We start from the raw sequence: 47,718 nt of genomic DNA on the forward strand, positions 1-47,718 counted from the left end.
GGCACGCCGGCGGTGTGGACGCTGACGCAGTTCGCGGCCCGCGAGCGCTACCGCACGCTGATCGGCTTCAAACGCTGCCACCCCGCCGGCTGACTGAACTCGCCGACCCACCGCTGCCCGGCTCCGGGAGCCCCTCGATGCGCGGACCCTCGCCGGGGTAGCGGTTGGGCGTTTCGCCTCGTCCGCCATCCCTCCAGCGCAACGGGGGTCGCCGACCGCGGACTACACCGACCGGTGGAACGTGAACGGCCACTGCGCCACCGGCCGCGCCACCAGTTCCGCCGGCGGCTCCGGCAGCCGCGCCTTGCCACGCGCGATCACCACCACCCGGTCCTGCCCGCCGAGGTAGACGTCGGCGGGCCCGGGCACGTTCTCGACGACCCAGCGCGCCAGCGCGTCTCGCCCACCGGGCACCGCGCGCACCTCCCACATCAGCGTGTCCGCCATCAGCGCACCCGCAGCGGCGGCACGGCGGGCACCTCGGGCGCGTTGTCGATGTCCGCCTGGGTCATCCGGAACTCCTCCGGGTAGTGCTCCCGGCTCGTGCGCCGCGGCGGCTCCGTCGTCCGCCACGTGTAGAGGCACCGCCGGCACTGCAGCACCTCCCACACCCCGGCGACCGGCGAGTCCGCCAGCTTATCCACGACCTCGAACTCACAACGTGGGCACATCGGATTCTCCTTACCGCGCCAGCATTCCCTGCAACTTGGTCAGCCAGGCGGCGGCCTCGGGCAGGTCGCGCACCGGCTGGCTGTAGTGACCGCGGTCGTCGGGCGCCACCGGGGTGGTCGCGTCGATGATCATCTTGTTCGTGATGCCGGCGGGCTGCGAACCGGGGTCCAGCTCCAGCACCGGCAGGTTCGGGATGTTCACCAGGTCGCCCGCCGGGTTGACCTTCGTGGACAGCGCCCACATCACCTGCGGCAGGTTGAACGGGTCGACGTCCTCGTCGACCATGATCACCGTCTTGACGTACCCGAGCCCGTGCGGCGTGGTCATCGCCCGCATCCCGACGGCCTTCGCGAACCCGCCGTAGCGCTTCTTCGTCGAGATGATCGCCAGCAGCCCGTGCGTGTACATGGCGTTGACCGCCTGCACCTCCGGGAAGGCCTCCTTGAGCTGCTGGTAGATCGGCACGCAGGTGTTCGCCGCCATCAGGAAGTCGATCTCGGTCCACGGCATGCCGAGGTACAGCGACTCGAACACCGGGTTCGTCCGGTGGTGGATGCGGTCGATTCGCACCACCGTCATGTTCCGGCCGCCCGAGTAGTGGCCGGTGAACTCGCCGAACGGCCCCTCGATCTCGCGCTTGCGGCCCTCGATGACGCCTTCCAGGACCACCTCCGAGCCCCACGGCACGTCGAGCCCGGTCAGCGGCGCGGTCGCGATCGGGGCAGGCGCGCCGCGCAGGGCGCCGGCCATCTCGTACTCGCTCTGGTCGTAGGCCATCGGGGTGGCCGCGACGATCGAGATCACCGGCTCGTTGCCCAGCGCGATCGCGACCGGCAGGTCCTCGCCGTTCTCCTCGGCCTTGGCCAGGTGCAGCGCGATGTCGTGCATCGGCACCGGCTGGAGTCCCAGCTTGGCGCGGCCCTTGACCTGCATCCGGTACACCCCGACGTTCTGCTTGCCGAAGTGGTCCGGATCGGCCGGATCGCGGGACACGACCGCGGCCTTGTCCAGGTAGAACCCGCCGTCGCCGTCGTTGAGCCGGAACAGCGGCAGCACCCGGAACAGGTCGACGTCGTCACCTTCCAGCACGTTCTCCGCCCACGGCGGGTTCGCGCGCCGCTCCGGCGGCACCGGGAAGTCCTCCCAGCGCCGGATGAACTCGGCGACCTGGTCCTTGATCCCGGTCTGCGGCGGCAGTCCCATCGCGAGCGCGTGGTTGGCCCAGGAGCCGTGCACGTTGAGCGCGATCCGGGCGTCGGTGAAGCCGGTGACGTTGTCGAAGTACAGCGCGGGCGCCTTGTCGCCCAGGCGCGGGGCGGCGTTGGCGGCGGCGCCGAGGTCGGGTTCGGGCGCGACCTCCTCGGCGATCCGCAGCAGCTGCCCGTGTTCGTCCAAAGTGTCCAGGAACGAGCGGAAGTCGTCGTAGGGCACGGGTTTCCTCCTATCGGTGCAGGCCGGACCAGCGGCGGGCGCGGGGCGCGGGCTGGTCGAACTGGTCCAGCACGCGGGCGACGACGTGGTCGACGATGTCGTCCACGGAGTCCGGGTGGTTGTAGAAGGCGGGCATCGGCGGCACGACGCGCACGCCCATCCGCGCCAGCGCGAGCAGGTTCTCCAGGTGGATCTCGCTCAGCGGCGTCTCGCGCGGCACCAGGACGAGCCGGCGGCGTTCCTTGAGCACGACGTCGGCCGCGCGGCCGACCAGCCCGTCGGCGTACCCGGCTCGGATCCCGGCGACGGTCTTCATGCTGCACGGGACGACGACCATGCCGTCGGTGCGGAACGAGCCGGACGAGATCGGCGCGGCCTGGTCCCCCGCGCCGTGCACGACGTCGGCGAGCTTGCCGACTTCCCGTGCGCTGTAAGGGGTTTCCAGCTCGATGGTGGTGCGCGCCCAGCGGGAGAGCACCAGGTGCGTCTCGACATCGGGCAGGTCGCGGAGCGCTTCGAGCAGGCGGACGCCGAAGGGTGCGCCCGTCGCCCCGGTCATGCCGACGATCAGCCGCATCGCACCCTCCCTATTAGTTCGTATACGAACCTTTCGTACGCACACTAACATGCGCTCATGACAGCTGTCGACGAAGCCGTGTTCCACGTCATGCGCCGTGCTCTGCAGGAACACGGCGCGCGCTGGCAGGCGGAGCTGCCCGCGCTGACGAAGCCGCAGTACGCGGTCCTGAAGGCGATCGCCGAGGGCGACGACGTGGACCAGGCGAGCGCGGGCCAGCAGGCGGCGATCGACAAGGCGACACTGGCGAACCTGATGCTGCGACTGGAACAGCGCGGCCTGATCACGCGCACGATCGGCACCGATCGGCGCCGCCGCATCCTGCGACTGACCAGCGCGGGCGAAGCCGCCCTGCGCGAGGCCGACCCGGTCGCGCGCGAGGTGGACGAGTCGATGCTGAGCCGGCTGAGCGCCGCGGAGCGCGCCGAACTGCACCGGCTCCTGCTGAAGCTCAGCCCGCCGCCGGCGTGACCGTCGCCCGCCTCGTCGTCAGCGCGCCGCTGCCCCGTCCGACGCCGGCGAGGCCACCGCCGAAGCACCCGCCACGAGGAGGACCACTCCGCACACCGCACCGGCCAGCGACACGGCGGCGAACAGCGCGCTCACGGCACCGTTGTTGCTCAGCGCGATGTGCGTCGGCCCGGAGGTGACCGCCACCCCGGTGCCTGCCCAGGCCACCGCGACCCGCGGCAGCACGCGGCCCGAACCCCGGCGCCGCACCAGGCTCAGCACCGCGACGGCACCCCCGGCGACCAGCAGGCCTTGCGCGAGCAGGAAGGACTGCTGCCCGGCGGTGTCGAACCCGGCCGGCCCGCCCCAGCGCGCCCCGGACACCGACCACGCGAGGAGCATCGCGGCGTAACCGAGAACGACCACCGCGGCCGGTGTCACGAGCGGGCCGGGCCGCCGCGGGGCCAGCTCCGGCACCCGGATCCGGAACACCACCGGCCACCGGTCCCGCGCGTAGCCGACGAACGCGGCCAGCAACCCGACGGCCTGCGCCACGAACCCGCCGTACACCACGGCGTAGACCCAGCCCTGCAGCCCGTTGTCCGCGGGCGCCGGGGAACCACCCAGCACCACCTGCGCGACCAGCCCCACCGGCAGGCCGAGCGCGATCGGCGCGAGCAGTCCCGTCGCCGCCCAGACCGGCCCCAGCGCCAGCACCCGCGGCAGCCGCCTGCCCCACGGGAAGGTCAGCGCGAGCACGAGCGCGATGGCCGCCAGCTCCATCAGCCCGGTGATCACATCCCCCACCAGGTGCCGCGCGTCCAGCAGTTCCGCGGCTCCGGCGGCGGTGGCGGCACCGGCGCTGCTCCCGGACAGCCACATCACCTTCAGCGCGAGGTACGGCACGCAGGCCGCGATCGTCGCGCAACAGATCCCCAGCCGGACCGGCCCCGGCCCGCTCCGCCGCACGTCGACGGCCCCCATCGTCACCATGACCGGGAACGTATCGGCGCGGAACTGAGATCGCGCTGAGGCCGCTCAGGGGCACTCCTCCTCCGCGTCGTTCTGCCACAGCATCGCCGCGTGCAGGGCCGCGATCAGCCGTTCGTCGTCGGCCACGCTCGGCTCGCTGCCCAGCGGGATCCAGCGCTGGCACACCTCGCGGCCGTCCTCGTACCCGGTCAGCAGCATCCCCGGGTACGACAACGTCACCGGCTCGCCGTCCGGCCCGTCCACGTCGACCCGCCGGAGGTGCATCGCCACCCGCACCTGCCGCTTCCCGCCCATCCGCACCTGCCCACCTCGACCCCGGTATCCCGAGGTCGCGGCCGGGCCCGCGTTGGTTACCGCGCCGATCCTCCCGATTCGGCAACGGCGGGCACCCCTTCCGTGCCGCGCCCGGTCGGCGCAGGCAGAATTGGCCCCCGCAACCGCGAGCAGGGAGTGATCAGCATCGTGACAGTGGCCGTGCAGTCGATCGAGCAGAAGATCGCCGAGGAGCTCGGCGTCCGCGAAGGGCAGGTCAAGGCCGCCGTGGACCTGCTCGACGGCGGGGCGACCGTGCCGTTCATCGCGCGGTACCGCAAGGAGGTGACCGGCGCGCTGGACGACGCCCAGCTGCGCACGCTGGAGGACCGGCTGCGTTACCTGCGGGAGCTCGACGAGCGCCGGGCCGCGATCCTCGAATCGATCGACAGCCAGGGCAAGCTCACCGAGGAGCTGGCCGAGGCGATCCGCGCCGCGGACACCAAGGCCCGGCTGGAGGACATCTACCTGCCCTACAAGCCGAAGCGGCGCACGAAGGCGCAGATCGCCCGCGAGGCAGGCCTGGAGCCGCTGGCCGACGGCCTGTTGAACGACCCGAACACCGACCCGCAGGCCGCCGCGGCCGTGTTCGTCGACCCCGAGAAGGGCGTCGCGGACGCGCAGGCCGCGCTGGACGGGGCTCGCGCGATCCTGGTCGAGCGCTTCGGCGAGGACGCCGACCTGATCGGCGAGCTGCGCGAGAAGATGTGGTCGGAGGGCTACTTCTCGTCGAAGGTCCGCCAGGGCAAGGAGACCGAGGGCGCGAAGTTCGCCGACTACTTCGACTTCGCCGAGCCGTTCACGAAGATGCCCTCGCACCGGGTGCTGGCGATGCTGCGCGGCGAGAAGGAGGAGGTCCTCGACCTCACCGTCGAGCCGGAAGAACCCAGCGACGAGCCGAAGGTGGGCCCCTCGGACTACGAGCGCCGCATCGCGCAGCGCTTCGGCATCACCAACGAAGGCCGTCCGGCCGACAAGTGGCTGCAGGACACCGTGCGGTGGGCCTGGCGCACCAAGATCCTCCTGCACCTCGGCATCGACCTGCGGATGCGGCTGCGCCAGAAGGCCGAGGAGGACGCGGTGAACGTGTTCGCCGCGAACCTGCGCGACCTGCTGCTGGCCGCGCCCGCAGGCACCCGCGCCACGATGGGCCTCGACCCGGGTTTCCGCACCGGCGTGAAGGTCGCCGTCGTGGACGCGACCGGCAAGGTCGTCAACACCCACACGATCTACCCGCACCAGCCGCAGAACCGCTGGGACCAGTCGATCGACGAGCTGGCCAAGCTCTGCGCCGCCCACTCGGTGGACCTGATCGCGATCGGCAACGGCACCGCGTCCCGGGAGACCGACAAGCTCGCCATCGAGCTGATCAAGCGGCACCCCGAGCTGAAGCTGACCAAGGCCGTCGTCTCGGAGGCGGGCGCGTCGGTCTACTCGGCGTCCGCGTTCGCCTCGCAGGAGCTGCCCGAGCTGGACGTCTCGCTGCGCGGCGCGGTGTCGATCGCGCGGCGCCTGCAGGACCCGCTGGCCGAGCTGGTGAAAATCGACCCCAAGTCGATCGGCGTCGGGCAGTACCAGCACGACGTGTCCGAGGTGGCGCTCTCCCGCTCCCTGGACGCGGTGGTCGAGGACTGCGTGAACGCGGTCGGCGTGGACGTCAACACCGCGTCGACTCCGCTGCTGACCAGGGTCTCCGGCATCACCGCCGGCCTGGCCGAGAACATCGTCAACCACCGCGACACGCACGGCCCGTTCCGGTCGCGCTCGGCGCTGAAGGACGTCGCGCGGCTGGGCCCGAAGGCGTTCGAGCAGTGCGCCGGCTTCCTGCGGATCCGCGGCGGCGACGACCCGCTGGACTCCTCCAGCGTGCACCCCGAGGCCTACCCGGTCGTGCGGCGGATCCTGTCGAAGACCGGCATCGAGCTGCGGGAGCTGATCGGCAACGAGCGGGTGCTGCGCAAGCTGCGCCCGGAGGACTTCGTCGACGAGACCTTCGGCCTGCCGACCGTCACCGACATCCTCGCCGAGCTGGAGAAACCCGGCCGCGACCCACGCCCGGCGTTCAAGACCGCGACGTTCGCCGAGGGTGTGGAGAAGATCGGCGACCTCAAGCCGGGCATGCGGCTGGAGGGCGTGGTGACGAACGTGGCCGCGTTCGGGGCGTTCGTCGACATCGGGGTGCACCAGGACGGCCTGGTGCACGTGTCGGCGATGTCGAAGAACTTCGTCAAGGACCCGCGTGAGGTAGTCAAGCCGGGTGACATCGTCAAGGTGAAGGTGCTCGAGGTGGACATCCCGCGCAAGCGGATCTCGCTGACCCTGCGCCTGGACGACGAGGTCGGCGGCGGCCGCGCCAAACCCGCTGGTGGCGGCGGCGGTGAGCGCCGTGGCGGGCAGCCGCGCAAGGGCGGTCAGCCGAAGCGGCGCGAGCCCGCCGGCGGCGGCGGTGCGCTGGCCGACGCACTCCGGAAGGCCGGCTACGGTCGCTAAAACGCCGTTCAGGGTTCATCATCGAGGGGTGCAGTGGGCCGACTCCCTGGCAGATCGATCCGCGCGGCGTTGGCTGCGCGGGATCGCCGGGCGGCTCGACTCCGGCTGGCAGGCGCTGGCCGGAGACCCCTCGGTGTGGCGGGCGTTCGGCAGGCACCTGGCCGCTGTCGACGACGCGGTGCGGTGCGAGCAGGACATGGTCCCGCGCCAGGAGCCGGTGAGCAGGCTCGTCCTGCTGGCCGGTCACGCGCACGACGTGTGGACCGAGGCGGCGGAGGTGGACTGGCAACCGCCCGCGGATCCCGGCGACTGGACCGACCGGGAGTGGACGGGGCTGCGCCTGCTCGCCTGCCTCCGCCTCGCGGCCGACGAGCCGCGTGGCCCGAAGCTGCCCGCGGCCGCGGAATTCGCCCGGAGCCGTCCTGCCGGAACCGGTGAACAAGTGAACAATCGGCGCGAATACTTCCGCTGAAATTAGGGAAAAAGCCGCCGAACGGCACTGGTGAATCGTTGACGGGCTTGCCTAGTATCGGATTTCCTTTTTTCCGGTCGGGGGCGATGCCGTTGGTGTTCTTCCGCATCCTGGGACCGCTCGAAGCGGAGGCCGGGGGCCGTCGCGTGCCGCTCGGCGGGCCGAAACCGCGCCTGCTGCTGGCCGCCCTGCTGCTCCAGCCCGGCGTCGTGGTGTCCGCCGACGCGCTGACGGACGTGCTGTGGCCGGGGCGCGCGCCGCGGTCCGCCGCCGCGAACCTGCGCACCTATGTGCACGGCCTGCGCCGCGTGCTCGGGGACCGCATCGAAAGCGGCCCGGGCGGATATCAGCTCCACGCCGGGCCGGACGAGCTGGACGCGACGCTCGCCGAGCGGCTCGTGGCGCGGGCACGTGTCGAAGAGGCGCCCGCGCTGCTCGACCAGGCCGCCGCGCTGTGGCGCGGCGAGGTGCTGGAAGACCTGCCGCACCACCACACCTGGTCGTCCGCCGTCGCGCGGCTGAGCGAGCTGCGGTTGTCGGTGCAGGAGGAACGGTTGCGGTTCCACGTGTCGGCCGGGCGGCACGCCGAGGCGATCGTGGAACTGCGTGGCCTGCTGGCCGAACAGCCGTTGCGGGAGGAGCTGTGGCGGCTGCTCGTCGTCGCGCTGGGCGCGAGCGGGCGACAGGGTGAGGCGCTGGCCGCGTACGCCGAAGCCGAGCGCGTGCTGCGCGCGGAGCTGGATGCCGAGCCGGGCGTGCGGCTGCGGCAGGCGGCGGCCGAACTGGACGCGCCGGCGCCGGTGTGCCAGCTGCCGCTGGACCTGCCCGACTTCACCGGCCGCGAGACGGGGCTCGCGGAGCTGACCGGCTTGCTGGACGGCGAGCACCCCGCCGTCGTGGTGTTGTCCGGGCCGCCGGGCGCGGGGAAGTCGGCGCTGGCCGTGCACGCCGCCCACGCCGTGCGCGACCGCTACCCCGACGGCCAGCTGTACGTGGACCTGCGTGGCACGTCGGACTCGCCGCGGCGGGCGCTGGACGTGCTGGCCGAACTGCTGCACGCGCTCGGCGTGCCGGACGCCGGGATCCCGCGCGGGCTCGACGAACGGTCGGCGTTGCTCCGCTCGCGGCTGGTGGGACGGCGGGTGTGCGTGGTGCTCGACGACGCGGGCAGCGCCGCGCAGGTGCGGCCGCTGCTGCCCGGCGCGGGCGCGGCCGCGGTGCTGGTGACCAGCCGGGGCAGGCTGCCCGACCTCACCGTCGCCCGGCACGTCGACGTCGGCGTGCTGACGGCCGCGGAGGCCACGGAGCTGCTGGGCCGGATCGCCGGGGCGGGCCGCGTGGCGGCCGAACCCGAGGCGGCGGCCGGGATCGTCGAGGCGTGCGGCCGGTTGCCACTGGCGATCCGCATCGCCGGAGCACGGCTTTCGCACCGTCGTGAGTGGACACTCCGCGCGCTTGCCGCCCGGTTGGCCGACGAGCGCCGTCGCCTGGACGAGCTGCGGGTCGGCGACCTGGCGGTGCGGGCGAGCCTCGCGCTGAGCCACGACCAGCTGCCCGGCAGCTGCGCCCGGGCGTTCCGTGCGCTGGGCGGGCTCGGGCCGCTGCCGTTCCCCGGCTGGGTGGTCGCGGCGCTGCTCGGGCGGGAGCACGCGGACGACGTGCTGGACGTGCTGGTCGACGCGCACCTGGTCGAGCTGGTCGGCGATCAGCCGCGGTACCGGCTGCACGACCTGGTGCGCTGCTACGCGCGGGAACTCGGGGAGCCGGATCCGGACGGCGTCCGCCGTGTGGTCGAGGGGTACCTCTCGCTCGCCACTGAGGCGGCGGAGCGGATGCCGGTCCGCTTCTTCGGCGCCGCGCCGGAGCCGCGGTCGGCGGACTGGTGGCGCCCGGCCCGGCTGGACGATCCGGTGGCGTGGTTCGCGGGCGAGCGACCGGTGCCACTCGTCGAACTGGCGGTGGCCCACGGTCTCGACGCGCTGGCGTGGCGGCTGGCGGCGGCGTTCACCCCGTACTTCGACCTGCGCGGGCACCACGAGGACTGGCGCCGCACGCACGAACTGGCGCTGGGCGCGGCCGAGCGGGCGGGCGAGCCGCGCGGGCAGGCGCTGGTGCTGCGCAACCTCGGGCAGCTCGAGGTCTACCAGGACGACTACACCGCCGCGCGTGAGGCGTTCGAGCGGTCGGTGGCGTTGTTCCGGAGCATCGGCGACGACCAGGGCGCGGCCGTCGCGCTGGCCGGGTTGAGCACGATCCGGCGCGTCGCGGGCGAGCACGAGATGGCACTTTCGCACTGCCACGACGCGCTGGAGTTGTTCATCCGCAGCGGCGACCGGCATGGCGAGGCGGTGGTGCGGATCGCGATCGGCTCGGTGTGGCTGGCGCGGGGCTGCCACGCGACGGCCGAGCGCTGGTTCACCGACGCGCGTGAGGCGTGTGTCGAGATCGGCGACCGGCACCGCGAAGCGCACGCCCGGCACCGGATGGCGTTGCTGCACCAGCAACGCGGCAACCTCGGACGGGCCCGTGAGGAGCTGGACCGGGCGATCGCGATCTTCGGCGAGCTGGGCGACGACCACTGCGTGGGCTACGCGCACCAGAGCCTCGGGGAGCTGTGCCTGCGCAGCGGCGACCTCGCGCACGCGAAGCTCCTGCTGGTGAACTCGCTGTCGGTGCACCGGCGCGACGGCGACCGGCGGTCCGAGGCCGAAGCGGGGCAGCTGCTCGGCGAGTTGCACGAACGGCTCGGACAGGTGCGCGAGGCTCACGGCCTGTTCCGGCGATCGCTGGAGATCTGGTCGGAGCTCGGCGCCGAAGAAGCGGCGGCCGCGCTGCGGGAACGGTTGAGTCACCACCCATTGACCATGATCGCGGGCGGGTCCATCCTGGTGCCCTCCGAGAGAGCCGGGAGGCAGCCATGAGCACCTTCGTCGTGGTCGGCGGCGCCGGGCGGACCGGCCGCCGGATCGGGGAACGGCTCGCGAGCGGCGGTCACCGGGTGGTGGTGGCGAGCCGGAGTTCGGAGCCCCCGCTGGACCTGACGGCGAAACCGGACCCGGCGCTCTTCGCCGGCGCCGAGGGGGTCGTGATCGTCGCGGAGCCGCCGAAGGAGCCGGACGCGGCGGAGGCCGCGATGCACGGCGGTGTCTCGGCGATCGCGGAAATCGCGGCACGCGAGGACATCCCGGTGGTGCTGGTGTCCCAGATCTACCTGACGCGGCCGGCGGAGCACCCCGAGATGAGCGCGCGCATCGAGGCCCGCGCCAGGGGCGAGCAGGCGCTGCGGGAGAGCGGCGCGCAGTACACGATCGTGCGGCCGAGCTGGCTGCACGACCTGCCCGCCGCCGGGGTGCGCGTCGAACAGGGCGACACCGGCGAGGGCCGGGTCTCGCGCGACGCGGTGGCCGACGCCGTCGTGGCCGCGTTGTTCGACCCGTCGGCGTCGGGCAAGACGTTCGAGCTGTACGACGACGAGGACTCGCCGCGGCCGGACTGGCCGTCGGTGTTCGCCGCGCTGCACCCCGATCAGTGACCGGGTAGCGGGTCCAGCACCTGCTTGCTGTGGTGCTGATAGATGATCGACGTCCGGAACGTGACCATCTCCCTGCGGCTGGTGAACCGCTCGAGCAGGAACGCGTGCAGGTGGTCGATGTCCTGCGCGGTGACGTGCACGAGGAAGTCGTCGCTGCCCGCGATCGTGAAGACCGAGATGACCTCGGGCAGCTCGGCGAGCGAGCGTTCGAACGCGTCCACCACGTCCCGCGTCAGCGGCCGGATCTGCGCCGCGACGATCGCCTGCACCCCGCGGTTGAGGGCGCCGAGGTCGATGTCCGCGTGGTAGCCGCGGATCACGCCGCGCTTGCGCAGCAGGCGGATCCGTTCCAGGCACGTGGACGGCGCGATACCGACCTTGCGGGCGATGTCCCTGTTCGACTGCCGCGCATCCTCCTGCAGAAGCCGCACGATCGCCGAATCAAGTTCATCCATGTTCGCAGCTCCGATGGTCATGCCGAATATCGTTCGGCGGCGGCGCTTCGTGGTTGTGCATCAGCCTAGCTTTTCGCGCATGGAGCATGAAGAGGTGAAAGTCCGGCGCGGTCCCCGCTCGGGGCTGCCGGTCATCGTCGCGATCCACTCCCGTGCGCTCGGCCCCGCGGCCGGCGGCATCCGGCTGCGCCGGTACCCGGACTGGCGGGACGGCCTGGCGGACGCGTTGCGCCTGTCCGAGGCGATGACCGACAAGAACGCGGCCGCCGGGCTGGATTTCGGCGGTGGGAAGACGGTGATCGCGCTCGGGCCGGGGACGGAGCTGACGCCGTCGCTGCGGGAGGCGGCGCTGCTCGACGTGGGCGAGCTGATCGAGTCGTTCGGGGGCACGTACTTCGGCGGCCCGGACGTCGGGACGGGCCCGGACGACATGGTGGTGGTGCGGCGCTCGACGTCGCGGGTGTTCTGCCTGCCGCCGGAGCACGGCGGGACGGGTTCGTCGAGCATCCCGACCGCGCTGGGGGTGTTCGCCGCGCTGCGGGCCGGGGCGCGGCACGTGTTCGGCAGCGCGGAGCTGACCGGCCGCACCGTGGTCGTCAGCGGGCTGGGTTCGGTGGGCGCGCTGGTGGCGCAACACGTGGCAGCGGCGGGCGCCCGGGTAGTGGTGTCCGATGTGGACCCGGCGAAGCGCGCTTCCGGTTACGAGTGGGTGGATCCGGAGAAGGCGCTGCGCACGCCCGCGGACATCGTGGTGCCGGCTGCGGTGGGTGGCGTGCTGTCCGCGGAGCTGGTGCCCGAGCTGTCCGCGCCGCTGATCGTCGGCCCGGCGAACAACCAGCTCACGTCCGAGACGGTCGCGGACGACCTGGCCGCTCGGGGAATCGTGTGGGTGCCGGACTTCATCGCCAGCGCGGGCGGCGCGGTGTACACGCTGCTGCGCGAGGTGGAAGGCCTGCCACACGAGGAAGCGACAGCCCGTGTGGAGGCGATCGGCACTACGGTGTCCGAGGTGCTGGACACGGCGCGGGACAAGGGAACCACCCCGCTGCGGGAAGCACGAGCCCGGGTAGCGGCCCGGCTGGCCTGACACGCAACCGGGTGACGACCCGGCTGGCATGACACGCGCCCAGGTGGCGGCCCGGCTGGCCTGACACGCGCCCGGGTAGCGGCCCGGCCGGCCTGACACGCACCCGGGTAGCGGGTCGGCTGGCCTGACACGCGCGCGGGTAGCGGCCTGGCTGGTCTGATGGTGGCGGCGCCGATCGGTCACGTCTCGTGGCAGATCAGCGCCGCCCCACTCGTTGTCCGCCCCCGCCCATTCACCACAACGCCAACAGCCGCCCTACCCCCGACAAACCACCACCCACCCTGACCAACCGCCGGCCGCTCCCTTCACCACAGCACCCACGGCGGCTCTGTCCCTGGAATCGCCGCCCACCTGCCCAACCACCGGCCATTCCCATCACCACAACAGCCACCCCCGGAACCGCCGCCCACCTGCTAATCCCCATCACCACAACACCCGCAGCAGCCCCACCCCCGGAACTGCCGCCCACCTGCCGGTCCACATCGGACATTCACCGCGCCTCGCGCAGCCGATCGTCGTAGGCCTCGCGCGCGTCGAGCAGTTCCTCCCAGTGCTCGCCGACCCAGGCGCACACGACCTTCATCGGTTCCAGCATGCTGCGCCCCAGGGCCGTGAGCTCGTACTCGACGCGCGGCGGCGTGCCGGGGTGGCTGGCGCGGCGGATGAGCCCGTCACGTTCAAGGCCGCGCAGCGATTTCGTCAGCCCTTTCGGGGTGACCCGCCGCAGGGGCACCCGCAGTTCGGAGAAGCGCCGTGGACCGTGCTCGAGGCACGCGATCACCAGCGGGGCCCACTTGTCGCCGAAGCGGATCGGCGTCAGGCCCGACGGGCAGAGCTCGTCGAACATGTCCGGTGGCAGGGGTTCGCGCATACTGCCACGGTAATCGGTATCCGAGAGGAAACCGGGACGCTGGCTACGGTCTCGCCATGAGCAGAATCGTGATTTTCGGCGCCGGCGGGCGCGCGGGACGGCAGGCGGTCGCGGAGGCCGCGCGGCGCGGGCACGAGGTGACGGCGGTGGTGCGCGACCCGGCGAAGCACCGGGCGCCAGACGGGGTCGAGTTGGCGGCCGGCGACGTCACGGACGCGAATTCGGTGGCCACGCTGGTGAAGGACCAGGACGCGGTGATCTCAGCGGCCGCGGTCTACGGGGCGGGCACCGACCCGCACGCGTTCTTCACCTCGTCGGGACGCGCACTGGCCGCGTCCGGCGCGGCGCGGGTGATCGTCGTGGGCCTGTCGTCGCTGGCGCCGGACGCGACGGGCCTGCCGCTGAAAGATGCCCCCGGTTTCCCGGCAGAGTTCCGCCCGTTCATCGCAGCGCACGCGGCCGGCCTGGACCTGTTGCGCGCCAGCGACCTGGACTGGCTCTACGTGAGCCCCGCGGGAGACTTCGACCACGAGGGCGACCGCACCGGCTCATACCGGGTGGCGGCCGCCGGCGACCCGGGCGCGCGCGTGTCCTACGCGGACTTCGCGATCGCCCTGGTGGACGAGGCATCAAACCCCCAGCACCGGCGGCAACACCTCCTGATCACCGGCGTCTGATCGAGGCGCCCCACGGCCACGCGCCGGTGGAGGCAACACCCGCCGCCACCGGCGCCCAACCACCTACGCGCCAGCCACCACGGCAGCACCCCGCCGAGCACCGGCGCTCCCCGCAGCCACGCGCCGGCACGGCAAGACGTGCCGACCACCGTCACCTGACCAATACTCCACCCGCACACGTCCCGACACGCCAACACTCGCCAACCACCGGCGCCCAACCAACACTCCACAGGCTCACGCGCCGGTGCGGCAACACCTGACGATCACCGGCGCCCAACCAACCCTCCCTACGCGCCAGCCTCCACGGCAGCACCCCGCCAAGCACCGGCGCTCCCCCGGCCACGTGCCGGCGTGGTCTCGCACCCCGTCAGCGCGCGTCGCCACCCCAGCGCCCAACCAACGAACAGTGGCCCGCACCCCTTTGGCACCACCACTTCACCGACTCTCGAAGTTCGACCGCACATAACCGCTGATCAGAAGTTCTTGACCTCCAGTAATGTCGAGGTTCCATCCTGGTCTGCATGGAACCTCTTGATGTTGCGGTGATCGTCGGAAGCACCCGGGACGGCCGGTTCGGCCCGGTGGTGGCGCAGTGGTTCGCCAGGCAGGCGGTCGAGCACGGCGAGTTCCGGGTCGACGTGATCGACCTGGCCGACGCGAATCTCCCCGCCGCTCTGTCCGGCCGGCCGACTCCCGAGGTGGCGGCAGTCAGCGAGCGCTTGGAGAAGGCGGACGCGTTCGTCATGGTGACGCCGGAGTACAACCACAGCTACCCGGCATCGCTGAAGACTCTGCTGGACTGGCACGGCACGCAGTGGCAGGCGAAGCCGGTGGCGTTCGTGTCGTACGGCGGGTTGTCCGGCGGGTTGCGTGCGGTGGAGCACCTGCGCCCCGTCTTCGCCGAGCTGCACGCGGCGACCATCCGGGAGACAGTGAGTTTCCACGGCGCCTGGAGCCAGTTCGACGACCGGGGCGAGCTGATCGATCCCGACGGCCCGACGGCAGCAGCGAAGGCGCTGCTCGACCAGCTCGCATGGTGGGCACACGCCCTGCGAGACGCACGGCGCGTCCGCCCGTACGCAAGCTGACCATGGCCGAGTCGTGACGGGGGCGGCTGGGGGTCGCCCCCGTCACGCTCACGAGAACCACCGCAGCCGGGCGACCTTCCGGCGCCCGCCCGCCCATGTCGCCACAACTCGCCGACGCCCCCGCTCCGCCGGGCTCGACCTCGGCCCACCGGGCTCGACCTCCGCCCACCGGGCTCGATCTCCGCCCGGCGACTCGACCTCGGCCCACCGGCCGCCCCCACGAGCCGGTCCCGACCACGCCGCTACGGCAAGCTCCGGCACCGGGCTCGACCTCGGCCCGCCGGACCTCCCCACGAGCCGGTCCCGACCACGCCGCCTCGGTAGGCTCCGGCGCTGGGCTGGCAGTGCGCCGGCCCCACCCCCGGAACCAGCGCCCGCCCACCCGCCACCAGACTCACCCTGCGCCGTTCCCGCAGCAGTGATCACCGCGCCGGCCCTGCCATCGCGATCGCTGCGTGCCGGTCCCGCCGGGTCAGCTCCCGGCCTTCAGCTCCAGCTCGTCGAGTCCCGCGGCGAACGCCTGCGCGATCTCGCTGATCTCCGGCCGCCGGATGGTCAACGGCGGCGAGACGGCCAGCGCCTTCGCCAGCGTCCGAGTCAGCACGCCGCGCTGACGGATGAGCAGGCTGAGGTCGGACACGGCCGACGGCAGGCGCTCGAACAGATCGGGCTGCAGTTCGACAGCAGCGAGCAACCCCACCCCTGCCCGAACCTCCCGGACGAGGGGGTGCGCGGCCATCGACTGCAGCGCGGCGGCGAGCTCACCTTCGAGCAGCTGTCCCCGCTGGAACAGGTTGCCCCGCTCGAGGATGTCGATGTTCGCCAACGCCGCGGCGCAGCAGGCAGGGTGACCGGAGTAGGTGGCGCCGTGCCGCAGCGTCGTGCCAGGCCGGTCCCAGAACGGCTCGGCGACGCGCCCGTGCACGACAACCCCGCCCAGAGGCAAGTACCCGCTGGTCACCCCCTTGGCGAAGGTGATCAGGTCGGGCTCCACACCCCACCGCTCGACACCGAACCACGTGCCGAGCCGGCCGAAACCGCAGATCACCGCGTCGGCGATGACCAGGACGCCGTACTCCCGGCACACGTCGACCACACCCTGCACGTAGCCCTCCGGCGGCGCGAGCACACCACCGGCACCGATGACCGGCTCGAACAGGAACGCCGCGACGCGTTCCGGCCCCACCCGCCGGATCTCGTCACGCAGCGCGTCGACCGAGTCGTAGGCGACGCGCGACGAGGACGGCAGGATCTCGCCGAACCCGGTTCGGTTGGCTTCGATGCCGGCCACGCCGGTGCCGATGCCGTTGGTGCCGTGGTAGGAGTTCGTCCGGCTGATGACGTGCACCCGCTCGGGCTGCCCCTGCACCACGTGGTAGCGGCGCGCGATCTTGACGGCGCTGTCGATCGCCTCCCCACCACCGGTGGTGAGGAAGACCTTGGCATCCGGCATCGGCGCGAGCCCGGCGAGCCGCTCCGCGAGCGCGCGGGCCGGTTCGTTGGTGAAGTCGCCGAAGATCGAGTAGCCGGCGAGCTTGCGCATCTACTCGGCGGCGGCGTCGGCGATCTCCGCCCGGCCGTGGCCCGCGTTGGCGTACCAGAGGCTGGCCGTGGCATCCAGATAACGGTTGCCTGCCGCGTCGTAGACCCACACGTCCTCGCCGCGCTCGAGGACGAACTCGTCTTCCCGGACGACCGCCATGTCCGAGAACGGATGCCACAGTGCTGTGTCCATGCCCCTCACGGTAGCGGGCGGACGACCTTGCCGGGGTTGAGAATTCCCAGCGGGTCGAAGGCCTGTTTGACCGCTTGGTGGACGGACACGCCCACCTCTCCCAGTTCCGTCTCCAGCCACTCCCGTTTCAACATGCCCACGCCGTGCTCGCCGGTGATCGTGCCGCCCAGCCGGAGACCGAGCGCCATGATCGCGTCGAACGCGGCCTGCCCGCGCCGCACCGAGTCCGGGTCTGCCGCATCGAAGACCACGTTGGGGTGCATGTTGCCGTCCCCCGCGTGCCCGCACGTCGGAATCAGCACGTCGTGCTCGCGGGAGATGGCCGTCACCCCCTCGAAGAACTCCGCCAGCCTCGAGCGGGGCACGCACACGTCGTCCACCAGCCGGTCGCCGAGCTGCTCCATTGCGACCCCGGCCAGCCGTCGTGCCGCGATGAGCATGTCCGCCTCGGCGCGGTCACTCGCCACCAGCACTTCGGTCGCCCCGCAGGACCGCGCGACCTCCGCGAACACCTCGAGGTCATGCGGTGCCGCCGGCCCCCGATCGGACTGGGCGATCAACACGGCCTCGACGTCGTCCGGGAAACCCAGGTCCCGGTACGCCGCGACCGCGTCGATCGTCGGCTTGTCCATCAGCTCGAGCACCGACGGACGCTGCCCGCTGCTCAGGTACTCCGTGACCGTCCGGCACGCCGCGGGCGGCACCGCGAAGAACGCGACCGCCGTCAACGGCGCCTCCGCGACCGGCCGCAGCGCCACGGTGATCTCGGTGATCACGCCGAGCGTTCCCTCCGAGCCGGTGAACAGCCGCACCAGGTCGTACCCGACGACGCCCTTGGCGGTGCGGCGGCCGGTCCGGAGCACCCGCCCGTCGGCGAGCACCACTTCCAGTTCACGAACGAAGTCACTGGTGACTCCGTACTTCACGCAGCACAGCCCACCGGCGTTGGTGGCGACGTTGCCACCGATCGTCGACGACTCCCACGAGCCGGGGTCGGGCGGGTAGAACAGGCCCTTGTCCTCGACCGCTCGGGACAGGACCGCGTTCACGACCCCCGGCTGCACGGTCGCCGTGTGGTTGATTTCGTCGATGTCCAGGATGCGGGTCATCCGCTCCAGGGAGAGCAGGATCGCCCCGTCTACCGCGTTCGCTCCGCCTGACAGTCCCGTCCGGGCGCCCTGCGGGACGACAGGGATCCGGTGCCGGGAAGCGACACGCAGGATTCTTACGACTTCTTCGGTCTCGGTCGGCCGTGCCAGCGCCATCGGCACGCCTGCGGTGCCGAACCCGGCTTGGTCGAAGCGGTAACCGGCCAGTACATCAGGGTCGGTCGTGACGAAATCGGCTTCCAGCTCGGCGATGAGTCCCACGAACTCACCGTATCGGGCGAAGGTAGACGAGAGAACCGGGTGATGCCCGGGCGCTCGCCCGCGGACATCCGGGCATCACCCCCCCTCTGGAGTGGTCTCAGGCGGTGATCTCCTTGCGGCTCTCACCACTCTCGATAGCGATCTTGCGCGGCTTGGCGGCCTCTGCCACCGGGATCCTCAGCGTCAGCACGCCGCTCTCGTAGCTCGCCTTGATGCGGTCGGTGTCGAGCGTGTCGCCCAGGAAGAGCTGCCGGGAGAACACGCCGAGCGGCCGCTCGGCCACCTGCATCTCGACGTCGTCACCCGTCGCGGAGGGACGACGCTCCGCCTTGACGGTCAGCACGTTGCGTTCGATGTCCAGCTCGATCGCGTCCGGGTTCACACCGGGCAGGTCGAACACCACCACGAACTCGTCGCCCGCGCGATAGGCGTCCATCGGCATCGCCGCGGGGCGCGACCACGTTCCCGACCCCTGGCCGAACACCTGCTGGGTCAGGCGGTCGAGTTCGCGGAAGGGATCGGTGCGCATCAACATCTCGCCACCTCCTTCAGTCTCTTTCACTTCGGACGTTGACGTCGCACACCACAGTTATAGCGCGTCGTCGTTCCGTTGACAAGTCCGTCCGTCATCGGCATGATGACGTTGTGCCGCCCTACGAGAACTTGCACGACGCGCTGGAACTGGTTGAGGAAGTACTCGGCGAAGCCACCGCCGACTACGACTCGAGGAGGGTGCTCGCCGCACTCGAGGTGCTGCGGGCGCTACGGGAAGAGCTGACGGCCTGGGAGCCGCAGCTCATCGAAGCCGCGCGTGAAGCGGGCGTCAGCTGGGCGGAGCTGGCGCCGGCGCTCGGCGTCGCCAGCAGGCAGGCGGCCGAGCGTCGCTACCTACGGCTCCGGGATGCCGTGGGCAGCGACCACACAGCTGATGAACGGGTGCAGAAGACGCGAGACCGCCGCGCCGAGGAGAAGGCGGTGATGCAGTGGGCGCGCGAGAACTCCGCCTCGCTGCGCCGGCTGGCCGGGCAGATCAGCGCGCTGAAGGGCGTGCCCGGCGTGGGAAAGGTGCGGCGCGCGCTGGCCGAGGATGACGCGGCAGCGCTGCTGACACCGCTGAGCGGAGTGGGCCAGCACCTCGACCAGACGTACCCCCAGCTGGCGGTCGAGGTTTCGCTAGTTTGCGATCACATGGACCGGGTGCGCCGGGAGACCCAGGAAAGGAGGCAGTCGTCCCGAGCGGGCAGCAGCTCCTAACGCTGTACCGCCGCGAGCAGACCGGACGGCGCGCGAGGAGTTGCGGATGTTGCTGCCGCGACGGTGCTTGATCAGCACCTGGTGGGGAGTGACCAGGGCGCGGGCCCTGGGCTGCGCTGCTGTCGGGCGGGAGCGGATACCGCGCCGGGCGAGCGGCTGCCGCGCTGGGGCAAGCCGCGAGCGGCTGCCGCGCTGGGGCAAGCTGCGGGTGGCTGCCATGCCGGGGCGAGCCGCGAGTAGGTGCCGCGCCGGGGCAAGCCGCGAGTGGCAGCCGCGCCGGGGCGAGCCGCGAGTAGATGCCGCGCCGGGGCCAGCCGCGCGTGGCGGGCCGCGAGTGAATTGCCGTGCCCGGGGTGAGAGCTTGTCGCACGGGCGCGCTCCCAGGGGCACTCGTGGCAGCTGAACGGAGTGTGAGCCCAGGGCACGGCTTCCGCCAGCGACAAGTGACCGCGGCGCAAGTGGCGGATGATTCTTGTGCGCCGGGGGCGCTGGAGGTTGCTGGCGGACGTAGCCCGTGGCGTCGGGCGTCGGGCTTCGCGCGGGGTACCAGGCGCGTCGTGTTGGTGAGGTCAGCGGGGTCTTCGGCCTCCAGCCATGACTTGCGTTGGTTTCGGCCGAGTGCTGATCCGAGGCGACCTCCCGGGGCAGCCAGGTGCGGCGAGCAGGTTGCGTGTCCCGGAGGCGTGGCTTCCGCCTGTGTTTGGGCGGGCGTTCGCGGAGGTTGGCACACGGCGCAGTGCCCGGGGCGAACTGACGTCGTGAGCCGGTCGCGAAGCTGAGGGCGCGGCTGCCACCAGCCTCAACCGGCTGTGGGCACGGGTCGCCGGTGTTGTCTCCTGGGCATCGCCGGCGGCGGCGTATGACAGGGCCGCGTCGGAGGGCGGCCTCGGGCGCGACTAGGTACCAGCCTGCCGCTGGGTGGATGGCGGCAGGTTGTCGCGCTGGTGCTGTCCCTGCCGCGTGGGCGAGCTGACCGGGTGGCGCCCCTCAGGGGGTGACTTCGACCGGGGCCTTTTCCGTGGCCGAGATCTGTTCCGGGACGGAGATTTCGACGCGCGGGACCGACGGGGGCTTACCGTTGGTGGGTTCGGCCGGTTTGGGCTGGTCGAGCGGCTCCCCGCTGGTAACGGGGGCTGCCGGTGGCGCGTCGGCGGCTGTCGGGGGCTCTGTCGTCGCCGTCTCAGCCAGGAGCGGGGTTGCCTCGGCCAGGAGGGTGTTGACGGCGCGGAGGCGGCTGGCCGTGTCGACTCGGATCTTGTCCAGTTCGGCGACCTTGGCGGTGGCCTCGTCGGTGCGGCGGCGCGCTTCGGCGGTGGCTTCGGCCAGCAGTTTCTCGGCTTGGGTGCTGGCCCTGGTGACCTTGTCCTCGGCGCGGGCGGTCGCCGAGGCGAGCATTGCGCTGGCGCGGTCGGTGGCCTCCGCGACCATCGCGTCCGCGCGCTTGGTCGCGTCGGCCAGCAGGGCATCGGCGCGGGAGGTCGCGTCGGCGAGCTTCGCGTCGGCCTGGGCGGTGGCGTCGGCGACGAGGGATTCGGCTTTGACCTGAGCCTCGGTGGTGAGCTTTTCCGCCTGGGCGGTGGCGGTGGTGACCAGCTCGTCGGCCCTGGCCTGGGCGTCGGCCTCCTGCTTGGTGGCCTTCGCCTGGAGGGACTCGGCCTCGGCGCGCGCTGCGGCCACTGTCTGGTCGGCTTCGGCACGCGCGGAGGTCAGGGTCTTCTCGGCTTCCGCGCGGGCCGAGGAGAGCAGGTCATCTGCTTGGGCGCGGGCGGATGCGACCAGGCTGTCAGCTTCCGCCCGCGCCGAAGCCACCGTGGTTTCGGCCTCGGCCCGCGCGGACGCGAGCGTTTCGTCCGCTTCCGTGCGGGCGGAGGTGAGGGTCTTCTCGGCCTCCGCGCGGGCGGAGGTCAGCGTTTCGTTCGCCTCGTCGCGGGCGGAGGTCAGCAGGCGGTCGGCTTCGGCCTGCGCGGAGGTGAGAGTTTTGTCGGCTTCGGTGCGGGCCGAGGTCAGCAGGCGATCAGCCTCGGTGCGGGCCGAGGTGAGCGTCTCCTCAGCCTCGCTGCGGGCGGAACTTAGCAGGTCATCCGCCTTGGTCTGGGCGCTCTTGACCAGCTCGTCGGCCTTTGCGGTGGCCTCGGCTTCGCGTTCGGCCAGTGCTCGCATCGACGTGGCCCGCCGGACGGACATCGCCTCTTCGAAGTCCCGCTCGATTTCGGCTCGGCGGCGGGCCGCCTGTTCGTCCAGCTTGCGCCTGCTCTGCGTCGCCTGGCGGGTCATCAAGTCGACCTCGGCCTGGGTGCGGCGCATCAGCTCGGCCTGCTCCTCGGCCATCTCCCTGCGCCGGAAGTCCAGCTCGGCGACCAGGCGTTCGTGCCGCTCGCGCAGCCGGCCGGCCGCCTGTTCGGCCGCCGCCCAGCTCCGTTCGGCCGCCAGCCGCGCCCGCTCGGTGACCTCGGCGGCCTCGTCCTCGGCCAGCTCCACCATCCGCAGCAACCGCTCGGTCAGCCCCTCCGCCTCGATGGGCGTCCGGCTGATCCGGTCGATCTTCTCGCGCAGGGCGTCGTTCTCCGAGCGCAGGTCCTCCAGCTGCGCGGCGAGCCGCTCGACGGCGGCGGCCGCCGCGTCCCGGTCGGCGATCACCATCCGCAGGTCGGTCTCCACGGCTCGGACGTACGCCTGCACCTGACGGGCGTCGTAGCCACGCCACGTGCGGTCGAAATCGGTCCGCAGTGGCACCAGGTCCTCGCGAGCGTCCACGGCCGTCATCCGCACCTCCCGAAGAGACTGTCCTGAATGGACAAAGCTGCTGAAAGCCTGCCACTGCCCAGCATCCTCTCATCCGGCCCCGGCGTCCACCCGCAGGGGCCGCGCGTTCGGAAATTCCGGTGTGACGTCATCGCATTCGCCTTCGGGTCCACCTCCGCAACTCGGATGGCGGCACGCCTGCACGGGCAGATCTCCTGCGCGGCAACGGCATCGGCAGCCGATTCACCTGCAGGTAGTGCCGCGGCCGACGTTCGGATGCTTCGCGTTCGCGCCCGTGATCACCGTGTGCGATGGCGAGTTCCGGAAAAAGCACTGAACCTTCAAGTCCCGGTCGAGCCAAAAGCGGGCGCGAAACGACGAATGGACCACCCGCCACGAGCCGGCGGCGACATGCCAACGAGCTGCCGGCACCGGAACAGCCCGGACGCCGGGAGCGTGGTGGCCAGGAGGCCGGACTTAGTGGCCAGGCGGCCGGGCGGTTGGCCGGGGGGTGGGCGGTTGGCCGGGCGGACGGGCGTGGTGACCGGGCGGCTTGAAAGGTTGGCCGGGCAGCTGGGCGGCTGGGCGTGGTGGCCGGGCGGCGGGAAGGTTGGGCGGCAGCTGGGCAGCTGGGCGTGGTGGCCGGGCGGCTGGAAGGTTGGGCGGGCAGCTTGGCTGGGCGGTTGGCCGGGCGGACGGGCGTGTGGCCGCGCGGCTGGAAGGTTGGCCGGGCTACTTGGGGGTGGTGGCTGGGCGGTTGGCCGGAGGGGCCAGACGTGGTGGCCAGGCGGTTGGCGGGCGGCTGGGCGTGGTGGCCGGACGGCCGGGCGGTTGACCAGGCGGCTGGGCTGTTGGCCGGGCGTGGGCGGTTGGGTGTGGTGGCTGGGCGATGGGCCGTGTGGCCAGGCGGTTGACCGGGCGATTGGCCGGACGGCCGGACACGGCGGCCAGGCAGCCGGACACGGCGGCCGGATTCCGGGCGGTTGGCCGGGTTCCCGGGTCCCGCACGTCACCGGCTCCCCGGTCGGCGGACCGGGTGGGCGCGGGGCGCGGCGGCCGGTATCAGTGCAGGTCAGAGGGGCCTGGATTGGTCCGGGCCAGCGGGTTCGGGCAGGTCGCAACCGCCCGGCGCGGGTGGCCTGGACCGTTTCGAGGTGTTTGCCGCGCGGCGTGTGGAGCCGACACCGTAGCCTTGCCGGGGTGACGGAGACCGAGGGGCAGGACAACCCGCGCGTGATCGCCGGCCGGTACCGGCTGCAGCGTCACATCGGCGGGGGCGCGATGGGCGTCGTCTGGGAAGCGAACGATCAGCTACTCGACCGGACCGTTGCGGTGAAACAACTTCTGCTACCGCCGCGGCTCACCCCGGAAGAGGCCGAGCAGGCCCGCAAGCGCTCCTTCCGCGAGGCCCGCCTCGCCGCCCGCCTCCAGCACCCGCACGCCATCACCGTGTTCGACGTGGCCGACGACGACGGCAAGCCCGTGCTGGTGATGGAGTACCTGCCCTCGCACAGCCTGGCCGAGGTCCTCGCCGAGCGCGGCAGCCTCCCGCCAGGCGAGGTCGCCCGCATCGGCGCGCACGCGGCGTCCGCCCTGGCCGCGGCCCACGCGGCCGGCATCGTGCACCGCGACGTCAAGCCGGGCAACATCCTGCTCGGCGAGGACGGCATCGCGAAGATCACCGACTTCGGCATCTCCAAGGCCGCCGACGACGGCACCCTCACCGGGAGCGGCCGCTTCGCCGGCACCCCCGCGTTCCTCTCCCCCGAGGCCGCGCGCGGCGAGACACCCGGCCCGGAGTCCGACGTCTACTCCCTCGGCGCCACCCTCTACGCCGCGGTCGAGGGCCGCATGCCCTACGGCGACACCGACAACCAGATGGCGCTGCTCTACGCGGCCGCCGCGGGCCGCGTCGCCCCGCCGGAACACGCCGGGCCGCTCACCGGCGTGCTCACCCGGATGCTCGACGTCGACCCCAAGGCCCGCCCCACGATGGCCGAACTGGCCGCTGAGCTGGGCAAACTCGCCTTGATGACGGCCACGACCAAGGTCGACCCGGTGCCGCCGCAGAGACCGTCGCGGCGAAGATTCGCCTACGCCGGCGCCGCGCTGGCCGTCGTCGCTGCCCTGGTCGTCGCGCTCGTCATCCTGCTGCCCGCCTCGACCGGGGACAACGACGCGCCCGCCGACCAGGCCTCGGCCCCGCCCTCCCCCACATCCGCGACGAACAGCCCGGCAGCACCGTCGACCAGCGTCACCACCGTGACCAAGACGGCGACCAGCAGCCCGAGCCCGACCCCGGCCACCGCCTCCGCGGTCCAGGCGGTCAGCGACTACTACGCGATGATGCCGGGCAACACCGACGCCGGCTGGGAGCGGCTCGGCCCGGGGCTGCAAGCCCAGGGCAAGACCCGCTACGTCAGCTTCTGGTCCAGCATCAGCTCCGTCACCATCGTCAGCGGGCCACGCCAGGTCGACGCCAACACCGTCGAGGTCACGGTCGACTTCGTGAAGGGCGGCTCGCACTCCCGCGAGCGGCACCACCTGGGCATGATCGAGCGCGACGGCAAGTGGCTGATCAACACCGACACCCCGGTCCGGTAGAACGGGAGACGTGGCCTACTCCGCGCTCTCCCACCTGGACTGCCCCCGCTGCCACCTGACGCACGACGCGGACCGCGTGCAGGGCCTCTGCACCTGCGGCTCACCGCTGCTCGCCCGCTACGACCTGGCCGCCACCACGGTGACCAGGGACGAGATCGCCGGGCGCGAGCCGACCCTGTGGCGCTACCACGAGGTCCTGCCGGTCCGGTCGGCCGCGAACGTGGTCACCCTCGGGGAAGGCATGACGCCGCTGCTGCCGCTGCCCACCTACGGCGAGCAGGTCGGCGTGCCCGGCCTGCTGATGAAGGACGAGGGCCTGGTCCCGACCGGCTCGTTCAAGGCGCGCGGCGCCGCGGTCGGCGTGTCCCGCGCCGCCGAGCTGGGCGTCACCGGGATCGCGATGCCCACCAACGGCAACGCCGGCGCCGCCTGGGCCCTCTACGCCGCGCGCGCCGGCCTGCGCAGCCTGATCGCGATGCCGGTCGGCGCGCCGGCGATCACGAGGGCGGAGTGCCGGGTCAGCGGCGCCGAGCTGTACCTGGTCGACGGCCTGATCTCCGACGCCGGGAAGCTGATCCGCGACGCCGTCGCCGAGCGGGGCGGCTACCAGGACGTCTCGACGCTCAAGGAGCCGTACCGCATCGAGGGCAAGAAGACGATGGGGTACGAGATCGCCGAGCAGCTCGGCTGGCGCGTGCCGGACGTGATCGTGTACCCGACCGGCGGCGGAGTCGGCATCATCGGCATCCACAAGGCGCTGCTGGAGATGCGCGAGCTGGGCTGGATCCCGGACGGCAAGCTGCCGCGGCTCGTCGCGGTCCAGGCCACTGGCTGCGCGCCGATCGTGGACGCGTTCGAACGCGGCGCCCGCGAGTCCGAACCGGCCGTCGGCGCGCACACGATCGCCTTCGGGATCACGGTGCCCAAGGCGCTCGGCGACTTCCTGGTGCTGGACGCCGTCTACGCCACCGGGGGCACCGCGATCGCCGTCAGCGACGAGGAACTGCTGGCCGAGCAGGGCAACCTCGCGCGCGCCGAGGGGACGTTCGTCTGCCCCGAGGGCGCCGCGTGCTTCGCCGCGGTCCGCAAACTCCGCGGATCGGGCTGGCTCTCCGCGGACGACGAGGTCGTCGTCCTCAACACCGGCGCGGGCATCAAGTACCCGGAGACGGTCGAGGTGTCCGTGCCGGTGCTGGCCAAGGACGGCGCGATCCCGCCTCAGGGCAGGTAGTACATCGGGTTCGGCAGCTTGACCGGCCGCTCCGCATGCCCGCCTTCGAGGTCGCTGTACTGGTCGCCGAGGTTGAGCACGATCGTCTCGCCGGTGGCTTCGATGTGCGCCCGCGTGCCGGACTTGTACTGCACGGTGTCGCAGGTCAGGCCGCACGCCAGGTAGTCCGGCGCGGTGGTCTCCGGCTTGAAGAACGCCGCCGCCGGCGCCGGGTAGCCCTCGTTCGCCAGGTTCTTCAGCGACGCCGGGCCCTGGTGCTCCTTGCGGCCGGTCAGGAAGTAGACGTCGACGCCGTGCTGCGCGGCCCAGTTCGCCAGTTCGAGGGTCGGCTTGATCGCCGGGAACGCCCCGTCGTTGATCACCTTCTCCTGCTTGACCGGGTCGAAGCCGAAGTCGTTGTCGGCTTCCCAGCCGTAGGTGACCTCGGAGGTGTCGTCGATGTCGAGCACGATCGCCGGGTTGCGCACGCCCTGCTGGAGGCGGATCGCGAGGTAGCGCTGGGCGCCCTCGACCTGGCGGCGGACGTCGGCGGCCCACTGGCTGCGGTCGGACTCATGGTGCTTGCCGTCCGCGTCCACCTGGTCGCCGTAGTAGGCCTTGACGTCGAGCTTGACCTGGCCGAGGTTGTCCGGCTCGTGGCTGCCGCCCGAGGTGGCGACGGCGGTGGCGCCCCCGGCGACGGTGGCGCCGATCGCGGCAGCGGCGGCCAATTTGACCAAACCGGACATTCTCTCACGCAACACGGGTCCTCCTCGTGAACGGTTGACGACCCGAGAACCTACCCCGGGATCCGCTCCGCGCGACAGAGGAAGAAGTGGGGTGTGCGGCCGATCCGCGTGAGCACCACGCTGGCCTCCTGGTCGCCCGCGAGCTTGAGCCGCTTGCGCAACGCGTCCGGGTCGACGTCCAGGCCGCGGACCAGGATCTCCAGCCTCCCGACGCCACGGGACCGCAGCAGCGAACGCAGCGATTTCTCCTGGTAGTGGCCGTGCTCCAGGACGCGGAAGGCCCGCACGCCGGGCGGCGGCACGTCGCCGGTCAGGTAGGCGATTCGCTCGTCGAGCTGCCACAACCCGTGCCGGGCCGCGTAGTGCTTGACCAGGCCGGCCCGCACGACCGCGCCGTCCGGGTCGACGATCCACTCGCCCGGCGCGGCGGCGCCGACGTCCGACGGGTCCCGGTCGGTGATCGTCCACTGTGTACCGTCGGAGCGCAGCACGGTCGCTCGACGCGAAGCGGTAGCCAGGCCGGCGCTCCACACGCAGGCCTCCCGCACCTGGCCGTCGAGCGACACCAGCTCGATCTCCACCGCCCACGGCACGGCCGCCGGATCCAGGCCGGGGGCGCACTTCACGGCGAGATCCCGGCCCGCGTAGACCTCGGCGAGCTCGTCCAGCGGCGGCGCGAAGTCCGACGGGCGCCCGGTCCGGCGGCCCGCCGAGTCGCGGCGGGCCGGATCGGCCACGACCACCGCGTCCCGGCTGACCGGCCGCAGCGCGTCGGCCTGGACCAGCGCGACGCCTGGGCAGTTGTGCCGCGCCATCGCCAGGCGCACCGGGTCCAGGTCGGAGCCGAGGCACCGTCGCGCGACCCGGGCCAGCTCGGCCAGGTCGGCGCCGATCGAACAGGTCACGTCGTGCACGTCGCGGCCGGCCAGCCGCTCCGCGCGGTGCCGCGCCACCGGCGGCACGCTGGCCTGCTGCAACGCGTCGCCGGTGTAGAGCCACGACGGGTCGAGCTTGCCCTTGCGCCGCAGCAGCACGGTCTCCAGCACCGCGGCGAACCGCTCACCGGCCAGCTTGCGCACGGCCGCGACGTCCGCGATCCGGTCGGTCAACGGCAGCTCGCCGACCTGCGTCAGCGCACGCGCGCCTTCCTCCGAGCGGAGGAAGGCGACGTCGTCGAGGGTGAACGCGTAGGGCACTTACGGCTTGATACCGGTGATCATCACGTTGTAGAACAGCTCGCGCGGCAGCACCTTGGACAGCACCTTCTTGTCCAGCGCGGACAGCCGCAGCCACAGGTGGTAGGCGAACATCCGCCACCGCACCGTGAGCTTCTCCTGCGGCACCGCCGCCTCGAACGTGCGGATCGGCCAGCCGGCCAGCGCCGCGCTGAACTCCTCGGTGACCGCGCGCACGTCGACCGCTCCCGCGCCGAGAGCCATGCGCTCCAGCTCCGACGGGTCGAACGTGTGGATGTCGACCACGGCCTCCAGCGCCGCCGCGCGCGAGGACTCGTCCAGCTCCTCCTGCGGGCGCCGCCAGCCGCTCAGCGCCGGGACCTTGGTGACGTTGGTGGTGAGCCACCAGGTCAGCTGGCCGAGCTTGCGCGCGTAGAAGTTGCCGATCTTGGTCGGCTCACCGGCGAACACGAACCGGCCGCCCGGCTTGAGCACCCGCAGCACCTCGCGCAGCGCGCCCGGCACGTCCGGGATGTGGTGCAGCACCGCGTGCCCGACCACCAGGTCGAAGCTGTTGTCCGGGTACGGGATGCGCTCGGCGTCGGCCACCCGGCCGTCCACGTCCAGGCCCAGGTTCTCGGCGTTGCGCAGCGCGACCTGCACCATGCCCGGCGAGAGGTCGGTGACCGAGCCCTTCTTGATCACCCCGCCCTGCATCAGGTTGAGCAGGAAGAAACCGGTGCCGCTGCCCAGCTCCATCGCGGTCGGGTAGGGCTGGCCCTCCTCACCCGCGACGGCGTTGAACACGTCGGTGGCGTAGGAGATGCAGCGCTCGTCGTACGAGATCGACCACTTCTCGTCGTAGGTGCCTGCCTCCCAGTCGTGGTAGAGGATGTTGGCCAGCTTCGGGTCCGAATACGCCGCCTTGACCTCTTCCTCGGTCGCGTGCGGGTTCGGGGCGGGGTCGGTCACGTCACTTCCCTTCGAAGGTGGCCTTGCCGGGGCCGTTCTCCACGAAGGAGGTCATGCCCGTGGTCTGGTCCTCGGTCGCCCACAGCGCCGTGAACAGCTGCGTCTCCAGCTTGAGGCCGCTGGCCAGGTCCATGTCGAGGCCACCGTCGATCGCGGCCTTGGCCTGCGCGAGCGCGACGGCGGGGCCGTTCGCGAACTGGCCGGCCCACTTCTGCGCCGCGGAGTAGACGTCGTCCGGCGCGACCAGCTGGTCGACCAGGCCCAGCGACAGGGCCTCCTCAGCCTTGACGAAGCGGCCGGTGAACACCAGGTCCTTCGCCTTGCTCGGGCCGATCAGGCGCGCGAGCCGCTGCGTGCCGCCCGCGCCGGGGATGATGCCGAGCAGGATCTCCGGCTGGCCGACCTTCACGTTGTCGCCGGCGATCCGGTAGTCCGCGCCCATCGCCAGTTCGAGGCCGCCGCCCAGCGCGTACCCGGTGATCGCGGCGACGACCGGCTTCGGGATCGCGGCGACCGCGGCCACCGTGCTCTGCAGCTTGGCGCCGAAGGACCGCATCTCGACGTAGGAGCGGGTGACCATCTCCTTGACGTCCGCGCCGCCGCAGAAGGTCTTCTCCCCGCCGTAGAGGATCACCGCGCGCACGTCGGACCGCTCGGTGACCTCCTGCGCGGCCACTGCCAGCTCGGCCGTGACCTGGCCGTTGATCGCGTTGACCGGGGGCCGCTCCAGCCGGATCGTGCCGATCCCGCCATCCACCTCGAGCCGTACGAACTCGCCCACGCTGGCATCCTCCTTGATCTTGCGGTGCCCTACCGGCCGGTAGGGGTGACCTTACCGGCGACGCGCGAAGAAGCGGTCACCCGAGCGTTCGAGGACGAGGTCCTGGTCGAACGTCTTGGACAGGTTCTCGGCGGTGAGCACGTCGTCGACCAGGCCCGCGACCACGGCCCGGCCTTCCCGCAGCAGCAGCGCGTGGGTGAAGCCTGGCGGAATTTCCTCGACGTGGTGTGTGACGAGCACCATGGCCGGCGCGTCCGGGTCGAGCGCCAGCTCGGACAGCCGGGCGACCAGGTCCTCGCGGCCGCCCAGGTCGAGACCCGCGGCGGGCTCGTCGAGCAGCAGCAGCTCCGGGTCGGTCATCAGCGACCGGGCGATGAGGGTGCGCTTGCGCTCGCCCTCGGACAGGGTGCCGTACTCGCGGTCGGCAAGGTGCCGGATGCCCAGCGCGTCCAGCAGCTCCTCGGCGCGGCCGGTGTCCATCGTGTCGTACTGCTCGCGCCAGCGGCCGATCACCGCGTACCCGGCGCTGACCACGACGTCGATGACCTTCTCGTCCCCCGGCACGCGCGAGGCGATCGCCGCGGAGGTGAAACCGATGCGCGGGCGCAGGTCGAAGATGTTGGTGCGGCCGATCTGCTCGCCGAGCAGGTGCAGCGACCCGGTGGTGGGGTGCAGCTCGGCGGCCGCGAGCCGGAGCAGGGTGGTCTTGCCGGCGCCGTTCGGGCCCAGCACCACCCAGCGCTCGTCCAGCTCGACCGACCAGTCGAGGCCGGCCAGCAGGTCGTTCTTGCCGCGGCGGACCCCCACCCCGGCCATCCGCACCACGAGATCGTCAAGGTCGTTCGGCTCGCTCACGGGCCCATTGTGGCCGCCGGGCGCCGCCGGAGTCCCGCCGCCCCCGTACCACTTGGTGGGACGTCACAGCGGGTAGCCGGATCTCGTGGCACGATGCGCTTCGTGAGCACCTCCTGGTACCCGCGGCGCCGCTTCTGGCGCAACCGTGCCGTGGATCTGGTGCTGGTCGCGTCCTGCGGGTGTAGCCCGACGCGGCACGGTCGCTGACCTGCCGCGTCTCGCCTCGTCCCTGATTTCACGCGACCTTCTGGAGACTTTCGGTGACTTCTGTCCTGCGTTCGACCGAGATCCACCCGCGCCTGACCGGAACCGCGCTCGAGGAGCTGCTGCACCCCGAGCGGCTGCTGTGGACGCCGACGCAGCTCGCCGGCCTGACCCGCACCGTCACGCTGGAGCTGGGTGCGCGGATCTCGGAGTTCCTGCACTTCGACGCCGACCAGCGGTGGTGGGCGCGGCTCGCCCTCACCGAGGGGATCGAGCTGTGGGTGCTGACCTGGCTGCCCGGGCAGGGCACCAAGCCGCACGACCACGGCGGCGCGGCCGGGTCGTTCACGGTGCTGCGCGGCGAGCTGTCCGAGGAGTACCGCTACCCCGGCGGGCCGATCCGGCAGCGCACGCACGTGACGGGCGACGGAATCGGGTTCGGCGCCGGGCGGGCGCACCAGGTGACCGGCGCCGGCACCGAGCCCGCGGCGAGCATCCACGCCTACTCGCCGCCGCTCGTGCCGACACGCGAATACACCAGTCTGGCTGACGTGCCCGCCGAGATCCCGCCGCTGCCGGGCATCCTGCGGTGATGAACATCGACGAGATGCTGGCCTCCGCGCGAGCCACCCTGAAGCGGGCCGAGCCCGCCGACGCGTGGCGGCTGCAGGCCGAGGGCGCGCTGATCGTGGACATCCGGCCGATCGGCTACCGCGAGGCCGAGGGCGAAATCCCCGGCGCGGTGCCGGTCGAGCGGATCCACCTGGAGTGGCGCCTCGACCCGGCCAGCGACCACCGGCTGCCCGGGGTGCGCCCGGACCGGCCGGTGGTCGTGGTGTGCAACGAGGGCTACGCGTCCAGCCTGGCGGCCGCCGACCTCCGGCGGCTGGGGTTGTCCCGGGCGACGGACCTGGTGGGCGGTTTTCGGGCGTGGCGGGCTGCCGGGTTGCCCGTGCAGCCGGGTGGCACGCCGGCGGTTCCCTGAGGGGAGCTGGTTGCCGGGGGCCCCGCGGTGGCGCGGTGCGGTGTGGAGTGGCGGGTGGTTGCGGTGAACTGCGCCGCGGAGCGGCGGGGACTGGGGTGCACTGTGCCGCAAACCAGCGCGGGGCTGCGGTGCACTGGCCGCGAAGCGGCAGGAGGCTGCGGTGGGCGGGCGAGTGCGGCGCGGCGGGGACCAGGCCGACGGAGCGGCGGTCCGCTGAGGCGCACGATTCCGCGAGACCGGACTGGCGCGACGGCAGCTGCTGCCGAGGCAACGGGGGCGCTGCGCCGCGAAGCGGCCGCCCGCCCGCTGGGCGGGCGCGGAAGCCCGGCACGCCGGTAGCGGGGGCTGCCGGGGCAACCAGCCGGGGTGCGGCGAGGGGGCTGCCGCGGGGAACGTGGCTCGGCGGCAGCTTCCGCAACCCCGGCCAAGCGGGGCGTGCCGATCCTCACGACCGGCACGCCCGCTCACCTACCCCGCCGGGGCACGCCCGCTCGCCTAGCCCGCCGGGAGGAACTTCACCGCGTCTGCCCTCGCGGTCGCGGCTCCCGCGGTCAGCGTGACCGCGCTGGACGTGCCTGCCGGGAAGTCCCACGTGCCCAGCTTCAGCCAGCCACCCGTCGTGTAGTCGGCGGTCACCGTGCTTGTCTGTCCGTTGTAGACCACCGTCAGGCGCGCCGCGGAATCAGTCGACGGTACCCGGTAGATCCACACGTCGTAGGTCCCGCCGGCACGCAGGTTCGGTCGCCACGTCGCCGTCGAGCCGGGGGTCTGGCTGTACCGCGAGCTGTTTCCGACCGTGAAGCCGGCCAGGGAGCTGTCCAGCCAGGTGCCGGTCTCCGAGTAGCCGTAGTCGGCAGGCGTGTCGTTGTCGACGTAGTACTCGCGCTGGTAGTACCGCACGTAGTCGAACTGCGCGGTCGCCGGGAGTTTGCTCTCGTCGACCGTCTCGTACGCGATCGACGTCAGCCAGATGTTCACGTAGTCGTGCGTGTCGAGGCTCGGCGGGTAGGTCGCGGTGTTCGTCAGCACCCCGTCCACGTAGAAGGCCACCCGGCTTTCGTTCCAGTCGAAGCCGTAGGTGTGCCAGCCCGCCGAGGTGTCGAAGCCCGGGCTCGTCCACTTGCGACCGACGTCGGTCTTCGTGCCGTCCGGCTGCCACGCGTTGACGCCCTGACTGATGCTGCCCGGCGCACTGGAATTGATCTCGAACTGGTCGATCTCGGTGCGCCGGTCGGGGTTGAACGTCGTGCTCCCGTCACCGGCCATCGCCCAGAACGACGTGTGCCAGCCGGATCCCACGGGCGTCTTCGCGCGCGTCTCGTAGTACCCGTAGCGGAAGGACTGCTTGCTCACCACACCGCCCGCGGTGTAGGCGTAGCTGCCGACCTGCTCCTTGCGCAGGTTCAGCGTCAGCACGCCACCGCCCTCCGTGACGTTCGCGGGCAGCTGTGCGCTCTTCACCTTCTGATCGGTGCGGTAGTTCCACTTGGCGCTGTCCACTGTGGAGTCGTTGAACTCGTCGCTGAAGACCAGTGTGTAGCCGGATCCGGCTGGGGTGGTGACCGGGCCGGCCGCCACCGCGGCCGGAGCGGTCACCAGCGCGGCCGCGACCAGCACGGCGGGGACGAGTGCGTACCTCGGCATTGAGGGTTCTCCTTGACCGGTGGGGACTTCAGGCCACGGCGCGGGCCTTGGGCCCGGCCGTCTCCCGCACGACCCGCAGGACGGTGACCAGCGTGATCGCGGCGGTGAGCATCACGTAGAAGGCGGGCGAGAGCCGGTAGCCGCTGGCCGAAATCAGCCAGGTGGCGATGTAGGGCGCCGTGCCGCCGAACAACGACACCGCGATGTTGTACGGGATCGCGATCGCGCCGGAGCGGATGCGCGGCGGGAACAACTCGGCCATGGTCGCCGACACCGCACCGTCGTAGGCGGCGATCAGCAGGCCGAGCACGACCATGCCGAGGATCGCCAGGAACTCGTTGCCCAGCGACATCAGCAGCAGCGACGGCCAGGTCAGCAGGATGAACCCGGCTGTGCCGGCGATCAGCAGCGGGCGGCGGCCGATCCGGTCGGACAGCGCGCCGGCGAACGGCACCGCCACCGCGACCACCGCCAGGCACACCGTGGAGGCGACGAACGACTGCACCTTCGTGAAGTGCAGCGTGGTCTGCAGGTAGCTGGGCATGAACGTCTGCAGCGTCCAGTGCGCGACACCCTTGATCACGACCAGCCCGGCCAGCACCAGCATCGCCTTGCCGCCGGTGCGGAAGGTTTCCCGCACCGGGCTCTCGGTGACCTCGCCCCTGGCCTCCAGCTCGCGGAACTCCGGCGTGTCCTGCAGCTTGAGCCGCAGGTAGAGACCGGCCAGGCCGAGCGGCAGCGCGAGCAGGAACGGCAGCCGCCACGCCCACGAGGTCATCGTCGCGTCCCCGAACGACGCGGTCAGCAGCAACGCCAGCCCCGACCCGAAGACGAACGCGGCGAACCCGAAGGTGTCGGCGAAGCTGGAGAAGAACCCGCGCCGGTTCGGCGGCGCGTACTCGTACAGCACCGTCACCGCGCTGGAGGTCTCGCCGCCCGCCGCGAAACCCTGCACCAGCCGGGCGACGACGAGCAGCAGCGGGGCGAGCGCGCCGACCGCGTCGTACGTCGGCAGCACACCGATCGCGAAAGTCGCCAGCGACGTGGTGAGCACGACGATCGCGAGCACCCGCTGGCGCCCGATCCGGTCGGCCAGCGGCCCGAAGAACAACCCGCCCAGCGGCCGGATCACGAACCCGGCGGCGAACACCGCGAACGTCGACAGCAGGGCGGCCGTCGGGTCGCCCGCGGCGAAGAAGTTCGCGGCGATGACGGTCGACAGGGTGCCGTAGATACCCATGTCGAACCATTCCACGAAGTGACCGGCACCCGCGGCGAGCAGCACTTTCCGGCTGGGCACCTGGCCGGTGCTCACGGTTTCGGGCACAGCGACCTGTTCAGACATGACGACCTCGTTGTCCGTGTCGGAGTGGGATCAGCGGAGTTCCGCTTCCGCGATCATGCGGGAGACGGGGAATTCGACGGTGAAGCCGAGCAGTTTGCGGGCCTTCGCGTTGGACGTCGTGTAGTGCACCGCGGGACCGGGCAGGGCTACGTCCACATAGTCCAGTCCGGCGCGGCGGGCCAGTTCCGGGACCAGCCAGTCGAAGTCGACCGAGTCGTCCGCGCCGAGACCGATCACCTCGCCGTCGAGGCCGGGGGTTTCGACGGCGGCGACCACACCGGCCGCCAGGTCGCGGGTGTCCAGGATGCCCATCCGGAACGGCGTCCCGTCCTCGCCGCGCGAGAGCACGAGCTTGGTCGTGCCGTCGTCGTGTGGTTCGAGCGCGGCGACCGCGGCCGCGTTGCCGAATGCCCGCTGCTGCTCGATCTTGCGGTGCAGGAAGAACCGCGGCCCGGAGAAGAAACTGTTACGGTCCAGCAGCTCGGCGGCGTCCTGGAAGTGGGAGAACCGCAGCACCACCGCCTCCAGCCCGCGGGTGCGGCGGTAGAAGTCCACAGTGTCCTCGGCGAGCTTCTTCGTCAGCCCGTAGGCGCTCGTCGGCGCGCGCGGGTGGTCCTCGTCGAGCGGCTGGTAGACGGGTTTGCCCTCGGGGTAGACCTCGCCGGTGCTGGCGAGGACGAGCTTCGCGCCCGCCAGAGCCGCCGCTTCGGCCACGTTCGCGGTGCCGAGCACGTTGGTCTCGAACAGCGCCGCGTCGTCGGCCCGCTGCCAGGACATCCGGGCGGCCAGGTGCACCACCACGTCCGCGCCTGCGCAAACCGAAATCAGACCGTCCCGATCGGACAGTGGCAGGCTGACCGGCGGCGCGACGTCGATCGGCACTACCGTGTGGCCACGCTCTTCGAGCCGTCCGGTCAGCGTGCGGCCGAGCCGTCCCGCGGCCCCGGTGACGGCGATCCTCACCGGACCTCCCGCACCGGGGTGTGCACCGGGCCGAGGTAGCCGAGGCCGATGCTCACGCTGTCGGCCGCCTCGACGATCGTGCGCCCCAGGTCGGCCTCCCGCTCGTCGAGCGCGATCGCGGACAGCGCACCGGATAGCGAGATCGCGGCGACGACCGCGCCGGTGTGGTCCCGCACCGGCGCGGCGATGCACGCGCGGCCCAGCGCCAGCTCCTCGATCTCGGTCGAGTAGCCGCGGCTCGCGATCCGCGCGAGGTCGGCGTTCAGCGCCTCGAACGTCGTGATGGTGTGCGCGGTGAAGCCGTGCAGCGGCTCCGGGCCCAGAAGTTCCCGGCGCTGCTCCGACGGGAGGCCCAGCAGCAGGCTCTTGCCCATGGCGGTGGCGTGCAGCGGGTTGCGCTGCCCCATCAGCGAAAACGACTTCTGCGCCAGCTGACCTTCGACATTGAGCAGGTAGAACAGCTCGGCGCCGCGGCGCACCGCGACGTTGGCGCCGAGACCCAGTTCCCACGCCAGCCGCTGCGCCACCGGACGGGCCTGCCGGTAGATCGGGTCGTTGTTGAGCGCGATGCCCGCCATCGTCAGCACCGCCGGGCCGAGCTCGTAGAGCTGGCTCACCGGGTCGCGGCGGACCAGGTCGACCGACTCCAGCGTCGCGAGCAGCCGGGACGTGGTGGAGATGCCCAGCCCAACCTCCGCCGCGACGTCGGAGACCCGCAGCGCGGGCCGGCCGAGGGTGAAGGCGTTCAGCACGGCCGAGGCCCGCTCCACACTCTGATTGCCACCGCTTTCGGAAACCATGGCACGAAGTATGCGGAGCCTTTGCATATTTCGCAAGTCCTGTGCAAAAATTGGCAACCATGCGCATCGCCGAGGTGACGACCTACGTCTTGAAGCTGTCCGGTCCGCAGGCCTACCTGGGGAAGCTGGAGGACGGCAGCGAGCTGAGCGAGGACCGCGGTTACGTCGTGCGTGAACCGTGGCGCAGCCTCTACTCCGGCCGGTTCGAGACGATGCTCGTCCGCGTCACCGCCGAGGACGGCACCACCGGCTGGGGCGAGGCGCTGGCGCCGGTCGGCCCGGAGGTGCCTGCCGCGATCGTCGACCGGATGCTCGCCGGCTGGCTGACCGGCCGCGAGATCACCGGCGTCCGCCCGCTCTGGCTCGGTCTGCGGGACCTGATGCGTGAGCGCGGGCACCTGGTCGGGCACCAGGCCGACGCGCTGGCCGCGGTCGACATCGCGCTGTGGGACCTCTACGGCAAGCTGACCGGGCTGCCGGTGGCCGACCTGCTCGGCGGGGCGGTGCGCACGCATGTCCCGGCCTACATCTCCGGCCTCGCCCGCTCCACCGACGCCGAGCGCGCCGCGCTGGCCGCGGACTGGGTCACCAAGGGGGCGACCCTGGTCAAACTGGCCCTGGGCAAGGGAATCGAGGCGGACCTGGCCACCTTCGACGCGGTCGCCGAGGCCGCGCCGTCGATGCGGATCGCGGTCGACGCGCACTGGGCGTACCGGATCGGCGAGGCCGTCGAGCTGGGCCAGGAACTGGACCGGCGCAAGGCCCTGTTCTTCGAGGCACCGCTGGTGCCCGAGGACGTCGACGGGCACGCCGAGCTGGCCGGGCGCATCCGCACGCCGGTCGCGGTCGGCGAGGCGATGCGCAACCGCTACGAGTTCGCCGACTGGCTCGGCCGCCGCGCCCTGCGACTGGCGCAGCCGGACGTGGCGCGCACTGGCATCACCGAGGCGATGTCGATCGCGGAACTCGCGTCGGCCCACCACGTGGCGGTCGCCTGCCACCACTCGGTCGGCCTGGGCATCGCGCTCGCCGCCGGGATCCACGTGTCCGCGGCCAGCGCGGACACCCCGTTCTTCGAGTACCAGCCGGACACCGTCCCGGTCGCGCAGAGCATCCTGCGCACCCCGCTGACCGCCGGGCCGACGGGGTTCGCCGTGCCCACCGGGCCGGGGCTGGGCATCGACGTCGACGCCGACCTGATCACCGAACTCGCGAAGGAGAACTGACCCGTGCCGGACACACCCACCGGTCTCATCCCCATCCTGGCCACGCCGTTCACCGCGGACGGCGAGCTGGACCTGCCATCGCTGCGGTCGCTGGTGGAGTTCCAGCTCTCCTGCGGCGTCGACGGGCTCGCCGTGTTCGGCATGGCCAGCGAGGGGTTCGCGCTGACCGCGGCCGAGCGGGAGGTCATCCTGCGCGAGGTGCGGGCGATGACGTCGTTGCCGGTCGTCGCCGGGGTCAACGGCACCAGCACGGTGACCGCGCTGGAACAGGTCCGCGCCGCGGGTGACGGCGGGGCGGATCAGGTGATGGTGCTGCCGCCGTTCCTGGCGAAACCGTCGCCGTCGCAGGTCGTCGAGTTCTTCACCGAGGTCGCCGGCGCCGGGGTGCCGGTGATGATCCAGGACGCGCCGGGCGTGACCGGCGTGCCGGTCGATGTCGCCGCGGTGGCCGCGCTCGCCGGTGTCGACGGCATCACCTCGATCAAGGTGGAGGCGCCGCCGACACCGTCCAAAGTGGCCGCCGTGCGCGATGCCGCGGGATTGGCCGTCCTCGGCGGGCAGAACGCGCAGGCGCTGATCGAGGAGTACGACAACGGCGCGGTCGGCACCATGCCTGCGTGCGAGTTCACCGACTTGCTGCGGTCCATTCTGGACGATCTCGCGGGCGGACGCCGGGCCGAGGCGCGGGCGGAGTTCACCCGGCTCTTGCCGTTGATCCACCTCGGGGTTCGGCCGGGACAGGCGTGGGCCGTGCACAAGGAGGTGCTGGTGCGGCGCGGGATCATCCGGACGGCCACCGTGCGGCTGCCCGCCCGGCCGCTGGAGCCGATCACCGAGAAGGCCCTGACCGAGGTCCTGGACGAGCTGGCGCTGCCGGCGTGGCGCCGGTGAGGGGCGTCCTGGTCGTCGGCGGCGGCTCGGACATCGGGCGGGCGATCGCCGCGGCGTTCCCGGACGACCACGTGGTCGGCGCCGGGCTGGAGCCGGTGACCGACCCGGTGTTCGGCGAGTACGTGGTCGCCGACTGCGCGACACCGGCGGGCGCGGAAGCGGCCGTCGGCGCGCTCGACCGGCTGGACGTGCTGGTGCTGGCGGCGGCGTCCCAACCGGTGGCGGCCGCCGCGGAAGCGACCGACGAGCAGTGGCGCGCGGCGATCGCGAACACGCTGGACGCGGCGTTCTACCCGGCGCGGGCGGCGCTGCGGGTGATGACGGCCGGGAGCAGCATCGTCGCGGTGACGTCGGTGAACGGCTTCCTGGCCGCGCCCGGCCTCCCCGGCTACGCGGCGGCGAAAGCCGGGGTGGACGGGCTGGTGCGGCAGCTGGCGCTGGAGTACGGCCCGCGCGGGATCCGGGTCAACGCGGTCGCGCCGGGCATGATCGGCTCGGCCGACCTGCCCGCCGTGGCGGAGGGCTACCCGCTGCGCCGCACCGGCGAGCCGCGCGAGGTCGCCGACGCCGTAGCGTTCCTGGCGTCGGCGCGGGCGTCGTTCGTCACCGGCGTGGTGCTCCCGGTCGACGGCGGGCTGTCGATCGCCTCGCCCGCCGCGTTCCTGCGGCCGGACCTGCGCGCCCGCTTCCTCCAGGTGTGATGTCCAGGGAGGTTGGTCAGCCGGGTGGTGAGAGCACTCGTTCGATGGTGACGCCGCTGGTGGCGAACCAGGTCACCGCGCGGCGCAGCACCGCGGTGGCGGTGACAGCGGTTTCGTCGGCGTGGATCTCGGCGTAGGCGAGGCGGGAGTGGTCGTCGAGCGCGGTGTGCACGAACGCGGTCCCGATCTTGGGGTTGCGGTAGGAGTTGCGGGGCTTGTCTGGTGTCGCGGCCCGGTTGCGGTCGCCTTGGGCGCGGCCGACGAACCGGTGTCCGCCGCCGTCGGGAACGTTGCCGAACTTGGTGACATCAACATGAATCAGCGAGCCGGGGTGATCGTGTTCGTAGCGGCGCGGCGGCTCGCCGGTGACCCGGTCGATCCGGGCCAGGCGGTTGATCCGGCAGCGCACCAGCACCGCGTGCACGGTGGAGGCGGGCAGGCCGAGCCGGCCGGCGATCTGGACCGGGCCCAGCCGGTGGCGCCAGCGCTGCCGTGCAGGTCCAGCCCTGTTCGACAATCAGGCGCGCGAGCCGGAGCCGGGTGCGTGGCGTCAGGTGGCACACGAAGGCCTCCGGTGTGGTTCCACGACAGCTCCACTTCACATCCGGAGGCCTTCACCTGTCTGCACGACAGGCCGTCACCGGTCACCTCGAATCGGAACAACGTCCCTGGACATCACAGCTAGGCCAGCACCACCTTGCCCAGCTCGGCGGGCGTCGCCAGGAGGTCGTGGCGCGGCAGGATCCGCACGGTGTAGCCGAGGGAGCCGGCCCGGGGCAGCCGCAGCGTCGCGGTGTACTCGCCCTCCTGGGACGGCTCCATCCGCACAGTCATGGGCTCCGCCAGCTCGTCGGTGTCACCGACGCGGCCGACCACCGTCTGGACCTCCACTTCGGACGGCGCCAGCCCGGCCAGGTCCACCTTCGCCCGCACGCGCACCTCGTCGCCGACCACCAGGCGCTCCTGCGCCTCCACCGTCAGCTCCGTGTCCAGCACCCGCACCTGCCGCCACACCGCGTCGACCCGCCTGCGGTACTCCGCCAGCGACCGCGCCCCCGCGTACCCGTCCGCGGTCGCCGCCGCGCTGGTCACCGCCGCCGGATGGTAGGCCGTCTCCACGTACTCGCGCACCATCCGCGACGCCTGCACCCGCGGCCCCAGCACGTCCAGCGTGTGCCACACCATCGACATCCACCCGCGCGGCACGCCCGCGTCGTCCCGCTCGTAGAACAGCGGCGCCACCTGCTGGCCCAGCAGGTCGTACAGCGCGGCCGACTCCAGCTCGTCCCGGCGCAGCGGATCGGTCACGCCGTCCGCGGTCGGGATGGCCCAGCCGTTGCTGCCGTCGTAGCACTCGTCCCACCAACCGTCCTTGATGGACAGGTTGAGGCCGCCGTTGAGCGCCGACTTCATGCCCGACGTGCCGCACGCCTCCAGCGGCCGCGTCGGGTTGTTCAGCCACACGTCGCAGCCGCGGTAGAGGTAGCGCGCCATCGACATGTCGTAGTCGGGCAGGAACACCATGCGCCGCCGCACCGCGGGATCGTCGACGAACCGCACGACCTGCTGGATCAGCGCCTTGCCGCCCTCGTCGGCGGGGTGCGACTTGCCCGCGACGACGATCTGCATCGGACGTTCCTCGTCCAGCAGCAGCGCGCGCAGCCGTTCCGGGTCGCGCAGCATCAGCGTCAGCCGCTTGTACGTCGGCACGCGGCGGGCGAACCCGACGGTCAGCACGTCCGGGTCGAACACCTGGTTCACCCAGCCCAGCTCCAGCGCCGACGCGCCGCGCTGCAGCCACGCGTTGCGCACCCGCCGCCGCACCTCGAGCACGAGCTTCTGCCGCAGGTCCCGACGCAGCGCCCACAGTTCCTCGTCGGACACGCCCATCTGGCTGGGCAGCTTGCCGTCGTGCCCCCACGCCTTGTGCTTGCCGCCGAGCAGCGCGGTCAGCTCGCGCGCCACCCAGGTCGGCCCGTGCACGCCGTTGGTGACCGACGAGATCGGCACCTCGGCGTCGTCGAAGCCCGGCCACAGCCGCGCGAACATGCGCCGCGACACGCGACCGTGCAACTGGGACACGCCGTTGGACCGCTGCGCCAGCCGCAGGCCCATGTGCGCCATGTTGAACATGCCCGGGTTGTCCTCGGCGCCCAGCGCGAGGATCCGCTGCAGCTCCAGCCCCGGCAGCAGCCGCCCGTCGCCGAAGTAGTGCTGCACCAGGTCCACCGGGAACCGGTCGATGCCGGCGGGCACCGGGGTGTGCGTGGTGAACACGGTGCCCGCGCGCACCGCGGACAGCGCTTCGTCGAACGCCAGCCCCTGCTCGCCGATCACCTCGCGGGCGCGCTCCAGGCCGAGGAACCCGGCGTGCCCCTCGTTGGTGTGGAACACCTCCGGCTGCGGGTGACCGGTCAGCTCGCAGTAGCGCCGCACCGCGCGCATGCCGCCGATTCCTGCCAGGATCTCCTGGCGGATGCGGTGATCGGCGTCGCCGCCGTAGAGCCGGTCGGTGACGCGGCGCAGGTCCTCGTCGTTGGCCTCGACGTCGGTGTCCAGCAGCAGCAACGGCACGCGCCCGACCTGCGCCTGCCACACCTGCGCGTACAGGTCGCGCCCGCCGGGCATCGCGACGTGCACCAGCACCGGCTCGGAGTCCTCACCGGTCAGCAGCTCCAGCGGCAGCGCGCTCGGCTCGATCACCGGGTAGTGCTCGACCTGCCAGCCGTCCAGCGACAACGACTGCCGGAAGTACCCCGACCGGTAGAGCGGGCCGACCCCGATCAACGGCACCCCCAGGTCGGAGGCCGCCTTGAGGTGGTCGCCGGCGAGCACGCCGAGGCCGCCCGAGTAGTTCGGCAGCGCTTCGTGCACGCCGAACTCCATCGAGAAGTACGCGATCGCGGCCGGCGCCCGCTCCCCCTGCGGGCGCTGCTGGTACCACCGGTCCTCGGTCAGGTAGCGCTCGAGGTCGTCGCTCATCGCGCGGACCCTGGCGAGGAAGTCCTCGTCACCGGCCAGCTCCGTCAACCGCGTCGGCGACACCGCGGTGAGCATCCGGAGCGGGTCCCGCACGCGCCGGAACAGGTCGTCGTCCATCGACGCGAACAGGTCACGGGTCGGCGGGTGCCACGTCCAGCGCAGGTTGGTGGCCAGCGCGCGCAACCCGGCCAGCGGCTCGGGCAGGCTCGCGCGGACGGTGAACCGGCGGATTGCTCTCATGGGGATCGACGATATCGGTAAGGTGCGCTGCGACAAGCGTGACGAACATCGAGGGGGCCGGGGTGCGGCGATCGCTGGTGGCGCTGAGCGGGGTGCTGGCGCTGGGACTGGCCGGTTGCAGCGACGGGAAGTCCGCCTCGGTGTCCGAGGGTGACGTCGCCGGGCTGCCGATCACCCACTTCGGGAGCGGTCTCAAGCCGACCGCGCCCGAGCCGGACCTCGACGTGACCAACGTCAGCGGCGACGAGGCGGACCGGGTGGCCGTCGCCACCATCGCCGACGTCGAGGACTACTGGTCCGACGCGCTGCCGGGCAACTTCGACGTCAAGTTCGAGCCGGTGAAGTCCCTGCTGTCCTACGACTCCGACGGCGAGAACCAGGAGAACGGCTGCGGCGACACGAAGGGCAACGCGAACGCCTTCTACTGCAGCATCGACGACTCCGTGGCGTGGGACCGGGGCGTGCTGCTGCCGACCATGATGGACCAGTTCGGGCCGCTGTCGGTGGTGACCGTGCTGGCGCACGAGTTCGGCCACGCCGTGCAGTACCGGCTCGGCGACAAGGCGGGCATCAGTCGCAACACGCCCACGATCGTGAAGGAGCAGCAGGCCGACTGCTTCACCGGCGCCTACTACCGCTGGGTCGCCGAGGGCAAGAGCAAGTACTTCGCCGTGTCCACCTCCGACGGGCTGAACTCCGCGCTGTCGTCGCTGTTCCTGGTGCGGGACAGCGCGGGCACCTCGGCGACAGACCGGTCCGCGCACGGCACCGGGTTCGACCGGACCTACGCCTTCCAGATCGGGTTCGAGCAGGGGCCGACGGAGTGCGCGGGGATGACGCTGGACAACATCCGGCCGCGGCTCACCGAGCGGCCCTTCGACTCCGGCGACCGGGACGGCGACATCGAGGTCGACCAGGAGGCGATCGGCCTGCTGAAGGACAGCCTCGACCAGGCGTTCGCGGGCGCCAAGGTGCAGGCGCCGGAGATCGTCGACGACGGCGCGTCCTGCCCGAACGGCTCGGCCACCCCGCCGGCCACCTACTGCACGAGCGACAACACGGTGCGGATCGACCTCGCCGCGCTGGCCGAGCTGGGACAGCCGGTGGACCAGGAGGGCGAGTTCACCGGGTCCAGCAGCGGCGGGCACGGCGACTTCGCGGCGTTCTCCGAGGTCGCGTCCCGGTACGCGATGGGCATCCAGAAGGGTGTCGGCGCTTCGCTGGACAACGCGAACGCCGGGTTGCGGACCGCGTGCCTGGTCGGCGCGTGGGCTGCGGTGGCCGCGCAGGAGGGTCAGCAGATGCGGCTGTCGGCAGGCGACCTGGACGAGGCGATCTCGGACCTGCTGCGGCCGGACTCGCTGGTCGCGGCCGACGTCGACGGGAAGCCCGCGGCCAGCGGCTTCAACCGCGTCGAGGCCATGCGCACCGGCTACCTGCAGGGCTCCGGGCCGTGCAGCACCCAATACGGCTGAGTCAGCCGATGAAGTCGCCGGTCGCCTTGCGGACCTTGGTGAGCAGCTCGGACAGCTGCTCGGTCTGCTTGGGCGTGAGGCCGACGAGCCCGAAGTCGATCGAGGTGACCGCCTTCGTCGCCTCCTCCAGGCGGGCGTGACCGTCGTCGGTGATCTCCACCAGCGTGGTGCGCCGGTCGGTCGGGTGCGGCACCCGCTTGACCAGCCCGTCCTTCTCCAGCCGGTCGACGATGTTGGTCACGCTCGTCGGGTGCAGCTGGAGGCGCTCGCCCATGACCCGCATCGGCAGCGCGCCGCGGCGCGCGAACGACAGCAGCACGAGCGCCTCGTACCGCGCGAAGGTGAGGCCGTGCGGTTTGAGCGCGCCGTCGACGGCCGACTGGACGATCTGCTGCACGCGCATCACGCCGGTGACCGCCGCCATCGTCGCGGACGGCCCGATCCGGTCCTCCCACAGCTGCGCGGCGCGGGCGATCGGGTCGAAAGGCAGCGGGCGGTTCATGGCAGGGAAGCTACCAGCGGGTTCTTGACCGAGGGGGCAGGGTAGTGCGCAAAGTGTCGCAAGTGTGAGGAGAGCCGATGATCGTCGCCTTCAGCGTGAGCCCGTCCGGTGGTGACCCGGACGGCGGGGTCAGCGAAGCGGTCGCCAGGGCGGTGAAGGTCGTCCGCGACTCCGGCCTGCCGAACTCGACGAACGCGATGTTCACCAACGTCGAGGGGTCCTGGGACGAGGTCATGGACGTGGTGAAGCGGGCGGTGGAGGCGGCGGGCGAGGGCGCCGCGCGGGTGTCGCTCGTGCTCAAGGCCGACATCCGGCCGGGCTTCGACAGCGGTCAGCTGGAAGCGAAAGTGGAGCGGCTGGAGGAGCACCTCCGGTGAAACGCCGGACAGTACATGCCAGGATGGAAGCGTGACAAATCCACGCGCATCAGCAGCGAAGTCAGCCGCCATGTCCGCCGCGCTGTCCGGCGCGGTGGATCTGTCCGCGCTCAAGGCCAGGGCCGAGGCGCAGCGCAACGCCCCACCGCCGTCGAGCGGCGCACCGTCCGGGGGCGGCGGCGCGGCGAGCGCCGCGGTCATCGACGTCACCGAGGCCACGTTCCAGGCCGAGGTCGTCGAGCGGTCGCTGCAGCAGCTCGTCGTGGTGGACCTGTGGGCCGACTGGTGCGGGCCGTGCAAGCAGCTGAGCCCGGTGCTGGAGCGGCTCGCCGAGCAGTCCGGCGGCGCCTGGGTGCTGGCGAAGGTCGACGTCGACGCCAACCCGCGCATCGCGCAGGTCTTCGGCGTCCAGTCGATCCCGACGGTCGTGGCGATCGCGGGCGGGCAGCCGGTCAACGCGTTCTCCGGCGCGCTGCCGGAGCCGGAGATCCGGCAGTGGCTGGACCAGCTGCTGGAGGCGTTGAAGGGCAAGTTGCCGGGCATCCCGCCGTCCGGGGCGGGCGGCGCCGAGGAGCCAGAGGACCCGCGCTTCACCGAGGCCGAGGCCGCCTTCGAGCGCGGTGACTTCGCCGCCGCCGAGGCCGCCTACCAGCGGATCCTGGACGTCGAGCCGGCCAACGAGCTGGCGAAGGCCGGTCTGGCGCAGGTCCGGTTCGCCGCCCGCGCGTCCGAGGCCGACCCGTCGGCCGTCACGCGCGCCGACGCGTCCCCGGACGACCTGGACGCGCAGTTCGCCGCTGCCGACTACGAGGTTGCGACGGGCAAGGTCGAGGACGGGTTCTCCCGGCTCATCGAGGCCGTGCGCCGCACGGCGGGCCCGGACCGCAACCGCGTCCGCGAGCACCTGGTCGGCCTGTTCGACCTGTTCGACCCGGCCGACGAGCGCGTCGCGGCGGCCCGGCGGAACCTGGCGTCGGCCCTGTTCTGAGACGGCGTTCCCCGCGCCGCGAGGTGCGGCGCGGGGAGCGCGGTTCACCAGGGGATGACGCCGTCGTCGTCGAAGAAGCCGCCGCGCGGCCCGTCGTCGGGCAGGGTGGCGAGCCGGATCGCGATGGCCGCGCCCTGCTCGGGAGTCCGGGGCGCGGCGAAGCCGGTGAAGTCGGTCGCGACGTACCCGGGGCACGCGGCGTTGACGATGACGTTCGTGTCGGCGAGCGCGCGGGCGTACTGCACGGTGATGCTGTTGAGCATCGACTTCGACGGCGCGTAGGCGGCCATCACCGGGCCGGTCCGCAGTGCCAGCGAGCCCATGTTGCTGGACATGTTGACGATGCGCGGCGAACCGGCGCGGCGCAGCAGCGGGAGCATCGCGTTCGTCACCCGGACGACGCCGAACACGTTGGTGTCGAGGACGGTCCGGACGACGTCGAGGTCCAGTGTGGTCGGATCCTGCGCGCCGCCGTCGGTCCGGCCGCCGATGCCCGCGTTGTTGACCAGGACGTCGAGCCGTCCCGCCCTGCGCTCGATCGCCGCCGCGGCAGCCGCGACGCTGTCGTCGGAGGTGACGTCGAGGGCCACCCCGAACGCGTCGGCGCCCGCGGCGCGCAGCCGCTCGACGGCCTCCTCGCGGCGGGCGTCGTCACGCGCCCCGACGGCGACCGTGTGGCCGATCGCGCCGAGCCCCTGCGCGATCGCGTAACCGATTCCCTTGTTCGCGCCGGTGACCAGCGCGATCTTCGTGTCGTTCACGCGGCCCATGCTCGGCGCGCGGGAACGCTCTGTCCAAGATCAGCTCGCTATCCTGTGATACTCGGCAGGTATCAGCGCGCGTAGGCTCGAAACCGTGCGTGATCTGGAAACCCGCGAGCTCCGGTACTTCGTCACCGTCGCCGAGGAGCTGCACTTCGGCCGCGCCGCGGAGCGGCTCGGGATCGCGCAGCCGCCGCTCTCCCGCGCCATCCGGCAGCTGGAACAGCGGCTCGGCGCCCGGCTGCTCGACCGCGACCGCCGCGGGGTGGCGCTGACCGACGCCGGGCGGGTGCTGCTCCGCGAAGCCAGGGTGGCGCTCGACGCGGTCACGGCCGCCGCGCGCCGCACCCGCCGCGCCGCGGACCCGCACCGGCCGCTGGTGCTCGTGACGAAAGCCGGGGCGTCACATGAACTCCTGCAGCGGCTCCTGGACGCCGCCGCGGCCGAACCGGAGGTGCCGCCGGTCGAGGTCCTCCTGTGCGAAGTGGGCGAGCAGGCCGGGTTGCTGCGCGACGGGCGGGCCGACGTGGCGATCATGCACCGGCCGTTCGACGATCTCGCCGGCTTCGACACCGAGGACCTCGTCGTCGAAGGGCAGGTCGCGATCCTGCCCGCGGCGCACCCGCTCGCGGCCCGCGCGCAGCTCACGCTCGCCGAAGTCAGCGACGTCCCGGACCTGCCGATCGCGCGGTGGCCCCGGCTCGACGGCACCTACCCGCCCGGCCCCGGCCCGGAGGTGCGCACGCAGTCGCAGCTGGCCCAGCTCGTGGCACTGGGGCGGACGCTGCTCGTCATCCCCGCGTCCAGCCGGGCCTGGCAGTGGCCGGAGCACGTGGCGGTGCCCGTCGTCGACGCGCCGGAGGTCACGACCGTGCTCGCCTGGCCGGCGAGCAGCCGCTCAACCGCCGTCGCCGCACTCGTTCGCTCGGCGGCCGCGCTCTACGAGACGGCGTGACAGCACGAAGCGCCGCCGCCACGGGTCGTGGGACCTGAAGGGCAAGCGGGTGCTGGCGGTGACGAACTCGACCGGCTCGGCCATGGTCCAGCAGTTCGAGCCGGCGCAGGTGATCACGCTGAGCA

Annotated in this window: 45 protein-coding genes and 1 pseudogene; 20 read left to right on the forward strand and 26 right to left on the reverse strand. The window is 72.1% G+C overall.

All coding sequences use genetic code 11. From position 1 onward, the window contains the following. Positions 1-222: 222 nt before the first annotated feature. Genes ABZ215_RS27230 through ABZ215_RS27245 form a run of 4 tightly spaced genes read right to left on the reverse strand, consistent with a single transcriptional unit; the run spans position 223 to position 2,680 of the window. The gene (locus tag ABZ215_RS27230; RefSeq protein WP_237336040.1) at positions 223-447 is read right to left on the reverse strand and encodes a hypothetical protein; all 225 of its coding nucleotides are present in this window, start codon (positions 445-447) and stop codon (positions 223-225) included. Then, on the reverse strand, positions 447-671 hold the full coding sequence (locus tag ABZ215_RS27235) for a non-oxidative hydroxyarylic acid decarboxylases subunit D (RefSeq protein ID WP_354952642.1): 225 nt from the start codon (positions 669-671) through the stop codon (positions 447-449). Before ABZ215_RS27235 ends, ABZ215_RS27230 begins: the two co-directional genes overlap by 1 nt. Positions 672-681: 10 nt before the next feature. Further along, on the reverse strand, positions 682-2,103 hold the full coding sequence (locus ABZ215_RS27240; protein WP_354952644.1) for a non-oxidative hydroxyarylic acid decarboxylases subunit C: 1,422 nt from the start codon (positions 2,101-2,103) through the stop codon (positions 682-684). 10 nt (positions 2,104-2,113) lie between these two features. Next, a complete protein-coding gene (locus tag ABZ215_RS27245; RefSeq protein WP_354952646.1) occupies positions 2,114-2,680 on the reverse strand; it encodes a non-oxidative hydroxyarylic acid decarboxylases subunit B in 567 nt (188 codons plus the stop codon). Between the two features lie 57 nt (positions 2,681-2,737). On the opposite strand from ABZ215_RS27245, the gene ABZ215_RS27250 reads away from it, so the two are divergent. Next, positions 2,738-3,151 carry a MarR family transcriptional regulator gene (locus tag ABZ215_RS27250; RefSeq protein ID WP_354952648.1) on the forward strand — a complete coding sequence of 138 codons (414 nt, stop codon included), beginning with the start codon at positions 2,738-2,740 and terminating at the stop codon, positions 3,149-3,151. Between the two features lie 18 nt (positions 3,152-3,169). Here ABZ215_RS27250 and ABZ215_RS27255 read toward each other — a convergent pair whose 3' ends face one another. Then, a complete protein-coding gene (locus ABZ215_RS27255) occupies positions 3,170-4,123 on the reverse strand; it encodes a hypothetical protein (RefSeq protein WP_354952650.1) in 954 nt (317 codons plus the stop codon). A gap of 45 nt (positions 4,124-4,168) precedes the next feature. After that, entirely contained in the window at positions 4,169-4,417 is a 249-nt protein-coding gene (locus ABZ215_RS27260; protein ID WP_020421914.1) for a hypothetical protein, read from the reverse strand. A gap of 156 nt (positions 4,418-4,573) precedes the next feature. Between ABZ215_RS27260 and ABZ215_RS27265 the strand changes: the two genes are divergently transcribed. The 4 genes from ABZ215_RS27265 (at position 4,574) to ABZ215_RS27280 (ending at position 10,929) form a co-directional block, all read left to right on the forward strand. Next, positions 4,574-6,925, forward strand: coding sequence for a Tex family protein (locus ABZ215_RS27265; RefSeq protein WP_020421915.1), 2,352 nt, complete (start codon positions 4,574-4,576; stop codon positions 6,923-6,925). A gap of 28 nt (positions 6,926-6,953) precedes the next feature. Then, the gene (locus tag ABZ215_RS27270; RefSeq protein WP_020421916.1) at positions 6,954-7,397 is read left to right on the forward strand and encodes a DUF6401 family natural product biosynthesis protein; all 444 of its coding nucleotides are present in this window, start codon (positions 6,954-6,956) and stop codon (positions 7,395-7,397) included. An 86-nt stretch (positions 7,398-7,483) separates the two neighbouring features. Then, the gene (locus tag ABZ215_RS27275; RefSeq protein WP_354952653.1) at positions 7,484-10,318 is read left to right on the forward strand and encodes a BTAD domain-containing putative transcriptional regulator; all 2,835 of its coding nucleotides are present in this window, start codon (positions 7,484-7,486) and stop codon (positions 10,316-10,318) included. Continuing rightward, a complete protein-coding gene (locus ABZ215_RS27280; RefSeq protein ID WP_039791895.1) occupies positions 10,315-10,929 on the forward strand; it encodes an NAD(P)H-binding protein in 615 nt (204 codons plus the stop codon). The genes ABZ215_RS27275 and ABZ215_RS27280 overlap by 4 nt, the downstream gene beginning before the upstream one ends. Here ABZ215_RS27280 and ABZ215_RS27285 read toward each other — a convergent pair. After that, entirely contained in the window at positions 10,923-11,384 is a 462-nt protein-coding gene (locus ABZ215_RS27285; RefSeq protein ID WP_020421918.1) for an Lrp/AsnC family transcriptional regulator, read from the reverse strand. The two genes, ABZ215_RS27280 and ABZ215_RS27285, sit on opposite strands and share 7 nt — an antisense overlap. A gap of 79 nt (positions 11,385-11,463) precedes the next feature. Here ABZ215_RS27285 and ABZ215_RS27290 point away from each other — a divergent pair, with 79 nt between their 5' ends. Next, entirely contained in the window at positions 11,464-12,471 is a 1,008-nt protein-coding gene (locus ABZ215_RS27290; RefSeq protein WP_354952654.1) for a Glu/Leu/Phe/Val dehydrogenase dimerization domain-containing protein, read from the forward strand. Positions 12,472-12,961: 490 nt separating this feature from the next. Here the strand turns inward: ABZ215_RS27290 and ABZ215_RS27295 are convergent, their stop codons facing one another. After that, positions 12,962-13,342, reverse strand: coding sequence for a helix-turn-helix domain-containing protein (locus tag ABZ215_RS27295; protein ID WP_354952656.1), 381 nt, complete (start codon positions 13,340-13,342; stop codon positions 12,962-12,964). Between the two features lie 56 nt (positions 13,343-13,398). Between ABZ215_RS27295 and ABZ215_RS27300 the strand changes: the two genes are divergently transcribed. Together ABZ215_RS27300 and ABZ215_RS27305 are read left to right on the forward strand one after the other, a co-directional pair. After that, complete coding sequence (locus ABZ215_RS27300; RefSeq protein WP_354952658.1) at positions 13,399-14,019, forward strand: NAD(P)H-binding protein; 621 nt, start codon at positions 13,399-13,401, stop codon at positions 14,017-14,019. A 521-nt stretch (positions 14,020-14,540) separates the two neighbouring features. After that, on the forward strand, positions 14,541-15,107 hold the full coding sequence (locus ABZ215_RS27305) for an NAD(P)H-dependent oxidoreductase (protein WP_354952660.1): 567 nt from the start codon (positions 14,541-14,543) through the stop codon (positions 15,105-15,107). A gap of 472 nt (positions 15,108-15,579) precedes the next feature. Here ABZ215_RS27305 and ABZ215_RS27310 read toward each other — a convergent pair whose 3' ends face one another. The 4 genes from ABZ215_RS27310 to ABZ215_RS27325 all read right to left on the reverse strand — a co-directional run bounded on the left by ABZ215_RS27310 (position 15,580) and on the right by ABZ215_RS27325 (position 18,747). Further along, positions 15,580-16,650, reverse strand: a complete 1,071-nt coding sequence (locus tag ABZ215_RS27310) for an aminotransferase class III-fold pyridoxal phosphate-dependent enzyme (RefSeq protein WP_354952662.1) — start codon at positions 16,648-16,650, stop codon at positions 15,580-15,582. Then, entirely contained in the window at positions 16,651-16,842 is a 192-nt protein-coding gene (locus ABZ215_RS27315) for a hypothetical protein (protein ID WP_354952664.1), read from the reverse strand. A gap of 5 nt (positions 16,843-16,847) precedes the next feature. Further along, positions 16,848-18,212 carry an FAD-linked oxidase C-terminal domain-containing protein gene (locus ABZ215_RS27320; protein ID WP_354952666.1) on the reverse strand — a complete coding sequence of 455 codons (1,365 nt, stop codon included), beginning with the start codon at positions 18,210-18,212 and terminating at the stop codon, positions 16,848-16,850. Between the two features lie 97 nt (positions 18,213-18,309). Next, positions 18,310-18,747 carry an Hsp20/alpha crystallin family protein gene (locus ABZ215_RS27325; protein ID WP_020421925.1) on the reverse strand — a complete coding sequence of 146 codons (438 nt, stop codon included), beginning with the start codon at positions 18,745-18,747 and terminating at the stop codon, positions 18,310-18,312. Between the two features lie 110 nt (positions 18,748-18,857). Between ABZ215_RS27325 and ABZ215_RS27330 the strand changes: the two genes are divergently transcribed. Continuing rightward, entirely contained in the window at positions 18,858-19,466 is a 609-nt protein-coding gene (locus ABZ215_RS27330; RefSeq protein ID WP_020421926.1) for a hypothetical protein, read from the forward strand. A 987-nt stretch (positions 19,467-20,453) separates the two neighbouring features. Here ABZ215_RS27330 and ABZ215_RS27335 read toward each other — a convergent pair. Beyond that, on the reverse strand, positions 20,454-22,229 hold the full coding sequence (locus tag ABZ215_RS27335; RefSeq protein ID WP_354952669.1) for a DivIVA domain-containing protein: 1,776 nt from the start codon (positions 22,227-22,229) through the stop codon (positions 20,454-20,456). A 1,179-nt stretch (positions 22,230-23,408) separates the two neighbouring features. Here ABZ215_RS27335 and ABZ215_RS27340 point away from each other — a divergent pair. Next, positions 23,409-24,812 (forward strand): serine/threonine-protein kinase, encoded by a 1,404-nt coding sequence (locus tag ABZ215_RS27340; RefSeq protein WP_354952671.1) that lies wholly within the window; start codon positions 23,409-23,411, stop codon positions 24,810-24,812. 10 nt (positions 24,813-24,822) lie between these two features. After that, positions 24,823-26,043, forward strand: coding sequence for a threonine synthase (locus ABZ215_RS27345; protein WP_354952673.1), 1,221 nt, complete (start codon positions 24,823-24,825; stop codon positions 26,041-26,043). On the opposite strand, the gene ABZ215_RS27350 is transcribed toward ABZ215_RS27345, so the two are convergent. The 5 genes from ABZ215_RS27350 to ABZ215_RS27370 are packed head-to-tail and all read right to left on the reverse strand — an operon-like array spanning position 26,031 to position 30,515. Further along, the gene (locus ABZ215_RS27350) at positions 26,031-26,771 is read right to left on the reverse strand and encodes an HAD family acid phosphatase (protein WP_354952675.1); all 741 of its coding nucleotides are present in this window, start codon (positions 26,769-26,771) and stop codon (positions 26,031-26,033) included. The genes ABZ215_RS27345 and ABZ215_RS27350 overlap by 13 nt on opposite strands. A 50-nt stretch (positions 26,772-26,821) precedes the next feature. Then, the gene (locus ABZ215_RS27355) at positions 26,822-27,967 is read right to left on the reverse strand and encodes a class I SAM-dependent methyltransferase (protein WP_354952677.1); all 1,146 of its coding nucleotides are present in this window, start codon (positions 27,965-27,967) and stop codon (positions 26,822-26,824) included. After that, a complete protein-coding gene (locus ABZ215_RS27360; RefSeq protein ID WP_017984452.1) occupies positions 27,968-28,918 on the reverse strand; it encodes a class I SAM-dependent methyltransferase in 951 nt (316 codons plus the stop codon). Between the two features lies 1 nt (position 28,919). Further along, on the reverse strand, positions 28,920-29,699 hold the full coding sequence (locus tag ABZ215_RS27365) for an enoyl-CoA hydratase-related protein (RefSeq protein ID WP_020421932.1): 780 nt from the start codon (positions 29,697-29,699) through the stop codon (positions 28,920-28,922). 51 nt (positions 29,700-29,750) lie between these two features. After that, positions 29,751-30,515: an ABC transporter ATP-binding protein gene (locus ABZ215_RS27370; RefSeq protein ID WP_354952702.1), complete on the reverse strand. Its 765-nt coding sequence runs from the start codon at positions 30,513-30,515 to the stop codon at positions 29,751-29,753. 299 nt (positions 30,516-30,814) lie between these two features. Here ABZ215_RS27370 and ABZ215_RS27375 point away from each other — a divergent pair, with 299 nt between their 5' ends. Both ABZ215_RS27375 and ABZ215_RS27380 read left to right on the forward strand, forming a co-directional pair. After that, positions 30,815-31,351, forward strand: a complete 537-nt coding sequence (locus ABZ215_RS27375; RefSeq protein ID WP_354952679.1) for a cysteine dioxygenase family protein — start codon at positions 30,815-30,817, stop codon at positions 31,349-31,351. Continuing rightward, positions 31,351-31,743: a rhodanese-like domain-containing protein gene (locus ABZ215_RS27380; RefSeq protein ID WP_237339224.1), complete on the forward strand. Its 393-nt coding sequence runs from the start codon at positions 31,351-31,353 to the stop codon at positions 31,741-31,743. Before ABZ215_RS27375 ends, ABZ215_RS27380 begins: the two co-directional genes overlap by 1 nt. Positions 31,744-32,238: 495 nt before the next feature. On the opposite strand, the gene ABZ215_RS27385 is transcribed toward ABZ215_RS27380, so the two are convergent. The 4 genes from ABZ215_RS27385 to ABZ215_RS27400 are packed head-to-tail and all read right to left on the reverse strand — an operon-like array spanning position 32,239 to position 36,495. Beyond that, on the reverse strand, positions 32,239-33,387 hold the full coding sequence (locus tag ABZ215_RS27385; RefSeq protein ID WP_354952681.1) for a glycoside hydrolase family 16 protein: 1,149 nt from the start codon (positions 33,385-33,387) through the stop codon (positions 32,239-32,241). A 28-nt stretch (positions 33,388-33,415) separates the two neighbouring features. Further along, positions 33,416-34,732 carry an MFS transporter gene (locus tag ABZ215_RS27390; RefSeq protein WP_354952683.1) on the reverse strand — a complete coding sequence of 439 codons (1,317 nt, stop codon included), beginning with the start codon at positions 34,730-34,732 and terminating at the stop codon, positions 33,416-33,418. 30 nt (positions 34,733-34,762) lie between these two features. Then, complete coding sequence (locus ABZ215_RS27395; protein WP_354952685.1) at positions 34,763-35,695, reverse strand: NAD(P)-dependent oxidoreductase; 933 nt, start codon at positions 35,693-35,695, stop codon at positions 34,763-34,765. Continuing rightward, positions 35,692-36,495: an IclR family transcriptional regulator gene (locus ABZ215_RS27400; protein ID WP_354952687.1), complete on the reverse strand. Its 804-nt coding sequence runs from the start codon at positions 36,493-36,495 to the stop codon at positions 35,692-35,694. Before ABZ215_RS27400 ends, ABZ215_RS27395 begins: the two co-directional genes overlap by 4 nt. 59 nt (positions 36,496-36,554) lie before the next feature. Between ABZ215_RS27400 and ABZ215_RS27405 the strand changes: the two genes are divergently transcribed. The 3 genes from ABZ215_RS27405 to ABZ215_RS27415 are packed head-to-tail and all read left to right on the forward strand — an operon-like array spanning position 36,555 to position 39,313. Then, on the forward strand, positions 36,555-37,721 hold the full coding sequence (locus ABZ215_RS27405; RefSeq protein ID WP_354952689.1) for a mandelate racemase/muconate lactonizing enzyme family protein: 1,167 nt from the start codon (positions 36,555-36,557) through the stop codon (positions 37,719-37,721). Positions 37,722-37,724: 3 nt separating this feature from the next. Next, the gene (locus ABZ215_RS27410) at positions 37,725-38,612 is read left to right on the forward strand and encodes a dihydrodipicolinate synthase family protein (protein ID WP_354952691.1); all 888 of its coding nucleotides are present in this window, start codon (positions 37,725-37,727) and stop codon (positions 38,610-38,612) included. Further along, positions 38,609-39,313, forward strand: a complete 705-nt coding sequence (locus ABZ215_RS27415) for an SDR family oxidoreductase (protein ID WP_354952693.1) — start codon at positions 38,609-38,611, stop codon at positions 39,311-39,313. Before ABZ215_RS27410 ends, ABZ215_RS27415 begins: the two co-directional genes overlap by 4 nt. Before the next feature lie 28 nt (positions 39,314-39,341). Here the strand turns inward: ABZ215_RS27415 and ABZ215_RS27420 are convergent. Then, positions 39,342-39,834, reverse strand: a pseudogene (locus ABZ215_RS27420) (IS481 family transposase); the annotation flags it as partial. A gap of 160 nt (positions 39,835-39,994) precedes the next feature. Beyond that, positions 39,995-42,535: an alpha-glucan family phosphorylase gene (gene glgP, locus ABZ215_RS27425; protein WP_354952695.1), complete on the reverse strand. Its 2,541-nt coding sequence runs from the start codon at positions 42,533-42,535 to the stop codon at positions 39,995-39,997. 38 nt (positions 42,536-42,573) lie between these two features. Here glgP and ABZ215_RS27430 point away from each other — a divergent pair, with 38 nt between their 5' ends. Continuing rightward, the gene (locus tag ABZ215_RS27430; RefSeq protein ID WP_354952697.1) at positions 42,574-44,010 is read left to right on the forward strand and encodes a neutral zinc metallopeptidase; all 1,437 of its coding nucleotides are present in this window, start codon (positions 42,574-42,576) and stop codon (positions 44,008-44,010) included. A gap of 1 nt (position 44,011) precedes the next feature. Here the strand turns inward: ABZ215_RS27430 and ABZ215_RS27435 are convergent, their stop codons facing one another. After that, on the reverse strand, positions 44,012-44,512 hold the full coding sequence (locus tag ABZ215_RS27435; protein ID WP_020420186.1) for a MarR family transcriptional regulator: 501 nt from the start codon (positions 44,510-44,512) through the stop codon (positions 44,012-44,014). Between the two features lie 77 nt (positions 44,513-44,589). Here ABZ215_RS27435 and ABZ215_RS27440 point away from each other — a divergent pair, with 77 nt between their 5' ends. Then, complete coding sequence (locus ABZ215_RS27440; protein WP_020420187.1) at positions 44,590-44,889, forward strand: thiamine-binding protein; 300 nt, start codon at positions 44,590-44,592, stop codon at positions 44,887-44,889. Between the two features lie 31 nt (positions 44,890-44,920). Next, positions 44,921-45,877 carry a tetratricopeptide repeat protein gene (locus tag ABZ215_RS27445; protein WP_354952698.1) on the forward strand — a complete coding sequence of 319 codons (957 nt, stop codon included), beginning with the start codon at positions 44,921-44,923 and terminating at the stop codon, positions 45,875-45,877. Positions 45,878-45,921: 44 nt separating this feature from the next. Here ABZ215_RS27445 and ABZ215_RS27450 read toward each other — a convergent pair whose 3' ends face one another. After that, the gene (locus tag ABZ215_RS27450) at positions 45,922-46,647 is read right to left on the reverse strand and encodes an SDR family oxidoreductase (protein WP_354710287.1); all 726 of its coding nucleotides are present in this window, start codon (positions 46,645-46,647) and stop codon (positions 45,922-45,924) included. A gap of 85 nt (positions 46,648-46,732) precedes the next feature. Here ABZ215_RS27450 and ABZ215_RS27455 point away from each other — a divergent pair, with 85 nt between their 5' ends. Beyond that, complete coding sequence (locus ABZ215_RS27455; protein ID WP_354952700.1) at positions 46,733-47,593, forward strand: LysR family transcriptional regulator; 861 nt, start codon at positions 46,733-46,735, stop codon at positions 47,591-47,593. Positions 47,594-47,718: the final 125 nt, after the last annotated feature.

The sequence above is a fragment of the Amycolatopsis sp. NPDC006131 genome (genome assembly GCF_040614175.1).
In the GTDB taxonomy this organism is placed as follows: domain Bacteria; phylum Actinomycetota; class Actinomycetes; order Mycobacteriales; family Pseudonocardiaceae; genus Amycolatopsis_E; species Amycolatopsis_E tucumanensis.

What these genes read in the sequence shown, in the direction of transcription:
- ABZ215_RS27230 (WP_237336040.1), bottom strand. Translation starts at nt 447, where the DNA reads ATGGCGGACACGCTGATGTGGGAGGTGCGCGCGGTGCCCGGTGGGCGA.
- ABZ215_RS27235 (WP_354952642.1), bottom strand. Translation starts at nt 671, where the DNA reads ATGTGCCCACGTTGTGAGTTCGAGGTCGTGGATAAGCTGGCGGACTCG.
- ABZ215_RS27245 (WP_354952646.1), bottom strand. Translation starts at nt 2,680, where the DNA reads ATGCGGCTGATCGTCGGCATGACCGGGGCGACGGGCGCACCCTTCGGC.
- ABZ215_RS27250 (WP_354952648.1), top strand. Translation starts at nt 2,738, where the DNA reads ATGACAGCTGTCGACGAAGCCGTGTTCCACGTCATGCGCCGTGCTCTG.
- ABZ215_RS27255 (WP_354952650.1), bottom strand. Translation starts at nt 4,123, where the DNA reads ATGGTGACGATGGGGGCCGTCGACGTGCGGCGGAGCGGGCCGGGGCCG.
- ABZ215_RS27260 (WP_020421914.1), bottom strand. Translation starts at nt 4,417, where the DNA reads ATGGGCGGGAAGCGGCAGGTGCGGGTGGCGATGCACCTCCGGCGGGTC.
- ABZ215_RS27275 (WP_354952653.1), top strand. Translation starts at nt 7,484, where the DNA reads ATGCCGTTGGTGTTCTTCCGCATCCTGGGACCGCTCGAAGCGGAGGCC.
- ABZ215_RS27280 (WP_039791895.1), top strand. Translation starts at nt 10,315, where the DNA reads ATGAGCACCTTCGTCGTGGTCGGCGGCGCCGGGCGGACCGGCCGCCGG.
- ABZ215_RS27285 (WP_020421918.1), bottom strand. Translation starts at nt 11,384, where the DNA reads ATGGATGAACTTGATTCGGCGATCGTGCGGCTTCTGCAGGAGGATGCG.
- ABZ215_RS27290 (WP_354952654.1), top strand. Translation starts at nt 11,464, where the DNA reads ATGGAGCATGAAGAGGTGAAAGTCCGGCGCGGTCCCCGCTCGGGGCTG.
- ABZ215_RS27295 (WP_354952656.1), bottom strand. Translation starts at nt 13,342, where the DNA reads ATGCGCGAACCCCTGCCACCGGACATGTTCGACGAGCTCTGCCCGTCG.
- ABZ215_RS27300 (WP_354952658.1), top strand. Translation starts at nt 13,399, where the DNA reads ATGAGCAGAATCGTGATTTTCGGCGCCGGCGGGCGCGCGGGACGGCAG.
- ABZ215_RS27305 (WP_354952660.1), top strand. Translation starts at nt 14,541, where the DNA reads ATGGAACCTCTTGATGTTGCGGTGATCGTCGGAAGCACCCGGGACGGC.
- ABZ215_RS27310 (WP_354952662.1), bottom strand. Translation starts at nt 16,650, where the DNA reads ATGCGCAAGCTCGCCGGCTACTCGATCTTCGGCGACTTCACCAACGAA.
- ABZ215_RS27315 (WP_354952664.1), bottom strand. Translation starts at nt 16,842, where the DNA reads ATGGACACAGCACTGTGGCATCCGTTCTCGGACATGGCGGTCGTCCGG.
- ABZ215_RS27325 (WP_020421925.1), bottom strand. Translation starts at nt 18,747, where the DNA reads ATGTTGATGCGCACCGATCCCTTCCGCGAACTCGACCGCCTGACCCAG.
- ABZ215_RS27335 (WP_354952669.1), bottom strand. Translation starts at nt 22,229, where the DNA reads ATGACGGCCGTGGACGCTCGCGAGGACCTGGTGCCACTGCGGACCGAT.
- ABZ215_RS27350 (WP_354952675.1), bottom strand. Translation starts at nt 26,771, where the DNA reads ATGTCCGGTTTGGTCAAATTGGCCGCCGCTGCCGCGATCGGCGCCACC.
- ABZ215_RS27370 (WP_354952702.1), bottom strand. Translation starts at nt 30,515, where the DNA reads ATGGCCGGGGTGGGGGTCCGCCGCGGCAAGAACGACCTGCTGGCCGGC.
- ABZ215_RS27380 (WP_237339224.1), top strand. Translation starts at nt 31,351, where the DNA reads ATGAACATCGACGAGATGCTGGCCTCCGCGCGAGCCACCCTGAAGCGG.
- ABZ215_RS27385 (WP_354952681.1), bottom strand. Translation starts at nt 33,387, where the DNA reads ATGCCGAGGTACGCACTCGTCCCCGCCGTGCTGGTCGCGGCCGCGCTG.
- ABZ215_RS27390 (WP_354952683.1), bottom strand. Translation starts at nt 34,732, where the DNA reads ATGTCTGAACAGGTCGCTGTGCCCGAAACCGTGAGCACCGGCCAGGTG.
- ABZ215_RS27400 (WP_354952687.1), bottom strand. Translation starts at nt 36,495, where the DNA reads ATGGTTTCCGAAAGCGGTGGCAATCAGAGTGTGGAGCGGGCCTCGGCC.
- ABZ215_RS27405 (WP_354952689.1), top strand. Translation starts at nt 36,555, where the DNA reads ATGCGCATCGCCGAGGTGACGACCTACGTCTTGAAGCTGTCCGGTCCG.
- glgP (WP_354952695.1), bottom strand. Translation starts at nt 42,535, where the DNA reads ATGAGAGCAATCCGCCGGTTCACCGTCCGCGCGAGCCTGCCCGAGCCG.
- ABZ215_RS27435 (WP_020420186.1), bottom strand. Translation starts at nt 44,512, where the DNA reads ATGAACCGCCCGCTGCCTTTCGACCCGATCGCCCGCGCCGCGCAGCTG.
- ABZ215_RS27440 (WP_020420187.1), top strand. Translation starts at nt 44,590, where the DNA reads ATGATCGTCGCCTTCAGCGTGAGCCCGTCCGGTGGTGACCCGGACGGC.
- ABZ215_RS27450 (WP_354710287.1), bottom strand. Translation starts at nt 46,647, where the DNA reads ATGGGCCGCGTGAACGACACGAAGATCGCGCTGGTCACCGGCGCGAAC.